At 59.9% G+C, this 56,247-nt stretch carries 55 protein-coding genes and 1 riboswitch (2 of these 56 only partly in view); of the genes, 24 read left to right on the top strand and 31 right to left on the bottom strand.

All coding sequences use genetic code 11. The features are described from left to right. The 3 genes from OKC28_RS04385 to tldD all read left to right on the top strand — a co-directional run. On the top strand, positions 1-98 hold the end of the coding sequence (locus OKC28_RS04385; protein WP_270687702.1) for a Dabb family protein. 223 nt of this gene lie to the left of the window's left edge; the window shows 98 of its 321 coding nt (coding positions 224-321); its start codon lies beyond the left edge, outside the window; the stop codon is at positions 96-98. 29 nt (positions 99-127) lie between these two features. Then, complete coding sequence (locus OKC28_RS04380; RefSeq protein ID WP_270687700.1) at positions 128-958, top strand: carbon-nitrogen hydrolase family protein; 831 nt, start codon at positions 128-130, stop codon at positions 956-958. Between the two features lie 85 nt (positions 959-1,043). Beyond that, the gene (tldD, locus tag OKC28_RS04375) at positions 1,044-2,492 is read left to right on the top strand and encodes a metalloprotease TldD (RefSeq protein WP_058394778.1); all 1,449 of its coding nucleotides are present in this window, start codon (positions 1,044-1,046) and stop codon (positions 2,490-2,492) included. 125 nt (positions 2,493-2,617) lie between these two features. On the opposite strand, the gene OKC28_RS04370 is transcribed toward tldD, so the two are convergent. From OKC28_RS04370 to OKC28_RS04360, 3 genes are all read right to left on the bottom strand, one after another. Further along, the gene (locus OKC28_RS04370; RefSeq protein ID WP_170321042.1) at positions 2,618-2,821 is read right to left on the bottom strand and encodes a hypothetical protein; all 204 of its coding nucleotides are present in this window, start codon (positions 2,819-2,821) and stop codon (positions 2,618-2,620) included. A gap of 163 nt (positions 2,822-2,984) precedes the next feature. Further along, complete coding sequence (locus OKC28_RS04365; RefSeq protein ID WP_270687697.1) at positions 2,985-3,710, bottom strand: MarC family NAAT transporter; 726 nt, start codon at positions 3,708-3,710, stop codon at positions 2,985-2,987. Positions 3,711-3,852: 142 nt separating this feature from the next. Continuing rightward, the gene (locus tag OKC28_RS04360; RefSeq protein WP_113720775.1) at positions 3,853-5,169 is read right to left on the bottom strand and encodes an MFS transporter; all 1,317 of its coding nucleotides are present in this window, start codon (positions 5,167-5,169) and stop codon (positions 3,853-3,855) included. Between the two features lie 181 nt (positions 5,170-5,350). Between OKC28_RS04360 and OKC28_RS04355 the strand changes: the two genes are divergently transcribed. Then, complete coding sequence (locus tag OKC28_RS04355) at positions 5,351-6,031, top strand: adenine nucleotide alpha hydrolase (RefSeq protein WP_270687695.1); 681 nt, start codon at positions 5,351-5,353, stop codon at positions 6,029-6,031. Here OKC28_RS04355 and OKC28_RS04350 read toward each other — a convergent pair. Genes OKC28_RS04350 through OKC28_RS04330 form a run of 5 tightly spaced genes read right to left on the bottom strand, consistent with a single transcriptional unit; the run spans position 6,028 to position 12,505 of the window. Next, a complete protein-coding gene (locus tag OKC28_RS04350; protein ID WP_265454961.1) occupies positions 6,028-7,221 on the bottom strand; it encodes a response regulator in 1,194 nt (397 codons plus the stop codon). The genes OKC28_RS04355 and OKC28_RS04350 overlap by 4 nt on opposite strands. After that, positions 7,160-9,826 carry a response regulator gene (locus OKC28_RS04345; protein ID WP_270687692.1) on the bottom strand — a complete coding sequence of 889 codons (2,667 nt, stop codon included), beginning with the start codon at positions 9,824-9,826 and terminating at the stop codon, positions 7,160-7,162. Before OKC28_RS04345 ends, OKC28_RS04350 begins: the two co-directional genes overlap by 62 nt. Beyond that, positions 9,827-10,891 carry an ATP-binding SpoIIE family protein phosphatase gene (locus OKC28_RS04340; RefSeq protein ID WP_270687690.1) on the bottom strand — a complete coding sequence of 355 codons (1,065 nt, stop codon included), beginning with the start codon at positions 10,889-10,891 and terminating at the stop codon, positions 9,827-9,829. 6 nt (positions 10,892-10,897) lie between these two features. Continuing rightward, on the bottom strand, positions 10,898-11,269 hold the full coding sequence (locus OKC28_RS04335) for an anti-anti-sigma factor (RefSeq protein WP_333562728.1): 372 nt from the start codon (positions 11,267-11,269) through the stop codon (positions 10,898-10,900). Positions 11,270-11,284: 15 nt separating this feature from the next. Next, the gene (locus OKC28_RS04330; protein ID WP_270687685.1) at positions 11,285-12,505 is read right to left on the bottom strand and encodes a PAS domain-containing protein; all 1,221 of its coding nucleotides are present in this window, start codon (positions 12,503-12,505) and stop codon (positions 11,285-11,287) included. 259 nt (positions 12,506-12,764) lie between these two features. Here OKC28_RS04330 and aphA point away from each other — a divergent pair, with 259 nt between their 5' ends. Then, positions 12,765-13,475, top strand: coding sequence for an acid phosphatase AphA (gene aphA / locus OKC28_RS04325; RefSeq protein ID WP_270687683.1), 711 nt, complete (start codon positions 12,765-12,767; stop codon positions 13,473-13,475). Positions 13,476-13,599: 124 nt separating this feature from the next. Here aphA and OKC28_RS04320 read toward each other — a convergent pair whose 3' ends face one another. Beyond that, complete coding sequence (locus tag OKC28_RS04320; protein ID WP_005316314.1) at positions 13,600-13,863, bottom strand: hypothetical protein; 264 nt, start codon at positions 13,861-13,863, stop codon at positions 13,600-13,602. A gap of 175 nt (positions 13,864-14,038) precedes the next feature. Between OKC28_RS04320 and OKC28_RS04315 the strand changes: the two genes are divergently transcribed. Both OKC28_RS04315 and OKC28_RS04310 read left to right on the top strand, forming a co-directional pair. After that, positions 14,039-14,860 carry an HDOD domain-containing protein gene (locus OKC28_RS04315; RefSeq protein ID WP_021139542.1) on the top strand — a complete coding sequence of 274 codons (822 nt, stop codon included), beginning with the start codon at positions 14,039-14,041 and terminating at the stop codon, positions 14,858-14,860. Between the two features lie 116 nt (positions 14,861-14,976). Then, positions 14,977-15,498, top strand: coding sequence for a GNAT family N-acetyltransferase (locus OKC28_RS04310; protein ID WP_270687680.1), 522 nt, complete (start codon positions 14,977-14,979; stop codon positions 15,496-15,498). A gap of 147 nt (positions 15,499-15,645) precedes the next feature. Here OKC28_RS04310 and OKC28_RS04305 read toward each other — a convergent pair whose 3' ends face one another. Next, positions 15,646-15,822 carry a hypothetical protein gene (locus OKC28_RS04305; RefSeq protein WP_021139540.1) on the bottom strand — a complete coding sequence of 59 codons (177 nt, stop codon included), beginning with the start codon at positions 15,820-15,822 and terminating at the stop codon, positions 15,646-15,648. 467 nt (positions 15,823-16,289) lie between these two features. Continuing rightward, positions 16,290-17,567, bottom strand: a complete 1,278-nt coding sequence (locus tag OKC28_RS04300) for a cation:proton antiporter (RefSeq protein ID WP_021141116.1) — start codon at positions 17,565-17,567, stop codon at positions 16,290-16,292. Positions 17,568-17,785: 218 nt separating this feature from the next. On the opposite strand from OKC28_RS04300, the gene metH reads away from it, so the two are divergent. Beyond that, positions 17,786-21,478, top strand: coding sequence for a methionine synthase (metH, locus tag OKC28_RS04295; RefSeq protein ID WP_442865741.1), 3,693 nt, complete (start codon positions 17,786-17,788; stop codon positions 21,476-21,478). A gap of 239 nt (positions 21,479-21,717) precedes the next feature. Continuing rightward, positions 21,718-22,614, top strand: a complete 897-nt coding sequence (rimK, locus tag OKC28_RS04290; RefSeq protein WP_005316298.1) for a 30S ribosomal protein S6--L-glutamate ligase — start codon at positions 21,718-21,720, stop codon at positions 22,612-22,614. Between the two features lie 70 nt (positions 22,615-22,684). Here rimK and OKC28_RS04285 read toward each other — a convergent pair whose 3' ends face one another. Together OKC28_RS04285 and OKC28_RS04280 are read right to left on the bottom strand one after the other, a co-directional pair. Then, positions 22,685-23,944, bottom strand: a complete 1,260-nt coding sequence (locus OKC28_RS04285) for a sensor histidine kinase (protein ID WP_270687675.1) — start codon at positions 23,942-23,944, stop codon at positions 22,685-22,687. A 41-nt stretch (positions 23,945-23,985) separates the two neighbouring features. Next, the gene (locus OKC28_RS04280) at positions 23,986-24,654 is read right to left on the bottom strand and encodes a response regulator transcription factor (protein ID WP_270687673.1); all 669 of its coding nucleotides are present in this window, start codon (positions 24,652-24,654) and stop codon (positions 23,986-23,988) included. A gap of 90 nt (positions 24,655-24,744) precedes the next feature. On the opposite strand from OKC28_RS04280, the gene OKC28_RS04275 reads away from it, so the two are divergent. From OKC28_RS04275 to thiH, 9 genes are all read left to right on the top strand, one after another. Beyond that, positions 24,745-25,161, top strand: a complete 417-nt coding sequence (locus tag OKC28_RS04275) for a hypothetical protein (RefSeq protein ID WP_265454955.1) — start codon at positions 24,745-24,747, stop codon at positions 25,159-25,161. 86 nt (positions 25,162-25,247) lie between these two features. Then, complete coding sequence (locus OKC28_RS04270) at positions 25,248-25,727, top strand: hypothetical protein (RefSeq protein ID WP_270687669.1); 480 nt, start codon at positions 25,248-25,250, stop codon at positions 25,725-25,727. Between the two features lie 301 nt (positions 25,728-26,028). Continuing rightward, a complete protein-coding gene (aerA, locus tag OKC28_RS04265) occupies positions 26,029-27,507 on the top strand; it encodes a beta-barrel pore-forming toxin aerolysin (protein WP_270687667.1) in 1,479 nt (492 codons plus the stop codon). A 105-nt stretch (positions 27,508-27,612) separates the two neighbouring features. Then, positions 27,613-27,726, top strand: a riboswitch (TPP riboswitch). Positions 27,727-27,988: 262 nt separating this feature from the next. After that, entirely contained in the window at positions 27,989-29,995 is a 2,007-nt protein-coding gene (gene thiC / locus OKC28_RS04260) for a phosphomethylpyrimidine synthase ThiC (protein ID WP_270687666.1), read from the top strand. Further along, the gene (thiE, locus tag OKC28_RS04255) at positions 29,992-31,566 is read left to right on the top strand and encodes a thiamine phosphate synthase (protein ID WP_270687664.1); all 1,575 of its coding nucleotides are present in this window, start codon (positions 29,992-29,994) and stop codon (positions 31,564-31,566) included. The genes thiC and thiE overlap by 4 nt, the downstream gene beginning before the upstream one ends. Beyond that, complete coding sequence (locus OKC28_RS04250; RefSeq protein ID WP_270687662.1) at positions 31,556-32,329, top strand: HesA/MoeB/ThiF family protein; 774 nt, start codon at positions 31,556-31,558, stop codon at positions 32,327-32,329. The genes thiE and OKC28_RS04250 overlap by 11 nt, the downstream gene beginning before the upstream one ends. Beyond that, entirely contained in the window at positions 32,326-32,538 is a 213-nt protein-coding gene (gene thiS, locus OKC28_RS04245; RefSeq protein ID WP_096117758.1) for a sulfur carrier protein ThiS, read from the top strand. Before OKC28_RS04250 ends, thiS begins: the two co-directional genes overlap by 4 nt. Before the next feature lies 1 nt (position 32,539). Next, positions 32,540-33,307: a thiazole synthase gene (locus OKC28_RS04240; RefSeq protein ID WP_256686859.1), complete on the top strand. Its 768-nt coding sequence runs from the start codon at positions 32,540-32,542 to the stop codon at positions 33,305-33,307. Positions 33,308-33,396: 89 nt separating this feature from the next. Further along, positions 33,397-34,527, top strand: a complete 1,131-nt coding sequence (thiH, locus tag OKC28_RS04235; protein WP_442865740.1) for a 2-iminoacetate synthase ThiH — start codon at positions 33,397-33,399, stop codon at positions 34,525-34,527. A 499-nt stretch (positions 34,528-35,026) separates the two neighbouring features. Here the strand turns inward: thiH and OKC28_RS04230 are convergent, their stop codons facing one another. The 4 genes from OKC28_RS04230 to OKC28_RS04210 form a co-directional block, all read right to left on the bottom strand. Next, positions 35,027-35,476, bottom strand: coding sequence for a hypothetical protein (locus OKC28_RS04230; protein ID WP_021141067.1), 450 nt, complete (start codon positions 35,474-35,476; stop codon positions 35,027-35,029). Continuing rightward, positions 35,457-35,792 carry a hypothetical protein gene (locus tag OKC28_RS04225; RefSeq protein WP_005316265.1) on the bottom strand — a complete coding sequence of 112 codons (336 nt, stop codon included), beginning with the start codon at positions 35,790-35,792 and terminating at the stop codon, positions 35,457-35,459. The genes OKC28_RS04230 and OKC28_RS04225 overlap by 20 nt, the downstream gene beginning before the upstream one ends. 1,208 nt (positions 35,793-37,000) lie before the next feature. Continuing rightward, a complete protein-coding gene (locus OKC28_RS04220) occupies positions 37,001-37,381 on the bottom strand; it encodes a DUF2971 domain-containing protein (protein ID WP_270687656.1) in 381 nt (126 codons plus the stop codon). A gap of 208 nt (positions 37,382-37,589) precedes the next feature. After that, a complete protein-coding gene (locus OKC28_RS04210) occupies positions 37,590-38,225 on the bottom strand; it encodes a Vat family streptogramin A O-acetyltransferase (protein ID WP_270687654.1) in 636 nt (211 codons plus the stop codon). A 224-nt stretch (positions 38,226-38,449) separates the two neighbouring features. Between OKC28_RS04210 and OKC28_RS04205 the strand changes: the two genes are divergently transcribed. Then, a complete protein-coding gene (locus OKC28_RS04205) occupies positions 38,450-39,031 on the top strand; it encodes a penicillin-binding protein activator LpoB (RefSeq protein ID WP_159167423.1) in 582 nt (193 codons plus the stop codon). A gap of 67 nt (positions 39,032-39,098) precedes the next feature. On the opposite strand, the gene OKC28_RS04200 is transcribed toward OKC28_RS04205, so the two are convergent. Both OKC28_RS04200 and OKC28_RS04195 read right to left on the bottom strand, forming a co-directional pair. After that, positions 39,099-39,515, bottom strand: coding sequence for a GNAT family N-acetyltransferase (locus OKC28_RS04200; protein ID WP_270687651.1), 417 nt, complete (start codon positions 39,513-39,515; stop codon positions 39,099-39,101). A 146-nt stretch (positions 39,516-39,661) separates the two neighbouring features. After that, positions 39,662-39,979: a DUF6968 family protein gene (locus tag OKC28_RS04195; protein ID WP_005316246.1), complete on the bottom strand. Its 318-nt coding sequence runs from the start codon at positions 39,977-39,979 to the stop codon at positions 39,662-39,664. Positions 39,980-40,854: 875 nt separating this feature from the next. Between OKC28_RS04195 and OKC28_RS04190 the strand changes: the two genes are divergently transcribed. After that, entirely contained in the window at positions 40,855-41,910 is a 1,056-nt protein-coding gene (locus OKC28_RS04190) for an amino acid permease (RefSeq protein ID WP_225854312.1), read from the top strand. 68 nt (positions 41,911-41,978) lie between these two features. On the opposite strand, the gene OKC28_RS04185 is transcribed toward OKC28_RS04190, so the two are convergent. Beyond that, positions 41,979-42,617, bottom strand: a complete 639-nt coding sequence (locus OKC28_RS04185) for an exopolysaccharide biosynthesis protein (protein ID WP_059111638.1) — start codon at positions 42,615-42,617, stop codon at positions 41,979-41,981. 244 nt (positions 42,618-42,861) lie between these two features. On the opposite strand from OKC28_RS04185, the gene OKC28_RS04180 reads away from it, so the two are divergent. Next, entirely contained in the window at positions 42,862-43,482 is a 621-nt protein-coding gene (locus tag OKC28_RS04180; protein ID WP_270687646.1) for an outer membrane beta-barrel protein, read from the top strand. A gap of 27 nt (positions 43,483-43,509) precedes the next feature. Here the strand turns inward: OKC28_RS04180 and OKC28_RS04175 are convergent, their stop codons facing one another. Beyond that, positions 43,510-43,815 carry a monooxygenase gene (locus tag OKC28_RS04175; protein WP_270687644.1) on the bottom strand — a complete coding sequence of 102 codons (306 nt, stop codon included), beginning with the start codon at positions 43,813-43,815 and terminating at the stop codon, positions 43,510-43,512. Positions 43,816-43,936: 121 nt separating this feature from the next. Here OKC28_RS04175 and OKC28_RS04170 point away from each other — a divergent pair, with 121 nt between their 5' ends. Then, a complete protein-coding gene (locus tag OKC28_RS04170; protein WP_270687642.1) occupies positions 43,937-44,293 on the top strand; it encodes a winged helix-turn-helix transcriptional regulator in 357 nt (118 codons plus the stop codon). Here the strand turns inward: OKC28_RS04170 and OKC28_RS04165 are convergent. The 7 genes from OKC28_RS04165 to OKC28_RS04135 all read right to left on the bottom strand — a co-directional run bounded on the left by OKC28_RS04165 (position 44,290) and on the right by OKC28_RS04135 (position 51,821). Continuing rightward, positions 44,290-44,724, bottom strand: a complete 435-nt coding sequence (locus OKC28_RS04165) for an N-acetyltransferase (protein WP_270687640.1) — start codon at positions 44,722-44,724, stop codon at positions 44,290-44,292. The two genes, OKC28_RS04170 and OKC28_RS04165, sit on opposite strands and share 4 nt — an antisense overlap. Before the next feature lie 125 nt (positions 44,725-44,849). Further along, positions 44,850-45,422: a hypothetical protein gene (locus OKC28_RS04160; protein WP_096117769.1), complete on the bottom strand. Its 573-nt coding sequence runs from the start codon at positions 45,420-45,422 to the stop codon at positions 44,850-44,852. Positions 45,423-45,572: 150 nt separating this feature from the next. Continuing rightward, a complete protein-coding gene (locus OKC28_RS04155; RefSeq protein ID WP_270687636.1) occupies positions 45,573-46,610 on the bottom strand; it encodes an acyltransferase in 1,038 nt (345 codons plus the stop codon). 177 nt (positions 46,611-46,787) lie between these two features. Continuing rightward, positions 46,788-47,408 (bottom strand): PepSY-associated TM helix domain-containing protein, encoded by a 621-nt coding sequence (locus OKC28_RS04150; RefSeq protein ID WP_113720749.1) that lies wholly within the window; start codon positions 47,406-47,408, stop codon positions 46,788-46,790. A 66-nt stretch (positions 47,409-47,474) separates the two neighbouring features. Next, a complete protein-coding gene (locus tag OKC28_RS04145; RefSeq protein ID WP_270687633.1) occupies positions 47,475-49,517 on the bottom strand; it encodes a TonB-dependent receptor in 2,043 nt (680 codons plus the stop codon). 232 nt (positions 49,518-49,749) lie between these two features. After that, positions 49,750-50,637 (bottom strand): ABC transporter substrate-binding protein, encoded by an 888-nt coding sequence (locus tag OKC28_RS04140; protein WP_270687631.1) that lies wholly within the window; start codon positions 50,635-50,637, stop codon positions 49,750-49,752. Positions 50,638-50,759: 122 nt separating this feature from the next. Beyond that, complete coding sequence (locus OKC28_RS04135) at positions 50,760-51,821, bottom strand: porin (protein ID WP_059169211.1); 1,062 nt, start codon at positions 51,819-51,821, stop codon at positions 50,760-50,762. 217 nt (positions 51,822-52,038) lie between these two features. Between OKC28_RS04135 and glpX the strand changes: the two genes are divergently transcribed. Continuing rightward, on the top strand, positions 52,039-53,049 hold the full coding sequence (glpX, locus tag OKC28_RS04130) for a class II fructose-bisphosphatase (RefSeq protein WP_005316208.1): 1,011 nt from the start codon (positions 52,039-52,041) through the stop codon (positions 53,047-53,049). A 152-nt stretch (positions 53,050-53,201) separates the two neighbouring features. Beyond that, positions 53,202-53,453, top strand: a complete 252-nt coding sequence (locus OKC28_RS04125) for a YkgJ family cysteine cluster protein (RefSeq protein ID WP_005316205.1) — start codon at positions 53,202-53,204, stop codon at positions 53,451-53,453. A gap of 94 nt (positions 53,454-53,547) precedes the next feature. Here OKC28_RS04125 and OKC28_RS04120 read toward each other — a convergent pair whose 3' ends face one another. The 3 genes in view from OKC28_RS04120 to OKC28_RS04110 are tightly spaced (at most 10 nt apart) and all read right to left on the bottom strand, a layout consistent with a single transcriptional unit that may run on beyond the window. Further along, positions 53,548-54,711, bottom strand: coding sequence for a heme biosynthesis HemY N-terminal domain-containing protein (locus tag OKC28_RS04120; RefSeq protein ID WP_113720746.1), 1,164 nt, complete (start codon positions 54,709-54,711; stop codon positions 53,548-53,550). 10 nt (positions 54,712-54,721) lie between these two features. After that, entirely contained in the window at positions 54,722-55,771 is a 1,050-nt protein-coding gene (locus OKC28_RS04115; RefSeq protein WP_270687627.1) for a uroporphyrinogen-III C-methyltransferase, read from the bottom strand. Then, positions 55,768-56,247, bottom strand: partial view of a uroporphyrinogen-III synthase gene (locus tag OKC28_RS04110; RefSeq protein ID WP_270687625.1) — the 3' portion only. The gene runs 255 nt beyond the window's last position; 480 of the gene's 735 nt are visible here — the last part of the coding sequence; the start codon falls outside the window, past its right edge — the gene reads right to left on this strand; the stop codon is at positions 55,768-55,770. The genes OKC28_RS04115 and OKC28_RS04110 overlap by 4 nt, the downstream gene beginning before the upstream one ends.

Below are 56,247 nucleotides of genomic sequence, written 5' to 3'. Positions count from 1 at the left end.
CGGATCACGAGGCCCTCAAGGCCATCTTCCGTCCCGTGCTGGACCGTATCATAGTGCTGGACTACACACTGCAAGCCAAAGACGCTGTCAGCCTCTGACGGCTTGCACCAAGGACAAGGAGAACGTCATGTGGTTAGCCGCAATACAGCTGGTATCCGGCCGTCACTGGCAGGATAACCGGGAGCAGATCGCCGCCGAGCTGGCGGCGCTGCCAGCCGAGCGCCCCTTGCTGGTACTGCTGCCGGAAAACTTTGCCCTGTTTGGCGAGCGGCAGGGCTATCTCGATGGTGCTGAACGGATCGGTGAGGGGCCAATCCAGCAGCAACTGGCTGCCTGGGCCAAAGAGTACGGCATCTGGCTGGTGGCTGGTGCCATGCCCACTACTATCGCAGGTTCAGACCATATCCATACCAGCTCGCTGGTGTTTGATCCGGCAGGGGAGCTCAGGGGTCATTACCACAAGATCCACCTGTTCGATGTGGACGTCGCCGACAATCAGGGGCGCTATCGGGAGTCGGAGACGTTCAGTCCTGGTCAGGACTGCGTGCTGATAGACTCCCCCTTTGGTCCCCTCGGCCTCTCTATCTGTTATGATTTGCGCTTTCCCGAACTCTATCGCCAGCTGGCATGCGCCGGTGCCAGGGTGTTGCTGGTGCCTGCCGCCTTTACCGCCGTGACCGGCGAGGCGCACTGGGAGCCGCTGCTGCGGGCTCGCGCCATCGAAAATCAGTGCTATGTGGTGGCTGCCAATCAGGGGGGCACCCATGAAACCGGGCGCCATACCTGGGGCCACAGCATGGTGATCGACCCCTGGGGCAGGGTGCTGGCATGCCAGCCGTCGGGCCGCGCGACCGTGCTGGCTGCCATGGATCCCGAGCTGGGCGACGAATTGAAGCGAACCATGCCGGTGCTGCAGCACGCCCGCCTGTTGGCGGGTCAGGTCTCTGACAACGAATGAACAAGGCACGCCCCGCGTGCTGACCCATGCCGCCTATGGCATGGGATCTTATTGTGAAATCCCGGATCGGGAGTGGAGAGAAAGATTGAGTCTATTGAGCCAGGTTAGTGCCTCCCTGTTGGCCCCGAACGACCTCGACGAAGGGCGGCTGCAGCAGCTGCTCGGCAGCCTGATGAGCCACCAGGTGGAGTTCGGCGATCTCTATTTCCAGCGCAGCTGGCACGAGTCCTGGATGCTGGAGGACGGCATCGTCAAGGATGGCAGCTACAACATCGACCAAGGGGTCGGGGTACGCGCCGTCAGTGGCGAGAAAACCGGCTTTGCCTACTCCGACGAGCTGAGCCTGCTGGCGCTGCAACAGTCGGTCACTGCTGCCCGCGGCATTGCCGCTGCCGGTGCCCAGGGCAAGGTGAAGGCCTGGGCTCGTACAGAGGCCAACCTGCTCTATCCGGCCATGGATCCCCTGCAGACCCTCGACAAGCACCAGAAGATTGCCTTGCTGGAGCAGATGGACAAGTTCGCCCGCAGTCTTGATCCCGTTATCAATCAGGTGATGGCCTCCATCAGCGGTGTCTATGAAGAGATACTGGTGGCAGCCACCGACGGTACGCTCGCTGCTGACATACGCCCCCTGGTTCGGCTGTCGGTGACCGTCATCGCCGAGAAAGGCGAGCGCCGCGAGCGTGGCAGCGCCGGTGGTGGTGGTCGTTGTGGATATGACTATTTCCTGGAGCTGGACGGGCTGGAGAGCCGCGCCTTTGGCTATGTGCGCGAGGCCGTGCGTCAGGCGCTGGTCAACCTGGAGGCCATTGATGCTCCCGCCGGCACCATGCCGGTGGTACTCGGTGCCGGCTGGCCCGGCGTGCTGTTGCACGAGGCCGTGGGCCACGGCCTGGAGGGGGATTTCAACCGCAAGGGCTCGTCTGCATTTGCTGGCCGCATCGGCGAACAGGTGGCCTCCAAGCACTGCACCATAGTCGATGACGGCACACTGCCGGGTCGGCGCGGATCCGTCTCCATCGATGACGAAGGGACGCCGGGCGGCTACAACGTCTTGATCGAGAACGGTATCCTCAAGGGTTACTTGCAGGACAAGCAGAACGCCCGCCTGATGGGGGTTCCGCTCACAGGTAACGGCCGCCGCGAATCCTACGCCGCCATGCCGATGCCGCGCATGACCAACACCTATATGCTGGCGGGTCAGTACGATCCGGCTGAGATCATCGCCTCGGTGAAGAAGGGTATCTATGCTCCCAACTTCGGCGGTGGTCAGGTGGATATCACTTCCGGCAAGTTTGTCTTCTCCGCCTCCGAGGCCTACCTCATCGAGGATGGCAAGATCACTACCCCCATCAAGGGCGCGACCCTGATAGGCAATGGTCCGGAAGCCATGAGTCTGGTTTCCATGGTGGGCAGTGATCTGGCACTGGATCGTGGTGTCGGCGTCTGCGGCAAAGAGGGACAGAGCGTGCCGGTCGGTGTCGGCCAGCCCACACTCAAGCTGGATCAACTCACAGTGGGCGGCACCCAGTAAGGGGTTTAACCCACCATGTTGTCAATGACCCCGGCCATGTGCCGGGGTCATTGTTTTGGGTAGTGCAAGCCAGACAACAAAAAGCCCCGGCGACTGGCCGGGGCTGCTGGATACGGGTGACAGTGTCAGTTGACCGATATGGCTCTGGCATCGATGTAGAAGCGGGCATTGCCTTGTTGGTCGACCCTGATTTGGGCCACCAGACGATCGCTTTTTTTGTACTCCCATCGGGTTTTTATCCGGGCCAGGGCTGGGCTGGCTACACCAACTACATTCAGATATTCATGAAACAGGCTGTAGCTTCCAATTTCGGTCAGCATCTTTTCCATCATTTGCACATCTCCTGAAGTAAGTGGGCGCCTGCCTGCAAACCTAACAACTGATCTCTGAACCGAATCTGTATGAAAAACACACTAACTCATTTGTGTGTCAATAACATGATCAGGCGCAAGATCAGTGGCGATTTGTGAGGTTTTTTGACACCGTTTTCAGTCAGGGGTGGCGCGGCTCCTGTCGTTGATCAGGGGTGTTTGGCAGGGATGGCAAGGAAGGCGTGGAGTGTATCGAGTGTGCGCCGTGGAAGACAGGATCCTGTGCCACTTCCTTGATGCCGTTGATACAGAATTGCATGCCCATGCACACCAGCAGAAAACCCATGATCCGGGTCATGGCATCGATGCCGGTGGCACCGAGGATCTTGCAGACCGGATCCGCCAGCTTCAATACGCCCCAGCTGATCAGACTCATCAGGGCAAACGCTGTGACCATGGCGCCGTAGATGGTGAGGCGGTTGTACTCGTCGGGCAGCTCGGCAATCTGGGCTGCCCCGCTGATCACCAGCGCCATGGTACCCGGCCCGCACATGCTGGGCATGGTCAGTGGCACGAAGGCGATGCTCTGGTTGATATCGACCCCGTTGGTCTGACTGGGGGCTGGGAACAGCATGCGAAAGCCGATAAAGCCGATAAAGCCGATGATGAGACCCCCTGCCAGCCGCAAGCCCGGAATGGATATCCCGAACAGATCCAGAATGGAGGAGCCGATAAAGAAGGTGATGCAGAGGGTGAAAAACAGATAGATAGCCGCCAGGTTGACCTGGCGGCGTACATGCTCCCGCGACATGCCCTTGCTCAGCCCCAATAGCAGGGTGGCCGTGGTTGGCGGGTTGACCATGGGCAGCAGCGCCAGCAAGGCGAGAAATACGACTTGAAAGAACATCTTGAGCCTCGGATAACGGAATTGGGTGACAGTCTGAGCCAGGTATTCGCCTGGCCCTAAGGGGGGAGGCTATCCTATGTCGGCCGTACTGAACACAAGGACAATAAAAAAGCCCCGAAGATGTCCGGGGCTTTTTCGTTGGTCAGGCGGCTTGTGGCGCCGTCTGCCGCTGGTTGCGCTGTTGCAGCCACAGCAGCAGACCGATGGCAAAGCCCAGTGCCGACAGGCTCACCACATAGTGGGAGGGCGCCAGCACGTCGTTCTTCATCCACAGGGTCACCAGCATGGGGGTGAGGCCGCCGAAGATGGCGTAGGCCACGTTGTAGGAGAACGACAATCCCGAGAAGCGGACTATCGCCGGGAAGGCGTTGACCATGACGTAGGGCACGGCCCCGACAATTCCGACCGCGAAGCCCGCCAGCATGTAGAGCGGTACCAGCTGCTCAGTGCCCGCTACCAGACCGTGATAGAAGGCGTAGCTGGAACCTGCCAGCAGCAATGAGCCCAGCATGAAGGTGGGGCCGCTGCCGAGGGCATCGATCAGCCTGCCATAGACGATGCAGCCCAGGGTCAGGGCCAGGATGGCCAGGGAGTTGGCGGTCAGGGCATCGGCCGGACTGATGCCATGTACCTTCTGCAGATAGGTGGGGGTCATCAGTATCACCACCACGATACCGGCGGAGAGCAGCCAGGTCAGCAGCATGGAGATCACCACGCTGCCCTTGTGGCTGCGCAGCACCGTCTTGAGCGGCAGCTCCTCCGCCAGCGCCTTGTTGGCCTGCATTTCGGCAAAGACAGGGGTTTCATGCAGCCAGCGGCGCAGATACATGGCGACTATGCCAAAGATACCCCCCAGCAGGAAGGGAACCCGCCAGCCCCATTCACTCACCTCGGCCGGAGTCAGGTTCTTGTTGACCGCGGTGGCGATGAGGGAGCCGAGCAGTATGCCGGCAGTCAGCCCGGCGGTGAGGGTGCCACAGGCGAGCCCGACCCGGCGGGCGGGCACATGCTCCGCCACGAACACCCAGGCGCCCGGTACTTCACCACCGATGGCGGCTCCTTGCAGGATGCGCAAACCCAGCAGGGCCAGCGGTGCACCTATGCCCAGTACCGCATAGGTGGGCAAAAGGCCGATCATCAGGGTGGGCAGCGCCATCAGCAGTATGCTCAGGGTAAACATCCGCTTGCGGCCGATGAGATCGCCAAAATGGGCCATGATGATGCCGCCAAGGGGGCGAGCCAGATAGCCGGCGGCGAAGATGCCGAAGGTCTGGAACTGGCGCAGCCACTCGGGAATATCGGCCGGGAAGAACAGCTCGCCGATCACCACGGCGAAGAAGACGAAGATGATAAAGTCGTAGAATTCGAGGGCTCCGCCGAGGGCTGCCAGGCTCAGTGTCTTGTAATCCTGTCGGTTGAGGGGGCGGCTGTGGTCGTAAGCTTGCGTGACTGTCGTCATATCCTTATGTTTCCCATCGTTTTTTTAGTTATTGTTCCCCATCCTTTCAGGGGAGACGCTCATTACCGAGGGTATGGTTTTGCATCCCGGTATGTAAATCGCACAATTCGCAATACAGTCTTGCAGCTTTTTGGTGCAGCAAGACCGGCAACATCATGACGAAGAGACAGTGGGAGAAATCATGACGAAGAAAAAGGTGCTGCTCTCCTGGAGCAGTGGCAAGGACAGCGCCTGGGCACTGCACAAATTGCAGCAGGATCCGGCCATCGAGGTAGTGGGGCTGTTTACCACCCTCAATCAGGCTTTCGAGCGGGTGGCCATGCACGGAGTGCGCAAGCAGTTGCTGATGCAGCAGGCCGAGTGTGTGGGGTTGCCGCTGACCACCCTCGATCTGCCCTGGCCCTGCACCAATGAGGATTACTCCCGCATCATGACCGATTTCATCGCGAGCGTGGTGGCGCAGGGGATCCGCCACATGGCGTTTGGCGACCTCTTCCTTGAGGATGTGCGCGCCTATCGGGAGAAACAGCTGGTGGGAACGGGCATAGAGCCCTTGTTCCCGCTGTGGGGCAGCAAGACGGACGAGCTGGCTCGGCAGATGATGGCGGCGGGGCTGAGGGCCAGGATCAGCTCCCTGGACCCGAAAAAGCTGGATGCCAGCCTGGGCGGTCACGATTTCGATCCTGCCCTGCTGGCGGCCTTGCCGCAGGGGGTGGATCCGTGCGGCGAGAACGGCGAGTTTCACACCCTGGCCTATGATGGTCCCATGTTTCTGCGCCCGTTGACGATGTACGTGGGAGAGACGGTGGAGCGGGACGGCTTCATCTTCACTGACTTGTTGCCTGCGGACTCCGCCGCCTAGTCGAGGTTGGTCTCCTTGTCATCGTTGTAGCGCAGTGCAATTTCGTGAAACAGCAGGTGGATGCGGGCGAAGGCATCCGTGATGTCGGGATCGAAGTGACTGCTGCGCCCCGCCAATATGATGGGGACCACCTCCGTATGGGACATGGCCGCCTTGTAACACCGCTTGCTGATGAGGGCATCGTACACATCTGCCAGTGCCATCAGTCGGGCCGACAGGGGGATTTCATCCCCCATCAGACCATAGGGGTAGCCGGTGCCATCCCATTTCTCGTGGTGGTAGCAGGCGATCTCCTTGGCTAGCCGCAGAAACTCGACCTCCACTCCCAGCGCTTCCTCTGCGTGGACTATGGCCTCCTTGCCGAGGATGGAGTGGTGCTTCATCTGGGTGAACTCATCCGCATCCAGCTTGCCGGGTTTGAGCAGGATCCGGTCCGGTACGCCGACCTTGCCGATATCGTGCAGGGGGGCAGACTTGAACAGCAGATCTATGGTCTTGGGAGTCAGCTCTGCACGAAAGCGAGGGTGATCGCACAGGGTTTCCGCCAATAGCTTCACATAGTGCTGGGTGCGCAGTATGTGGTTGCCGGTCTCGTTGTCCCGGGTCTCGGCCAGAGAGGCGAGGGAGTGGATGGTGATGTTCTGGATCAGCTCGTTTTCACGGGTACGCCGTTCCACCTCCTGTTCCAGATAGGCGTTTTGGTCATGGAGCAGATCCCGTGCAGCTTTCAGCTCAAGGTGGTTTCTGACGCGGGCCAGTACGATGGCGGGAGAGATAGGCTTGTGGATATAGTCCACGGCGCCGAGTGCCAGTCCGTGCGCTTCTGCGCTCTCCTCTACCTTGGCGGTCAGGAAAATCACCGGAATATGCCGTGCCTGCGGCATCTCCTGCAGTGCCTGCATCACCTGATAGCCATCCATCTGGGGCATCACCACATCGAGCAGGATCAGATCCACCCGGGTGCCTGATGACAGTATCTCCAGCGCCCGCTGGCCACTGATGGCCACCTTGATCCGATAGTGCGGGCCCAGCAGGGCGCTGAGCAGGGAGAGGTTTTCAGGGGTGTCATCGACCACCAGCAGTGTGGGTTTGGTGTCGGGATCCAGCAAGTTGAGCATAGTGGTGCCCTCACTCTTGGTTGAACAGATCGGGCCTGAGGGCCCGGACTTGTTGCAGGTGTGCCAGTGCATCCGTAAAACGGAAGCGGGTCATGGCGTCTGCCATCGTCGATGCTGTTTCTCCCAGCTGTCCAGTCAGCTGTTTCTGATGTTGCTGGAACAGGGTCAGTGCTTCTGCATCATCTTCCACCAGCAGTTGGGTCAGCTGCGCCAGCAGGGGCGCTATGTCTGTTGGCTCTTGCTCCGGCAGGTCGGGGGAGGGCTGGGTGGGCAGCAGGGCCAGCACGCCATCGCTCAGTTGCTGTTGCATCTGCAGCCCCTGTTCGGCCAGCGGTAACAGGCTGGTGGTGTCGTCTCCGCGGGAGAGCGCACTCTCCAGCCTGGCCGAGATATCTCGCAGTGGATCGGCGCCCAGAGTGGCGGCAATCCCTTTGAGGGTATGGGCTTGCCGATGGGCTTCCTCCCGGTCGTCTGTCTGCAGGGCGGTGATCAGACTCTGCATGGGTTGGGTTCCCTGTTGGGCGAACCGTTGCAGCAGGTCCTGATACCACTCCCAGTTGTGCATCAGCCGTTGCAGGGCTGCCTCGGCATTGAGCCCGAGCGCCTTTAGCTGCGGCAGCAAGGGCAGGTCCTGTGGCGAGGGTGAGGTCTTGCGTGTTGCATCGGTTTCACGACTGAAGGCGGGCACCCAGCGCTGCAGGGCGGCATAGAGCTTGTCGGGGTCGATGGGCTTGGCGATGTGGTCATCCATGCCCGCAGCCAGGCAGCGCTCTCTGTCACCGGCCATGACATTGGCCGTCATGGCAAGGATGGGGATATGCTGCCCCGCGCCTTCCTGTTCGCGCAGCTGACGGGTGGCGGCCAGTCCGTCCATCACCGGCATCTGCATGTCCATCAGGATCAGGTCGTATAGTTGTTGATCTGCCATTTTCAGGGCTATGGCACCATTGCCGGCGATGCTGACGTCGGCTCCCACCGCTCGCAGCAGCTCCATCGCCACCTGCTGGTTCAGCTCGTTGTCTTCTGCCAGCAGTATGCGGAGTCCGTCGAAGCGATTGTTGTGGGTGGGCTGGGGGGGCTTCAAGGTGATCGCAGTGGTTTGATGGCCAAACAGCCCTATGATGGTATCGAACAGCACTGAGGCACACACCGGCTTGACCAGCACCCGGTCAAAGCCGGCAGCCTGGGCTTCGCGAAAGACCTCTTCCCGCCCATAACCCGTCACCATGACCCGATAGAGCCGCTTGCCAAGACCGCGGGCGATGAGGCGGCGCCCCGTCTCTATGCCGTCCAGCCCCGGCATGTGCCAATCCAGCAGCACCACCTCATAGGCGTTACCTTCCTGCTCGGCGCTGGCGATCATCTGCAACGCCTGCTGACCCGATTCGGCGGTGTCCACCACGAAGCTCATGCTGCGCAGCAGGGCAGCCAGTATGGTGCGGGCGCTGGCACTGTCGTCGGCCACCAGCATGCGGCGACCACGCAGGTCCAGACTCGGCAGATAGCGTGATCTGTATCTGCCACGGCCGAGTCGGGCGGTAAACCAGAAGGTGCTTCCCTTGCCCGGTTCGCTCTGCACGCCGACCTCGCCCCCCATCAGTACCGCCAGTTCGCGGGAGATGGCGAGCCCGAGGCCGGTGCCGCCGTATTTGCGGGTGGTGGAGCTATCCGCCTGCTGGAAAGACTGGAACAGCCGCTGCTGCTGCTCCTGGCTCATGCCGATCCCTGTGTCCTGCACCGAACAGTGCAGCAGCACCTCTTTCGGCAGTTTTTCCAGGCAAGTGACCTTGACCAGTATCTCCCCCTGCTCGGTGAATTTGACCGCATTGTTGGCGTAGTTGATCAGGATCTGGCCGAGCCGGAGGGGATCGCCATAGAGCAGGGTGTCGAGCTGGTGGTCGACCTCGAACAGCAGCTCTATGCCCTTGGCTTCGGCCTTCTCGCCCACCAGGGTCGCCAGATTTTCCAGCACATGGTCGAGATCGAACTCGATCTGCTCCAGATCCAGCTTGCCCGCCTCTATCTTGGAGAAGTCGAGGATATCGTTGATGATGCCGAGCAGGTGCTGGGCCGAGCGCTGGATCTTGCCCACATAGTCGGCTTGCTGCGGATCGAGCCGGGTTTGCAGGGCGAGGTGGGCCATGCCCAGGATGGCGTTCATGGGGGTGCGGATTTCGTGGCTCATGTTGGCGAGAAAATCGCTCTTGGCCCGGGTCGCGCTTTCTGCCAGCTCATAGGCCTGCTCAAGCTCCTGATTCTTGGTCTGCATCACGGCGAACAGCTCATCCCGGGTCGGTTCGGCGAACTGCTGCTGCATCTGCAACAGCAGAGCGTCATCGGGCCAGTGCGGCAGGTGGCACACCAGGGCGATGTCACTGTCAGAGTGAGGAACCAGCCGGATGTTGCCATGGGCAGCGCCGGACGGGCTGTGCTGCAGTGGCTCGTCTGCCGAGAGGGAAACCCACAGCTCCTGCGTATGGCTTTCCAGCCACAGCTGGAGTTGCAGCGAGTCGGTGGTCGCCGTCAGCTGGCGCACCAGCTCCGAGGTGGTACCCGCCAGCGGCGCCACGAAGGTGGGGTTCTTGTCGATGCAGGTGAGCACCTGGATCACCTTGCGTCTGGCGGTGAGGGCTGCCGCCGGGCCAGAGAGTCTGATATCACCGATCCGCTGCCGCATCTAGCGCTCCTTCTCCGGTTGTACCCGCAACACGATGCAACTCGCATCGTCCGTGCTGCGGCCGCTGTGGTCTATGACTTGACGGGCCAGGATGGCGGGATCCGCCCCCAGATCCAGTGCGCCGTCACGCAGGTTGAGCGACTCGCTGATGCCATCCGAATAGAGCATCAGCACATCCCCCGGCTCCATGGGCTGGCGTTGCAGCAAGGGGGTGGGGAAGCGCTCCCCCAGCACACCATCGCGGGAGATGCCGCGCCAGAGGTCATGGCCGCGCAGACAGATGCGGGTGTTGCCGATACCGGCGTAGCTCAGTTCCCCCCGTTCACTGTTGACCAGGGCTATGCCAGCTGCCGCTCCCCGGGTACCGATGCAGTGTTGGTGCAACAGCTGCAGCAGAGGTGCCGGCTCCTGCTCATGGGTGTTTTGCAGCGTCTCTTCCAGTGTCAGTGCCAGCTTGTTGGCCGAGGTGCCGTGGCCGCTGACATCGATCAGTACCAGCAAGACGCCGTCGGGGGAGGGACGGATAAAGACCAGATCGCCGGAGACCTTTTCCGGATAGCAGGGCCTGTTTTCGCTGGCCCATGCCAGTTTCAAACCAGACTGACCCCATGGCTGGGTTGGCATTGTGAGGCGTATCGTCGAGGGTGCCGAGCCCAGCCACTTGCGAGCCTGCACCAGGGTGCCCCCTTCCGGCGGTGTGCTGATGGTGAGCTCTGACATCATGCGCCGCACGCCGGGCAGCCCCAGTCCCAGGGTGCCCGAGGTGCTGTAGTGATCCTGCAGGGCCTGATGCACATCCGGTATGCCGGGCCCTTTGTCACGGGCGATGATGTCGATGCAGGCTCGTCCCTTGGGGTGATGGAGGGTCAGGGTGATCTCCCCCTGCCCGGCGTATTTCAGGATATTGCTGCCAAGCTCGGAAACCACGGTGGAGAGCATGGCACGATCCACGTCAGACAGGCTGGCGATAAAGGGGAGTCGACGCACTGCCATCACCGTCAGGTGCAGATCGATATCGTGGCGCAGCGGATAGTTGGCCTCCTGAGTCGCATGCTCTTGCATCATGGCGGTTTACTCCCCGCCCTTGAGACGGCGGACGTGGGCGAAGGCGTCGTCCATGTCGATGAAGCAGCGCAGCGGCCCGGGCTGCGCTTCGGCCAGCGCCAGAAACGCGGCGATCCCGGCATTGAGCCCCACCAGCAGGCAGATGGCGCCTAACAGGCGGCACACCTCGGCCAGCTTGCGTACCTGTCTGAATTCATGGTGATCCAGCAGCATGACGCCGGAGAAGTCGAGCAACACTGCATGGTGACGTCCGTGTACCAGTCGCTGGGAGAGGGCTTGCATCAGCATCTGCATGCCATCGTCACCGAGATCGGGACGCATGCTGACCACTATGCAGTCGGCCACATCGGCGATGCCAAGATCGTTGTTGAGCTGCATGGTCATGGCCGCATCCTAGAGGGTAGAACCGACCCGTTTGAGCGCTATTTCGAAGGCATCTCTCAGGGTTGCCGTGGTGCGGACGTCACCGACCGACACCCCCAGCTCCACCATGGTGCGGGCAATGGCGGGAGAGACTCCCGAGATGATGGCCTCACAGCCCATGAACTGGGTTGCCTTGGTGATCTTGATCAGCTGGTTGGCGACGCCGGTATCCACGGTGGCGACACCGGCAATATCCAGCACGAAGACCCGGGCCCGGGTTTCGGCAATCTTGGTGAGTGACTTGTTCATCACGTCGGCGGTGCGCATTGAGTCGATGATCCCCACCAATGGCAGCAGCAGGATCCCGTCCCAGATAGGGGTGACAGGGGTCGACATCTCCTGCAGCGACTTGTGCAGCTCCTCGCGTACTCTGGCGGCCTCTTCCGCTTCCACCATGGCACGCTTGAGCTGACGGTGCTGCTCCACCTGCGCCGTTATGTCGGTGGCAAATTTGACGATTTTGCTGGGCTTGCCGTTCAGATCCAGCACCGGGTTGTAGGATCCCTGGATCCAGACCTCCTGTCCCTGCTTGCCGAGCCGGCAGAATTCGCCTGCGAGAAACTCGCCCCGTCGCAGCGTTTCCCAGAAGGTGCGGTAATCCGCCGACTGGGCGTAGTCCGGGTCAACCAGCAGCCTGTGGTGCTGGCCCTTCAGCTCCTCCAGCCTATAGCCCACAATGTCGAGAAAGCGTGGATTGGCATCCAGTATGGTGCCATCCAGCGAGAACTCCACCTTGCCCATGACCCGGCTCAGGGCATTGAGCTGGCCCTCGAAGCTGGCAGTGAGCTGCTTCTGCCCGGTCAGATCCATGGCGTAGACGATGATGCGGGTCAGCTGCCCCTCGGCATCCAGAACCGGGCTGCGGGCACCCCGGATCCAGATATCCCGCCCCTGTTTATCCAGCAGGTGAAACTCGCTTTCCTGTGACGTGCCGCTGCGCAGCGTCTCCCAGAAAGTGTCATAAGTGGCAGATTGAGCCTCATCCGGGGAGAGCAGTATGTCGTAGTGCTTGCCCTTTAGCTCATCCAGCGGGTAGCCCATGATGGCGATAAAATGAGGGTTGGCATCCAGGATCTGCCCCTCTGGAGAGAGTTCGAGCCGTGCCAGCACCTGATCGATGGCGTCCATCCCGGCCTGATGAGGGGAAGGGGCCGAGCCTGTGGTCTTGGAAGAGGAAGTGTGCGCGTCCATGGCATCTCCAGTGAGAGGGAGTCGTTGATTTTGATGTCAATAAAGGGTGCTAAGCAGTTATAGCCCACTCCGGCTCTTCCGGCTGGAATAAAGGGTCAAAAGAGGCTTGTCATCTTCCGGTTGCTGGATGTTTATTCCGAGGGGACAAAACAGGGCGGGATCTGTCCACCGAGCCCAGTTTTGTGGCGAGTTTCACGGTTTGCATCGGCAGCATGGGGCAGGATTGGCACCCTGTTTCATTCACGTCATGAGTTGTGCCATGCCCGCTTTTTCCCGTCTTGCCCTGATAGCATCTCTGTTTGCCGCCACCTTCAGCCTGCCCGCCCTGGCCGATCAGGTTATGACCAGCCCGGCTGGTGTCACGACTGTGACCCTGGCCCAGCAGGCTCCTGTTCACTGGGTCTCGGTAGCGCAGATTGCCAAGAGTCTGGATGGTCTACCCCCGATGGCGGTAGGTTTTGATATCGACGATACCCTGCTCTTCTCCAGTCCGGGTTTCTATCGCGGCAAGCAGGAGTTCTCGCCCAACGACGAGAGCTATCTGAAGAACCCCGCCTTCTGGGAGAAGATGAACAACGGCTGGGATGCGTTCAGCATGCCGAAAGAGGTGGGCAAGGCGCTGATCGCCATGCACCTCAAACGCGGCGATCACATCTATTTCGTCACTGGCCGTTCGGCCACCAAAACGGAAACCGTGAGCCAGACCCTGCAGCAGACCATGGTGATCCCGGCCGATCGACTCAATCCGGTGATCTTCGCCGGCGATCAGCCGGGCCAGAACACCAAGGTGCAGTGGCTCAAGGATAAAGAGATAAAGGTCTTCTACGGCGATGCGGACGGGGATATCAAGGCTGCGCAGGAAGTGGGCGCCCGCGGCATTCGGCTGCTGCGGGCGGCAAACTCCAGCTATCGCCCACTGCCGCTGGCTGGCGCCCTGGGAGAAGAGGTGATCGTCAACTCCCAGTTCTGAGCGGCGTAACCGCTATAAAAAAGCCGGATCCTGTCAGGATCCGGCTTTTTAGTGAGTCTGTGGCGCGGAGGTTGGCATCGTGGCATGGGTTGCCGACAAGTTCCCCTTGTTAGCGGACGGCGGTTTATTCCGCCCAGGGCATCTCGGGCAGGGAATCCAGAAACTGGGCGTAGCGCTCGAGGTTGAAGGGGCCCTGTTCAGCCTCCATTGCCATCAGCTCGGCCCCGAGGGCGCAGGCAATATATTGCAGCGCCTCTTCCCGTGGGGTGCCCTTCATCACCAATCGCATCAGGGTCGCCTTGACCTGCAACGGATGACCGTCGATCAGCTGGTTGTCGACCATCTCCAGCAGGGTTTGCTCGTCAAAGAACTCGGTGGATTCGCTCATGGTGTACTTCCTCGTGATGCCATAAAAGATGCCAGTATAACGAAGCTGGCATTAACACATTGAAATATTGCGATAAAAACATTTCTGTGGCGCCAGTTTTTGTTACTCATACTTATCCGTGGGTTTGCTGTCAGCAAACGAAAACCATCATAAAATTGCATGGACGGATATCAATATGCCCACCATAGACTCCCTGTTATCCCATCCCCAAAACCTGCCCAATGTACCCGAAGTCATGCGCGATCTGGTGCAGACCTTCAATGAGAAGGAGCCGGATATTCTGTTGATCGCCAAGAAGATCAACAAGGATCCCGTCATCTCTGCCAAGCTGCTGCGGCTGGCCAACTCCGCCAAGTTTGGCGGCAATCGTCAGGTTGCCACCGTCAACGAAGCCGTGGTGCGGCTCGGAGTCGATGTGGTACGCAACATGGTGCTGGCCTGTGGCCTGACTGGCTCTATTCATTCGGTGCCCGGCATCGATCTCAGGCATTTCTGGGGCAACGTGTTCGATGTGGCCGAGCTGGCCAGATTGCTGGCCAGGCTAAAGGGCATGAAAGGGGAGGAGGTGTTTACCTGTGCCCTGCTGTTCGACATGGGGCGCCTCATCATGCATGTGGGTCTGCCGGAAAACATGGTTAACCACATTCAGGATCTTGAACCCAGCAAGGGACGCGCCAAGGCAGAGGAGCTGGTGGTTGGTTTCAACTATGCCCAGACAGGGGCCGAGATGGCCAGACGCTGGCAATTTCCCCTCAGTATCTGCCATGCGGTGGAGTACCACTACAACCCCATGCTGGCCAAGGAGTTTTCTGTCGAAGCTGGCCTGATCCATCTGGCCATCGCCCTAGCGGCCCAATCGGATGTGGGGGAGGTAGCGCCGCCCGAGTGGCCAACTCAGGTGGCAGACAGACTCGGTCTCCCATGGTCTGACTGCGCCGCCGTGCTGGTGGCGATGCGGGAGCACGGCAATGGTTATGCGGGTTTGCTGGCGGCCTGAGCCCGCTCATATTGTCACCGGGCCGCAATGCGGCCCTTTTTCATGGGGTTTGCCTTGCCAACCCTGCGGTGCAGAGGCAGTCTTGAAGGCCTGTGTTTTCTGAAAGAGCCCTTGTCATGATCCTCTCCGAGCGCCTGCTGCTGCGCGAACTGACCATCGCCGATGCCCCCTTTATCCTCGAGCTGCTCAACGACAGCGATTTCCACCGTTACATTGGCGATCGCGGTGTGCGTACCCTGGCGGATTCCGAACACTACATCCAGCAAGGGCCTGCGGTCAGTTATGCTCGCCATGGCCACGGCCTCTATCTGGTGGCGCGCAGAGGTGATGAAGCCAAGATCGGCATCTGTGGTTTGATCAGGCGAGACACTCTGCCCTGTGAAGACATTGGCTATGCCTTCCTGCCCGCCTATCGTGGTCAGGGTTATGGCATAGAAGCGGCGAAGGCGGCGCTGCAGGACGGCCGGGAAAGGTTGGGGATTGTGCGTGTCATCGCCATAGTCACACCGGGCAATGAACGATCACTGACACTGCTGGCCAAGCTGGGGCTGGTACAAAGCCGGCTGGTCAAGTTGAGCGAGGATGCCGACGCGTGTCTGCTGCTGGAGGCTGCAGGAGCTGAAACGAGCCTGGCTTGAGGTATGCAACGGGGGGGGCGGCTGACAGTCAGTGATGGAAGGCGATGCTGACGGCGCAGGTTCAGGAGAATAAACAGGAGTTGAAACAAAGAGGCCGCCGTGAGTTGCGGCCTGTCTGCATCGGGTGCTGCCGGAGGGCAGGCAGGATCAGTTGAGGTCTTCGATGGAGAACTCGCCAGCGATACCATCACAGGAGATGGCGAAACCGCCGCTGAAGCGGGTGCTGAACTGGATCAGGAACGCATCGGAATCCTGCTCTTGCACAGGCAGGTTGATGGGTTTGCTACGACGCAGGGGTTTGTGTGTATGTATGGTTTTCATCATGGTATTTCTCTATATAAATTAAGTGTTTTCTCCTTGTGTTGGCAAATGTCAGGTTAATGGACGCGGTTGACTTTGTGGTCAACAAGCGCGCAGGAATACCCAGCCCTGTCAGGGGCGTCTGCACTATCAAGGAATATGCTGATGCATAAATCAAATTGGGTGGGCAGAGCGGGTCTGCGCCGTGAGAGCCGGGCAACGCAGGCAGACAGCCTGACGGTTCTCGAGGCGAGTAAATCAGAGGGAGGTTATGCGGATACTGACAGGATTCATCGTGAGTGAAGCATTGCAGGGTAAACATAAACAGGGCTGATTAACTAGCCGGCGCGCATTCTCTCCTCGATATGAATAAAAAGCAAACAATTATTTGGTGATTTTGTGCCAGATCCGTTTTTGTTGTGTTCTCCGAGAGAAAAAGGGCTCCCGTCGGGAGCCCTTTTTCAGCAGGTCAATCACTGTCAGACGGTGACTCAGTAGTCGCCGCTGGCCTTCTTGGCGGCGGTGATCATGGGGGTAATGGTCATGCCCTGCACCACGATGGAGAACATCACCACAGAGTAGGTCATCACCAGTATGACCTGACGCAGATCGACGTTGTGCTCGGGTATCATCATGACACCGGAAGGCAATGCCAGCGCCATGGCCATGGCCAGACCGCCACGCAAGCCGCCCCAGGTAAGGATGCGGATGGTGAAGCGGTTGTAGGTGCGAAAACGGCGGAACGCCATGAAGGGGACAGAGACGCTGATGAAGCGCGCGGCCAGGCAGAGCGGTACCGCGATAACCAGCAGGATCCAGTCACGCCAGGCGAGATCCAGCAGCACCAGCGCCAGGCCGATCAGCAGGAACAAGAGCGCGTTGAGGAACTGGTCCATCAACTCCCAGAAGTGATCCAGATAGTGGCTACTCTGCTCGGAGAAGCCGGAGTGACGGGTCCAGTTGCCGATCATGATGCCAGTCACCACCATGGCCAGGGCACCGGAGACGCCCATCATGTTGGCAAGGGCAAAGCCGGCCGTCGGGATGCAGAGGGTCAGCAGCAGCTCCAGGGAGCCATCGTCGGTGGCACTGATCATCACGTGGGCGAGCAGCCCCAGCACGGCGCCGAACAAGATGCCGCCGAGGGCCTCGTGCAGGAACAGACCGGCGACGCTGCCGAAGGTCGGTTCAACGCCGCCAAACGCCACGGCAAAGACGGTGGCGAAGATCACCAGACCGGTACCGTCGTTGAACAGGGATTCCCCTTCGATCTGGATGGCGATCTGGGGGGGCGCCTGCATCTTCTTGACGATGGCCAGCACGGCAATGGGGTCTGTGGGGGTGATCAGGGCCCCGAACAGCAGGCAATAGACCAGCGGCAGTTCCCAGCCCAGCAGCTTGGCGATGAACCAGAAGCCGTAACCGATCAGGAAGGTGGAGAGCAGGGTGGAGAAGATCGCCAGTATGGTGATTTCCCACTTCTGGCTGCGCAAGGCCTTGAGGTTGATGCCGATGCCGCCAGCGAACAGCAGGAAGCCCAGGATCCCCTTCAGCAGGAAATTCTGGAAGTCGATGCTCTTCATGGTTTCGATGGCCAGGGGCTCAAGGTTGAACCAACCCAGTTTGCCAAACAGCACCATCAGGGCGGAGATCAGCATGGATCCGGCAGTGATGGCGATGGTGGTCTGGATCTTCACGACATACTGGTTGGCAAAGGCGATCAGGATCGCCAACGCTGCCAAAAAGCAGAGTGTGTAGTAGACGCTCATGGTTATTTTTCTCGTTAGTAAACAGCAAGCACGTATCCTTCGCTGAGGACCGGCATAGGGTACTCTGGGGTCACATGTTACTCATTACCCATTTATGAGTATCCGTCGGTTATTGTGGACTCCGCCATGGACAGATAGACGGCTAGATTTCCATTTGATTTGTTTGCTGCTAGGATGACCTTCACGCAGTTGCATGGATGTAAGAGGAGCGAGCGGTGTTGAACGAAAAGCCGAGCATAAAGTCGGACCCAACAAAGAAACTGGAATCCTGTCTCAAGGAACGGATCCTGATCATCGACGGGGCCATGGGCACCATGATCCAGGGCTACAAGCTGGGCGAGGCGGATTATCGCGGTGAGCGGTTTGCCGACTGGCATACCGACATCAAGGGCAACAACGACCTGCTGGTGCTGACCAGGCCCGGGATCATTCGCGAGATCCACGATCAGTATTGTGCCGCCGGGGCCGACATCCTCGAAACCAACACCTTCAACGCCACTCGCATCGCCATGGCCGATTACGAGATGGAAGAACTTTCGGCCGAGATCAACCGCGAGGCGGCTCGGCTGGCCCGTGCCGTGGCTGACGAGTGGACGGCGAAACAGCCCCACAAGCCCCGCTTTGTCGCCGGTGTGCTGGGTCCCACCAACCGCACCTGCTCCATCTCGCCGGACGTGAACGATCCCGGCAAGCGCAACGTCACCTATGACCAGCTGGTGGCTGCGTATACGGAGTCGACCCATGCCCTGATCGAGGGTGGCGCCGACCTCATTCTGATCGAAACCATCTTCGATACCCTCAACGCCAAGGCGGCTGCCTTCGCGGTGGAAGGGGTGTTTGAGGCGCTGGGTTACAGCCTGCCGGTGATGATCTCCGGCACCATCACCGATGCCTCGGGGCGTACTCTCTCCGGTCAGACCACCGAAGCCTTCTATCACTCCCTGCGCCATGTCAAACCCATCTCGTTCGGTCTCAACTGTGCGCTGGGGCCCGACGAGCTGCGCCAATATGTGGAGGAGCTGTCGCGCATCAGCGAGACCTTTGTGAGCGCCCACCCCAACGCCGGTCTGCCCAATGCGTTCGGCGAGTACGATCTCGATGCGGGTGAGATGGCTGACCATATCCGCGAGTGGGCCCAAAGCGGTTTTCTCAACATGGTGGGCGGCTGCTGCGGCACTACCCCGACCCATATTCGCGCCATGGCTGATGCCGTGGCCGGCATCAAGCCGCGCACCTTGCCGACCCTGCCGGTCGCCTGCCGCCTGTCGGGTCTCGAGCCCCTCATCATCACGGCGGACTCCATGTTTGTGAACGTGGGTGAGCGTACCAACGTCACCGGCTCCGCCAAGTTCAAGCGTCTCATCAAGGAGGGGCTCTACGACGAAGCTCTCGATGTGGCCAAGCAGCAGGTGGAGAGCGGCGCCCAGATCATCGACATCAACATGGACGAGGGGATGCTGGACGCCGAAGCTGCCATGGTGCGCTTCCTGAACCTCATCGCCGGTGAGCCTGATATCGCCCGGGTGCCGGTGATGATCGACTCCTCCAAGTGGGAGGTGCTGGAAGCCGGCCTCAAGTGCGTGCAGGGCAAGCCTGTGGTCAACTCCATCTCCATGAAGGAGGGGGAGGAGAAATTCATCCAGCAGGCCAAATTGCTGCGTCGCTATGGCGCCGCCGTCATCGTCATGGCGTTCGATGAGGTGGGCCAGGCTGACACTCGCACCCGCAAGTTCGAGATTTGCCAGCGGGCTTACCGGATCCTGGTGGATCAGGTGGGTTTCCCGCCGGAAGACATCATCTTCGATCCCAATATCTTCGCGGTGGCGACCGGCATTGACGAGCACAACAACTATGCGGTGGACTTCATCGAGGCGGTGAAGGACATCAAGACCCATTTGCCCCATGCCATGATCTCGGGCGGTGTCTCCAACGTATCTTTCTCGTTTCGCGGCAATGAACCGGTGCGCGAAGCCATCCACGCTGTCTTCCTCTACCACGCCATCCAGAACGGCATGGACATGGGTATAGTCAACGCCGGTCAGCTCGCCATCTATGAAGACATACCGGCGGAGCTGAAGGCCAAGGTCGAGGCCGTGGTGCTCAACTTGAGTGACAGTGCCACCGAGGATTTGCTGGCCATCGCCGAGAAGTATCGTGGCGCCGGTGCCCAGGCCGAGGATCCGCGGGATCAGGAGTGGCGCAGCTGGCCGGTGGGCAAGCGGCTGGAACACGCTCTGGTCAAGGGGATCACCGACTTTATCGAAGAGGATACGGAAGAGGCGCGGGCCGGCGCCGAGAAGCCGCTGCACGTGATCGAAGGGCCCCTGATGGACGGCATGAACGTGGTCGGCGATCTGTTTGGCGCGGGCAAGATGTTTCTGCCCCAGGTGGTCAAATCCGCCCGGGTGATGAAGCGGGCTGTGGCCTATCTGCAACCCTACATCGAAGCCGAGAAACAGGGCGGCTACAGCAACGGCAAGATAGTGCTCGCCACCGTCAAGGGTGACGTGCACGACATCGGCAAGAACATCGTCGGCGTTGTGTTGCAGTGCAACAACTACGAGATAGTGGATCTCGGCGTTATGGTCTCCTGCGAGACCATTCTCAAGACTGCCCGTGAAGTGGGAGCCGATATCATAGGGCTGTCTGGTCTGATCACACCGTCTCTCGACGAGATGGTACACGTGGCCAAAGAGATGGAGCGTCAGGGCTTCAAGCTGCCGCTGCTGATCGGCGGTGCCACCACCTCCAAGGCCCACACTGCGGTCAAGATAGAGCAGAACTACAGCGAACCCGTGGTCTATGTGTCGAACGCGTCGCGCGCCGTCGGGGTGGCCCAGAGCTTGCTGAATCCGGAACTCAAGCCTGCCTTTGTCGCCCGCATCGACAAGGAGTACGAGGTTGCCCGTGATCAGCATGCCCGCAAGCAGCCGAGATCCAAGCCGGTCAGCCTGGCCCATGCCCGAGCCAACCGGCAGCAGCTGGACTGGGTGAACTATCAACCGCCGGCCCCCCGTGAGCCGGGCGTGCAGACGTTTGAGAACGTGCCCGTCTCGGTGCTGCGCCCCTACATAGACTGGACGCCGTTTTTCCTCAGCTGGGAGCTGGCGGGCAAGTATCCGCGCATTCTCGAAGACGAGATCATAGGTGAGGAGGCGACCAAGCTGTTTGCCGATGCCAACGCCATGCTGGACAAGCTGGAGCAGGACGAGAGCGTGCGCTGCGCCGGCATCATAGGTCTGTTTCCGGCCAACACGATCGGCGACAGCATAGAGGTCTATACCGACGAGTCGCGCAGCGAGGTGCGCAAGGTGCTGCACCACCTGCGTCAGCAGAGCGAGAAGCAGGGCTTCCCCAACTACTGTCTGGCGGACTATGTGGCGCCGAAAGAGAGCGGCAAGCCGGACTGGATCGGTGCCTTCGCAGTGACTGGCGGAATCGGGGAAGAGGCCATCGCCACTGCCTACAAGGCGGATCATGACGACTACAACGCCATCCTGATCCAGGCGGTGTGTGACCGTCTCGCCGAGGCCTTCGCCGAGTATCTGCACGAACAGGTGCGCAAGGTGCACTGGGGCTATGCACCCGACGAGGCCCTCAGCAATGAGGATCTGATCCGCGAGAACTACCGCGGCATACGCCCGGCGCCCGGTTACCCCGCCTGTCCCGAGCACACTGAAAAAGGGAGCATCTGGGAGCTGCTGGGCGTGGAGCAGGCCATCGGCATGAAGCTCACCGAGTCCTATGCCATGTGGCCGGGTGCGGCCGTGTCAGGCTGGTACTTCTCCCACCCCGACAGCAAATATTTCGCGGTGGCGCAGATCCAGCAGGATCAGGTGGAAGATTACGCCGCCCGCAAGGGGATGACCCTGGCGGAAGCAGAACGCTGGCTGGGGCCTAACCTGAACTGAATCCCGATCTCCCGAGTGACATTGGTTGATCTTTGACGAGAAACGGCGGCATCCTTGGGCTGGTGGACAGACCAGCTTAGGGCTGCCGTTTGACATATCGGTGACAATGGGATTGCAGTGTGCAGTTCTGTGTGGTTTGTCTTGTTGTCAGGAGAAACAATTGGCGTTGTCTTGGCGCTGTGGCACCTTATACTCTCCCGCCCCATCCTGCCCAGGCACTGCCTTCTAGCGGAATTGTCATGAAGATCGCCATTTTATCCCGTGAGCCCAGAAACTATTCCACCCGCCGTCTGGTCGAGGTGGCGCAGGCCCGCGGTCATCAGGTAGAGGTGCTAGACACCCTGCGCTGCTATATGAATATCGCCTCCCACAGCCCCTCCATTCATTACGAAGGACGAGAGCTGGAGAGTTACGACGCCGTGATCCCGCGCATCGGCGCCAGCATCACCTTTTACGGCACCGCCGTGCTGCGCCAGTTCGAGATGATGAACACCATGGCTCTCAACAGCTCTGTGGCCATCTCCCGTTCCCGCGACAAGCTGCGGGCCATGCAGTTGTTGTCGCGCCACGGCATAGGTCTGCCCATCACCGGCTATGCCCACAGCACCCACGATGTGCCGGATCTCATCACCATGGTGGGGGGCGCACCTCTGGTAGTGAAGCTGCTGGAAGGCACCCAGGGTATTGGCGTTGTGTTGTGCGAGACCCACAAGGCGGCCGAGAGCGTGATCGAGGCCTTTATCCAGACCAATAACAACATATTGGTGCAGGAGTACATCCGCGAGGCCAACGGCGCCGACATTCGCTGTCTGGTGGTCAATGGCAAGGTGGTTGCTGCCATGCGCCGTCAGGCCCAGCCAGGGGAGTTTCGCTCCAACCTGCACCGTGGCGGCACTGCCGAGGCGATCAAGATAAGCCCCGAAGAGCGCGCGACTGCGGTACAGGCGGCCAAGATCATGGGGCTGGATGTGGCTGGCGTGGATATTCTGCGCTCTGCCCGCGGTCCTCTGGTGCTTGAAGTGAACTCCTCCCCTGGTCTGCAAGGAGTGGAAGCCGCCTCCGGCAAGGATGTGGCTGGCAAGATCATCGAGTTCCTGGAGCTCAAGGCGAGCCGCAAGAACAAGCCCGCCGAATAAGCCGCTGACGGCTTGCATAGCGGTATAAACACAAGGCGCCCTCGGGCGCCTTGTGTTGTTTGCGTGTCGGTTATTCCCGCATTTCCAGCCTGGCGCGGAAGATGCCTGCCTCCAGTCGGGTGTCTATCTGCCAGCCGAGCTTCTCGCAGATGCGCTGTATGATGGTGAGGCCACAGCCGTAGCCGAGGATCTGATCCGGTGCGGCCGCAGTCGGGTTGCTGATGGTGAGTACGGGCCCGCACAGCTCGATCTCGATATGCCCCTCGGCATAGCTCAAGGCATTTTTCAGCAGGTTGCCGAGGGCAATGGCGAGCAAGGAGAGGGGGGCATTGACCTCGCTTGCCTCGTCCAGGGTGAGCCTGATATCGAGCGTCTCCCGCTGCAACAGCGGAGCGAGGCGCACCAGCTCCTGCCGGATCAGCGGTGCTACCCGTTGCAACGAACGCTCCACCACCTCCTTGCGACCCAGCAGCAGGAAGGTCTCTGTGAGCAGCGCCATTTCGTCTGCAGCGGCGCGAATGCGGGTGGTGGCACGGGCGGCGGGGGCGGGCAAGTCCGTTACCTTGCCGAGCAGCGCTGCCGACCCCTGGATCACCATGTTGGGGGTGCGCAGCTCATGGCTGGCAAAACGGCTGAACTCCTGCTCGCGGGCGAACACGGCGGCCACCTCGTGTTTGCCGGTCAGCAGTGCCAGCTCGATCTCCCGCAATTCCTGCCAGGGGGCATCGGGCACGAAATCCGCCTGATCCGGGGTGAGGTGGGCGACCCTTTGCTGCAACCGCTGCAGTGGCCCCGTGATGTGACGCACCAGCCAGATGCCGAAACCGATGCACGCTATCAGCAGGGTCAAGCCTATGAGCCTGGTAGCCAGATGCAGCTGATCTTCGTAAGGATCCAGATAGTCGTCGGCGTCGTCGTTGAACACCAGATAGAGCAGCCCCTGGCCGGAGGGATGGGGCCGCACCAGGAAGTGCTTGTCCTCCTCGCCAAGCTGGTGCTCGAAGAAGCCCGGGCTCTGATAGAGCTTGAGCCAGGCTGGCAGTCGGCCCGCTTCGGTCCAGTAACTGGAGAACTGGCGCGGACTGGGGGCGGGGGCCGCCATGCCGAGTTGCAGCCAGTCATCGTTGTAGCGGGTGACCTCGGCTTCCAGCCAGTGACGCAGGCTCAACTCTTCCATCTTGTCTTCGGCCACCACCATCAACAAGCTGATGATGATCAGCAGCAGCATGCCCGCCCCGCTCAGGGTCAGGATCAGGCGATGGCGCAAACTGGGCAGGCTGACCTGGGTACCCGGCTGTGCCTGGTCATGGCCTCCGGCTGGCTGGTTCATTGAGTCACTCGATGGGGATGGATCATGGCCTCCGGGTGTGGTCATGATGTCACCAGTCGATAGCCCTGACCGTGGAGGGTTTCCAGCATGGGGGTAGGGAAGGGTTTGTCGAGGGCGTTGCGCAGGGCATAGATGTGGCTGCGCAGTGCGTCGGAGTCAGGCTCCTCGTCCCCCCAGACTGTCTCCAGCACTTCTTGCCGGCTCACCAGATGGGGGGCGCGGCGCACCAGCAGGGTGAGGATCTGGAACGGGATCTTGCCGAGCTTGAGCTCGACTCCGGCGCGGGTGGCGCGGCCACTGGCGGGATCCAGCGTCAGCTCGCCCACGCTGAGGGCCCCCATGTCGCTGCGGGGGCCACGCAGGGCCAGCGCCTGCAGCCGCACTTCCAGCTCCTCCATGGCGAACGGCTTGACCAGATAGTCATCGCCACCTGCCCGAAAGCCCGCCAGCTTGTCATCCAGACTGTCGCGGGCGGTGAGAAACAGCACAGGGGTTGCTATGCCATCGGCCCGCAGTCGCTCAACCGTGGAGAGGCCATCCAGACGCGGCATCATGACATCCATGATGATGACGTCGAAGCACTGCTCGGCCAGCAGTTGCAGGGCAGCCTGACCGTGATAGGCGCAGTCCAGCCTGTGCCCGGCCAGCTCCAGGTAATCCATGATGGTTTCCGCTACCTGGGGATTGTCTTCCACCACCAGTATTTTCATGTTTTGATCTCCTGGTTTTGACCGATATTTCACGGTTGTCTCACACTGGACGAGGCATCCTGTGTGGCAGTGTAACCCCGAGGATCCCTGATGAAGAAGTCTCTGTGCGCTCTGCTGCTGTTTATATTGTTGCCACTTGGCACTGCGCAGTCGGCCGAGTTCAAGTTGACCGGCCGCACCACCTGGCAACTGGGCCAGCTGATGGTCAACGGCATCCCCTTCGTGCTCGACGAAGAGACCCGCTTCAAGGACGGGCTGAGCGAGGACGATCTCGGTGGCCGCTGGGTCGATCTGGAAGGGGTGGTTGAGGAGGGAGTGAGGGTGATCCGAGAGGTGGAGGCGCTGGACGAAGAGGACGAGATGGAGCTGGAGGGACCGGTGGTGCAAGGGCGGATCTGGGGTTATGTCACCTTGGATGACAGCCTGGCTCCCTTCGAAGGGCGCTGGCTGGAGCTGGAGTGCAAGTTCGACGGCATGCGGTTGAGCCGTTGCCGCCAGGATGATTGAGCAGCAGGCGCATCTGGCGACCGGAAAAATTGCCCGCCCAGGCCCATAGTTAAACCTCATCAGGGTTTGACCATGGGCCTTCTGTTATGACACGCACCTCCCTCCTGCTGCTGGCTCTGCCGTTCTGCACCCTTGCCGTCGATGGCGAGCTCTGGCAGGTGGAGCTGGAACACAACGATGGCATTCGGCTGCAATTTCAAGGGGCCGAGCTGGAGCTTGGCAGCGCCGCACTGGCCGGGGTGCGTCAGTTTTCCGACCTCAAACCCGGCATGAAGCTCGCCATCCTGAGTCGCAACGGCGTCGCCGAACATATTCGCCTTTATGGACACGCGCCTGGGTCAGAACCGGCTGCCCAGTGGCGCCGAGCGGAGGGCACCTTGCTCGCCGTGACGGGTCATGCGCTGCAATTGCAGGGGCTGGGCACAATGACATTTGATGCCGGTACCCGCTGGCTCAACGGCAGCCCCGCCGATCTGCAACCGGGGCGTACCCTGGTGCTGACCCGTGACGAGAGGGGGCGCGTGACCGAGATACTGATCCCGAATCCGGAAGATGAACCGAAATAATGCCGAGGCCTTGCTCACTTAATTGGGGAATATTTAAATTGCTAAATTAGAGTTCTCTTTTTTAAGAGATTCTTAAATATGATTAAGTGATGAATAAAATAATAGAGTGCATGCTTTGATATTATATTGCTCAATATAAAATAATGCTGAATTAATCTTCCGGTTAATTTTGTTTATATATTAAAGTGTGGGCTTGATCGCATAATGAGATTGATGCGACTGATACTGTCATACTCACATGCTGCCCGTTGATATATAAATCGGGTGAATGCATGTCAGTGTTTAATATATTGGGGTTGCTATGAAAAAACTAAAAATAACTGGCTTGTCATTAATCATATCCGGCCTGCTGATGGCACAGGCGCAAGCGGCAGAGCCCGTCTATCCAGACCAGCTTCGCCTGTTTTCATTGGGGCAAGAGGTCTGTGGCGACAAGTATCGTCCCGTGACGCGAGAAGAGGCTCAGAGCGTTAAAAGCAATATTGTCGGCATGATGGGACAGTGGCAAATAAGTGGTCTTGCCAACGGCTGGGTCATTATGGGGCCGGGATATAATGGTGAAATAAAACCAGGCTCAGCCTCCAATACCTGGTGTTATCCGACCAATCCTGCAACCGGGGAAATACCGACTCTGTCTGCCCTGGATATTCCAGATGGTGATGAAGTAGATGTGCAATGGCGGCTGGTACATGACAGTGCGAATTTCATCAAACCAACCAGTTATCTGGCCCATTATCTCGGTTATGCCTGGGTAGGGGGAAATCACAGTCAATATGTCGGCGAAGACATGGATGTGACCCGTGATGGCGATGGCTGGGTGATCCGTGGCAACAATGACGGTGGCTGCGACGGTTATCGCTGTGGTGACAAGACCTCCATCAAGGTGAGCAATTTTGCCTACAACCTGGATCCTGACAGTTTCAAGCATGGCGATGTGACCCAGTCCGACCGCCAACTGGTCAAGACGGTGGTGGGCTGGGCTATCAACGACAGCGACACGCCTCAATCCGGTTATGACGTCACCCTGCGCTACGACACCGCCACCAACTGGTCCAAGACCAACACCTATGGCCTGAGCGAGAAGGTGACCACCAAGAACAAGTTCAAGTGGCCGCTGGTGGGGGAAACCGAGCTCTCCATCGAGATTGCTGCCAACCAGTCCTGGGCCTCCCAGAACGGGGGCTCGACCACCACCTCTTTGTCCCAGTCCGTGCGCCCGACAGTGCCGGCCCACTCCAAGATCCCGGTGAAGATAGAGCTCTACAAGGCCGACATCTCCTATCCCTACGAGTTCAAGGCCGATGTCAGCTATGACCTGACCCTGAGCGGTTTCCTGCGTTGGGGCGGCAATGCCTGGTATACCCATCCGGACAACCGCCCGAACTGGAACCACACCTTCGTCATAGGGCCATACAAGGACAAGGCCAGCAGTATCCGCTACCAGTGGGACAAGCGTTATATCCCGGGTGAAGTGAAGTGGTGGGATTGGAACTGGACCATACAGCAGAACGGTCTGCCTACCATGCAGAATAACCTGGCCAGGGTGCTGCGCCCGGTGCGGGCCGGGATCACAGGTGATTTCAGTGCCGAGAGCCAGTTTGCCGGCAACATCGAAATCGGCGCTCCCGTGCCGGTCGCTGCCGCCAGCCACTCGAGCCGTGCGCGCAACCTGGGTGCCGGTCAGGGTCTGAGACTGGAGATCCCGCTCGATGCACAAGAGCTCTCCGGGCTTGGCTTCAACAATGTCAGCCTCAGCGTGACCCCTGCTGCCAACCAATAATGGCAGTGTGTTGCAGTAAGAGAACCGGGCCCATGGCCCGGTTGTTGTTTGCACTGGTCGGGCTTGTTGAAGGCTTGTGCTTTCTATTTCCCCACTTATACTGGCGCCATCTTGTCGGAGTGCCAACCGTCGAACGACGCAAGGCTGAGACCGTTAATTCGGGATCCGTGGAACCTGATCAGGCTAGCACCTGCGAAGGGAAACAAGGGTAACCAGTGGGTTGCCGCGCCGGGGAGGAACAAGCTTCCCCGCTCGCCGATAGGAGTGATCCGACCGGCAAGCCAGTGCGCACAAGAGGGAGCCTGCCATCCTGTTCTGTCGCCTTGTCCATCAGGGGGAGTACAGAAGATGCGCAGGAGGAAGCCAAGGCTTCAGTTTTGCTCCCTCTTGAATGCAAACCTCACCCACAGGTTCATCACTTCTCCTCGAACTCCAGACAAGCAAACACCCATAACTTCAATCAGTTAATGTGAGTTTTGCTATGTCTACCTCAAAAACTTCCGTACCGGAAAATGCCAAGTCAGTCCCCGTCGGCCGCCGCGAGCAGCGTGCCAGTGCCCAGCGTTTTATCGACAATCTCAAGGGGATGGCCCATCCCAACTCCAGCCGCATCTTTATCGAAGGTTCTCGCCCCGATATCCGGGTGGGGCTGCGCGAAATTGCCCTGGCCGACACCCTGGTGGGGGGCAGCAAGGATAACCCGCAGTTCGAAGCCAACGAGCCTGTCCCCGTCTACGACACCTCGGGTGCCTACGGTGATGAACATGCGGTCATCGATGTGCGTCTCGGTCTGCCGCGCCTGCGGGAAAGCTGGGTACGGGAGCGCGGTGACACCGAAGAGCTCGATGATCTCAGCTCCGCCTTCACCCAGGAGCATCTCGCCGATGAGGGGCTGGATCACCTGCGTTTCGATAACTTGCCCAAGCCCCGTCGCGCCAAGCCTGGCCGCCGTGTAACCCAGCTGCACTATGCCCGTCAGGGGCTGGTCACCCCCGAGATGGAATTTATCGCCATCCGCGAGAACATGGGCCGCGAGCGGGTGCGCTCCGAGCTGTTGCTGCGCCAGCATCCGGGTCAGGGTTTCGGTGCCCGCCTGCCCGAGAACATCACCCCCGAGTTCGTGCGCGATGAGGTTGCCGCTGGCCGCGCCATCATCCCCAACAACATCAACCACCCGGAAACCGAGCCCATGATCATAGGCCGCAACTTCCTGGTGAAGATCAACGCCAACATAGGCAACTCGGCGGTCAGCTCCAGCATCGAAGAAGAGGTGGAGAAGCTGGTCTGGTCCACCCGCTGGGGCGCCGACACCGTCATGGATCTCTCCACCGGTCGCAACATCCACGAGACCCGCGAGTGGATCCTGCGCAACAGCCCGGTCCCCATCGGGACTGTGCCCATCTATCAGGCGCTGGAAAAAACCAACGGCATCGCCGAAGACCTCACCTGGGAGCTGTTCCGCGATACCCTGCTCGAACAGGCCGAGCAGGGTGTGGACTACTTCACCATTCATGCCGGCGTGCTGCTGCGCTATGTGCCCATGACAGCCAAGCGTCTCACCGGCATTGTCTCGCGCGGCGGCAGCATCATGGCCAAGTGGTGCCTGTCCCACCATAAAGAGAACTTCCTCTACCAGCATTTTCGCGAGATCTGCGAGCTGTGCGCCGCCTATGACGTGGCCCTGTCGCTTGGAGACGGTCTGCGTCCCGGCTCTGTCTATGACGCCAACGACGAGGCCCAGTTCGCCGAGCTGCGCACCCTGGGCGAGCTCACCAAGATCGCCTGGGAGTACGACGTCCAGGTGATGATAGAGGGGCCGGGCCATGTGCCCATGCACATGATAGAGCGCAACATGACGGAGCAGCTGGAGCATTGCCACGAGGCGCCTTTCTATACCCTGGGCCCGCTCACCACCGACATAGCTCCCGGTTATGATCACTTCACCTCCGGCATAGGCGCCGCCATGATCGGCTGGTATGGCTGCGCCATGCTCTGCTACGTCACCCCCAAGGAGCACCTGGGGCTGCCGAACAAGGAGGATGTGAAACAGGGTCTCATCACCTACAAGATCGCCGCCCACGCCGCTGACTTGGCCAAGGGTCACCCAGGTGCCCAGATCCGCGACAACGCCATGTCCAAGGCGCGCTTCGAATTCCGCTGGGAGGATCAGTTCAACCTGGCACTGGATCCCGAGACCGCCCGCGCCTATCACGACGAGACCCTGCCCCAGGAGTCCGGCAAGGTGGCCCACTTCTGCTCCATGTGCGGCCCCAAGTTCTGCTCCATGAAGATCACCCAGGACGTGCGCGATTACGCGGCCAGTCTGGAGGCGGTCGAGGTGAAACTGGTGGGCATGGATGGCCAGCAGGAGCGGGTAGTGGCCGAGGTAGAAAGCGGCATGGCGCAGATGGCAGAAACCTTCAAAGAGAAGGGGAGCGAGCTCTACCATCAGGCGGCGGCCCTCAAACCGGCGCGGGAGGAGGCATGAACAGCCGACCCATCGTCTGGACCATAGCCGGTTCCGACTCGGGGGGCGGTGCCGGCATTCAGGCCGATCTGCATACCTTGCACGATCTCGGCGTGCACGGTTGCTCTGTCATCACCGCCATCACGGCCCAGAACTCGGTGGCGGTGAAGATGGTCGATCCCGTGCTGATGCAGACCTTCACCGCCCAGATCGACGCCCTCGGCGTCGACTTGCCCCCGGCGGCCATCAAGATAGGCCTGTTGCCGACCCGGCTCCATGTGGAGGTGCTGGCCCGGCGGCTCGATACCCTGACGGCCCCCTTCGTGGTCTACGACCCGGTGGCCATCGCCAGCACAGGCACCCCCATGGCCGAAGCCAACATGCTGACGGCGGTGCGTGAACATCTGCTGCCAAGGCTGTCGCTTATCACCCCCAACGGCCCCGAGCTGGAGGCGCTGACCGGCATTCCCGCCAGCAGCCCTGAGCTGGTGCGGGCGGGGGCGGCGCGATTGCGTGAACTGGGCGCCCGCGCCGTGCTGGTGAAGGGCGGGCATCTGGGCTGGAGCGAAGAGCTCTGCCTCGATTACTACCAGGACGAGCAGCGCGAGTTCTGGCTAGGAGCGCCGCGTATCGACACCCGCCACGGCCACGGCACCGGTTGCTGTTATGCCAGCGCCATCGCCGCCGTGGTGGCGCAGGATCACCCGGTCGATGACGCCATCACGCTCGCTCGTGCTTATTTGCAACAGGGGCTGGCTGGGGCGCAAGGGGTGGGGGCCGGTCCTGGCCCCATCGCCCATCTCGGCTGGCCAGCGGATCTTGCCCACTTCCCCCGCGCCGTGCTGGCAGGGTCAAGCCTGGATCGCCGTTTTGGTCTCTATCCCGCCTGCGAGGCCCGCCTGCCCGGGGGCCCCTTTGCCGCGACCGAACAGCATCTGGGTCTCTATCCTGTGGTGGATTCGGTCAAGTGGCTCAGGCGTCTGCTGGGGGCCGGGGTCAAGACCCTGCAACTGCGCATCAAGAACCTGCCCGCCGCCCAGGTGGCACCGGCCATTGCCGAGGCGGTGGCGCTGGGTCACCGCTTTGGTGCTCGGCTCTTTATCAACGACTACTGGCAGCAGGCCATAGCCGCCGGTGCCTATGGCGTGCATCTGGGTCAGGAGGACATGGAGACGGCGGATCTCGCCGCCATCCAGGCCGCCGGCCTGCGCCTCGGTCTCTCCACCCACGGCTACTTCGAGTTGATGAGGGCCCGCGAACTGGCCCCTTCCTACATAGCGCTGGGTCATATCTTCCCAACCAACACCAAGCAGATGCCGTCCCGCCCCCAGGGGCTGGTGCGGCTGCAACGCTACCAGGCACTCATGTGCGACTGGCCGACGGTCGCCATCGGCGGCATCGGCGAGGAGCGGGTGGCGGCGGTCAAAGCGTGCGGGGTCGGCAGCATTGCCCTGGTGTCTGCCATCACGGCAAGCGACGACTGGCAGGGGGCCACAGCCCGATTGCTGGCGGCAGTGGGGGCGGGGGATGAGCCTTGCTCTGCGCTTATCCATCAGGCCATCACGCAGCAGGAGGCCGATCATGCTCTCTGATGCGGAATACCTGCGCTACGGCAGGCAACTGATGCTGAGCGAAATCGGCGAGGCGGGGCAGGCGAGGCTGAAAGAGGCATCCGTGCTGATCGTCGGCCTCGGCGGGCTCGGCTCGCCGCTGGCCCTCTATCTGGCCGGAGCCGGGGTGGGCACCTTGTGGCTCGCCGACGGCGACGTGGTGGATTCCAGCAACCTGCCGCGCCAGATCCTGTTCGATGCTGATGCGGTCAATCATTCCAAGGCCGAGCTGGCCCGGGAACGGTTGGCGGCCCACAACCCCCATGTGGAGCTGATTGCCATCAATCAGCGGCTCGATGAGCAGAGCCTGCCCGCCTTCGTGGCCGAGGTGGATCTGGTTGTCGACTGCTGCGACAACCTGGCCAGTCGCCACGCCATCAACGCCGTCTGTGTGGCGCAGCACAAGCCCTGGATCTCGGCCGCCGCCGTCGGCTGGCAGGGACAGCTGATGGTGCGAACCGCCCCCGAACACGCCTGCTACGCCTGCCTCTATCCGGCGGATACCGAGATCAAGGAGAGCTGCCAGAGCAGCGGCGTTACCGGTCCCCTGGTGGGGGTGATGGGCGCCTTGCAGGCGCTGGAAGCCTTGCGTCTGCTGCTGGGCAAGCCCAGTCCGGTGGCGGGCACCCTGCGCCGTTTCGATGCCCTGACCCACGAGTGGCAGACCCTGGGGTTGTCCCCCGATCCCGCCTGTTCCGTGTGCGGCGCCACTGCCTTTGCCAATCCCATGGAGGATGCGCAATGAAGATCCGATTGAACGACAGCGAGCTGGTGCTGACGACCAGCCCGGATAGCCAGATCTGCGTGGCCGAGCTGCTGGCGGCCCGCGAGGTTGCCCCGCAGGGGGTGGCGGTGGCCCTCAACGGCGCCGTGCTGCCCCGCAGCCGCTGGTCAGACACCCGGCTCAATGACGGGGACGAACTCCACCTTTTCACTGCCATTGCCGGAGGCTGAGATGCTGACCATAGCCGACCATGAATTTTCGTCCCGCCTCTTTACCGGCACCGGCAAGTTTGCCCGCCCGGATCTGATGGCGGCCGCCATCGAAGCAAGCGGCTCCCGGCTGGTGACTATGGCCATCAAGCGCCTCGAACCCGGCAAGCGCCACGACGATATCCTCACTCCGCTGCTCAAGCTCGGGGTCAAGCTGCTGCCCAACACCTCGGGCGCCAAGACAGCAGCAGAGGCGGTGTTTGCCGCCCATCTGGCCCGGGAGGCGCTCGGCACAAACTGGCTGAAGCTGGAGATCCACCCCGATCCCAAATACCTGCTGCCCGATCCCATAGAGACCCTCAAGGCGGCCGAACAGCTGGTGAAAGAGGGTTTCGTGGTGCTGCCTTACTGCGGGGCCGATCCCGTGCTCTGCAAGCGGCTGGAAGAGGTGGGCTGCGCCGCCGTCATGCCGCTCGGCGCGCCGATTGGCTCGAATCAGGGGCTGGTGACCCGGGATTTCCTCGCCATTATCATCGAACAGGCGCGGGTACCTGTAGTGGTGGATGCGGGGATAGGTGCGCCGAGCCACGCCGCCGCGGCCTTTGAGCTGGGTGCCGACGCCGTGCTGGTCAACACCGCCATCGCCGTGAGCCGGGATCCGGTCGCCATGGGCCGCGCCTTCGCGCTGGCCTGTGAGGCTGGTCGCAGCGCCTATCTGGCTGGCTTGGGCGCGCGCGGCCTGCAAGCCAGCGCCTCCAGCCCGCTCACCGATTTTCTGGAGGCGCTATGACTCAGGGCATGGGGCAAGATGTGGCGTCTGTATGCGCCTCTCTCCCATTGGGAGAGGGGCTGGGGGTGAGGGTATCAGAGGTGAGGGACGTGGAGGCACACCCCTCCTTTATCAGCCGTTGGCGCGAGCTGGAGTGGGACGATATCGGCATGCAGATCCGCGCCAAAACCACCCGGGATGTCGAGCGGGCGCTGGCCAGTCCGCGCCGCACCCTGGCCGACTTTATGGCGCTGATCTCCCCGGCCGCCGAGGCGTTTTTGCCGCAGATGGCGGCTGAGGCCGAGCGCCTCACCCGCCAGCGTTTCGGCAATACGGTGGGCTTCTATGTGCCCCTCTATCTGTCGAACCTTTGTGCCAACGACTGCTCCTACTGCGGTTTCTCCATGAGCAACCGCCTCAAGCGCAAGACGCTGGATGCAGAGGAAATCGAGCGCGAATGTCTGGCCATCAAGGCGCGCGGCTTCGACAGCGTGTTACTGGTGACTGGCGAGCACGAGAGCAAGGTGGGCATGGCCTATTTTCGTGAGCACCTGCCGCAGATCCGCCGCCATTTCAGCGCCTTGGCGATGGAGGTGCAGCCACTGTCGCAGGCCGATTACGCCGAGCTCAAAACCCTGGGGCTGGATGCCGTCATGGTCTATCAGGAGACCTATCACGCTCCCAGTTACGCCCGCCATCACCTGCGCGGCAACAAGCAGGACATAGAGTGGCGGCTCGCCACCCCGGAGCGGCTGGGGAGGGCCGGCATCGACAAAATAGGGCTGGGGGCGCTGATTGGCCTCTCTTCGGATTGGCGCGCCGACAGCTATTTCGTGGCCGAGCACTTGAGCTGGCTCGAGCGCCACCACTGGCAGAGCCGTTATTCGCTCTCCTTCCCGCGCCTGCGTCCCTGCACCGGCGGCCTGCAGCCCGAGGTGGTGATGTCGGACAGGCAGCTGGTGCAACTGATCTGCGCCTGGCGCCTCTTCTCGCCGACCCTGGAGTTGTCGCTCTCCACCCGGGAATCCCCTGCGTTTCGCAACGGCGCCCTGCGCCTTGGCATCACCCAGATGTCGGCGGAGTCGCGCACCCAGCCGGGCGGTTATGCGGAGGGGGGCAAGGAGGAGCTGGAGCAGTTTGCCATCCATGACGCTCGCCCGCTGGGTGAGGTCGCCGATGCCGTCAGGCAGGCAGGGTTGCAGCCGGTGTTCAAGGACTGGGAACCCTTCTTGGGCCGATAGGGGCGGCCACGCTCCCTTTGCCGGTGGCATCCGGGCGTCCAGCCAGACGCTGTGCCTGTAGCAAGCAGGCACGGCTGCGCCGTGCAATCGTAGGGTCGATTAGCCGTCAGGCGTAATCGTCCGTTCCGATGTATGGCGTTGGCGGCAGGGGCCGTTGTGTGGTGGCACGGCTTTGCCGTGCAGGACGCGAGGCCGCTGGCCTCGAAGGGGTTTCGCCCGCCCTTCGGGCCAGGGCGAGTGACTTTTCTTTGCGTGGCCAAAGAAAAGTCACCAAAAGAAAGGCCAGCCCCGCTTATTCGCCCGACTTCGTCGGGTGCCTTCGGCTCACCCGCTTGTCCGACGGCACGCGCCGACGGGCCATCCATGGCCCGGCGCCGCTCGCTCGACATCCTGTCTCGCGGCCTGGACAAGCGGGTTCGCCTCAGCGAATAAAAGGGGGAACCAAGACCGTGTCCGCCCCGTAGATAGTGGTGGGTGCAGTTGATATGCAAGATGGTTCTTAGGGTAATTGCTTGAGGTAATTGGTTAGCGAGAAGGGGTGAGCAAATTCCTTCATGCCTGCCAACCTGTCCAGCTCTGCCTGCCCAATCTGCTGCAACTGGTTTTTTTGGGTAGGAGTTAGGGTGGTGGCGCTGGCCTTGATTAATACGTTGAGAAAGGAACTGTCTCCCTCTACTGCTTGATGGAACGCCTTGAGCGCCAGTGCATCAACCTCTGCTGCGGTGCAGCGCTCCATGCTTTTTTCATGCAGATAGATAAGCACGGTCGCCTGTTGTTCCCTCCCCAGTGACCAGAAGCGGTCGCCTTTCGCTGGCAGCGTGGGTGTGTGCTGCGACTTGATCGCCTCACACCGCTCAAACGCTGGATCCAGATCATGTAGTGACAGGGCCATGGTGCCCTGACAGACAAAGATCAGCAGGAACGCGAGTTTACTTGTTATATGAGGCATGGACGCACTTCCAGAATTGAGATTCTTTACCTGTTGAGGACCATGCCATGGGTTCGACAACCTGATTCAATTTATGGCGAAGCATATTGGGGATACCTTCCATTGCTTGGCCATACAACTCCCAGTCGTGGTCATGGATGTTGTAGACCACATCTTTGGCACTTCTTGGGTCACTGAAAATGGTATATAGCGGCGTGGCGGAAACGGCGAAGGCCAATTGATTCGCACTATCCACAAGTTGGTCGATCTGCTCAAGAGCATCTATTGAGCGAGAACTCAGAGTCAACTCCTTGATCGGACAAGTGGCTATCCCCATGATACTCTCCTGTTGCTATCAGACATGAATGAGGCCAAATGGATATCATTTATCCCGCTGACGGTCAAATTAAAGGGTTTGAAAATGGAAGATGTATCGTACTGTTCTGAGGTGAGCAGGAATCCGAGAGGTAGATATTTATTATGATGTTGCTGGTCGTTTTTCTCATCTCGGGAATCTACCTCTTTTCGGGTTTTGGTCGGCTTGAAGATAAACGGTTTTTATCCGGTTCATTCTTGATGCTGTTCTATCTTGCCCTTTATTACTTCTTTCCTGTCACCACATTTGGTGCTTCCATTTATATTGGGCGGTTAACCCAATATTTGCCCATATTCTCATATGGTGTGATATTGTTTGGTCATGCCATTATCCCATCTCATAAAGAGACATATGTTCATTGGGCCGGATTTTTGGGATTGGTATTTTCCATCTTGTCTCACTCTGTAATTTAATACTTATTTATTGTTAGCATGAAAGTGAGCTTGGTAAGTAAAGTTGTAAAAATAGAGATGCAATTCGCTTCGTTCATTGCGTCTACGCCACTGTACATAAAAGGTCAGTTTCTTCAAAAACTAAGGTGAATTGATGCTTGCTTAAACTAGCTTGGTAGCAAGGTATTTTATTAAGGAACGTATTCTTGCAAGCGAATTTACGTAGCGTTGACTTGTCTGAGTCTGTTAACCTACAGCCTAAAAATATCCCAGTGATACACTCTACTGGTATATCAAAAAGGAAAATAGAAGTTGGTACCGCTGCGAAAAAGGAGAGTAGTTCGTTCAATATGGTGCTACTTGGAGAAAATCTCATTTCCTCCATATCGTCAGTGGAGTTGCCATCCTTTTCTTGCTGATCCATTAAATGACATGCTTTATGACTTATGGAGATTTTCATCATCCCTTTGTATTTCTCGATATCAAGCAGTTCAAGGTAGCTTTCATCATAGAAATCAAGAATGTATTCATAGGCATCTTTAGTTATAATAAAGTAATCTGCATTCGATATCTTAGTTATTATTCGATGCTCTTTTTCATAAATCCAGTCGTCACTCTTGGTTAATAGGTTTCTTTTTGGTGATGTATCACGTGGTAGTATCTCATGTCTTTCTCTATTGTAGAATACACGTTCAAGAGAACTAGGGAAGGTGCGAATAAGTCACCAAACATAAAAATGCGCCTTTGTAAGTATTTGAATTTAATAAACTAATTTTTTCAGTTTCGTTGTGGAGGGTGCTTATTCGCACCCTCCCTAGTTAGACCAAGTTTTTTATTGAAGTGGGCATTCAAAATGTGGTGGTCAAACTCAACAACAATACCCTTGTGCTCATCGGCATAGTGGGACCACATTAATAGATTATTATAACTTTCAGTAAAGGATATGATTCCGGTGTCATCAAATTCCTCATCACTTGCGTACTCAGCGATTTGTTGGAAAAAATCTTCTCGATGAGCATCCTCTAATATTTTATCTAGAGTGTCTTGAACAGGGCTGAATTCAAAAGGATCGTTTAGTGCACAGCGTTGGCTTAACCTTAAACTAGGCTTTTTTAAAAATTCAGATCTAAATTTCATGTACTTGTAGATTTTATTCATTACTAATTTCCTGTTTATTCAAAAAATAACTTACATGCTCCAGCGGCATATCTAGTAGTTGGCAAAATATCTCGTAGTCCTGCTTCTGATAAAGGGGCCGGCTTGGATCACGTTGTAGCCTGACAGGCCGATCCGCGGTGCCTCGACCTCATCCTCTTGCGGCGTTTGGGGTGTGGTGATTTGCATCGGACTTCCTGCTTGATGGTGTTTATCGGGCTGCAGCTTCCAGCGCGGCTATCTCCCCGCCACCGATCAACGGAAGATTCCGGCTGATCTGCTCCACCGGCCAGTCCCACCAGGCTAGGGCGCCGAGGCGCGCTATGGTGTCGTCGTCAAAGCGGTAGCGGATCAGCTTGGCGGGGTTGCCGCCGACAACGGCGTAGGCGGGTACATCGGCGGTGACCACGGAGCGGGCGGCGATAATGGCGCCGTTGCCGACGTTCACGCCCGGCATGATCAGCGCGTCATAGCCAATCCAGACGTCGTTGCCAATCACCGTATCTCCCTTGTAAGGCTGCGTGCCCGGCGCGGGGGCGGCGCTCTCCCAGCCGTTGCCGAAGATAAAGAAGGGGTAGGTGGAGAAGCCGGAGGTCTGGTGGTTGGCGCCGTTCATGATGAACTTGACCCCGCGGGCGATGGCGCAGAACTTGCCGATGATGAGCCGGTCGCCGATGAAGGGGAAGTGGTAGAGGACGTTGCGCTCAAAGCCTGCCGAGTCTTCCGAGTCGTCGTAGTAGCTGTAGTCACCCACCTCGATATTGGGCCCCTTGATGGTGTTCTTGATAAAGCACACCTGGGGGAAGCCCTTCATGGGGTGGGGATTGGCGGGATCGGGTCCGTGCAAGGTGCTCTCCTTTCGAATCTGTCGGCACACTACCGTAAAGGAATTTGATGATGGTCTGCCACCTTTTTGTAGTGGTGCACTCGCCAGCCTTTGTCGCCCCGTCGTCATGTGCGCATCGACCCGGGGCGGGTTTGTCTCTAGCATGGAGCTGATGCGGGGCCTGGGCTCCGTCACGGGCTTTTGACGAAGTCCGTTCCACGGACTGATGGCGGAGAGAAGAGATGATGAATATGCGTTCCTTGTTGATGGTGGGGGCCCTGCTCCTGGGCGGTTGTAGTATCAATCCCTATGGCGGTACTCCGGCGCCTGTCACCGAGCCGGACCAGCCTGTGATCCAGCCAGAGAAACCTGTGACCAAGCCGGATGCCGGGGCGCCGCTACCCAAGCCGGTGGCCCCGACCGGGCTGGCGCTCGCCCTGGCGGATGCCTTCGTGCAGGCCCCCGAGGTGCGGGAGCTGGCGCAGAGTGGCAATGCCGTCCTGCTGCTCACTCCGCCCCGAGACGGCACCAATGACGAGCTCGATACCAGCACAATGGCGGCGGCCATGAGCAAGCGGATCCAGTCCAAGAGCGGTTTTCGCTTCGTCGATCCCGGTCAGGTGGCCGCCATCACGGGGCAGCTCGAGTATCAGCAGGGGAGAATGAATCCGGCATCCTTGGTACGGCTTGGCCGCCAGACCGGGGCCGGTTACATGCTCTATGGGGATCTGGTGTCCGAGGGGAGTCGCTATCGGCTCACCATGAGCCTGATGGAGCTGCGCAGTGGCGAGCTGCTCTGGAACGGCAGCCGCTCCGCCAGCCACTGAACATGACAAAGAGGCTTGATTGCCATTGCATTCAACCCTCTTGTTTCCATGGCCTTGGTTGCGCCTGTTACTGCCCCGTCTTCTTCAGAAAATAGGTGATATGCCCAGGCGGCATATCCGGCAGTTCGCCAAAGACGGTGTAGCCCTGTTTCTGGTAGAAGGGCAGCGCCTGGAAACTGGTGGTTTCCAGATGAAAGTGGGTGATGCCCTTGCTTTGGGCATATTGCTCCATGGTGGCGAGCAGGCGGGCGCCCCAGCCGTCCTTGCGGATACGCTCGTCGATCCAGAGCCAGTCCACGTGCAACCAGCCCCACTTGATATCGGCGACTATGCCGCCGAGCACCTTGCCTTGTGCATCCTTAATAAAGCTGGCGATCCGCTCGCGCAGGTGTGTGCCAGCCTGGGCTGTGTTGTAGCCAGACAGGCCGATCCGCAGGGCATCGAGCTCCTCATCCTGCGGCGGTAGGGGCGGGGTCAGTCGCATATTGGCTCCAGGTCCATGAAAAGAGCCTCAATAAATAAGGGTTTGGACTCAATCTGGTCAAGCCTTCTGGCCACAGAACCGGAAATTATCTATTCCCGGTGACCTGTTTCGACGCTCAGATAAAAGCTTTACGACCGGGGGACTCGTCAAATCTCTGGAAAATAGCAGGCGGCGATATCGACGGGCTGATCCGGGCAGCCGGGCAGATAGAAGTGCCAGCCGGCGTCGGAGAAAGCGCGCAGCTCACTTTCGACAAATTTCAGGGCCAGGCTCAGGGCCTGCAAGGCGTCTATGCCATGGATAAATGTCTTGTCGCCAAGCCCGGCCAGCTTCACTTTGCAGCGATAGTCGCCACTGGTGGATTTGGGGTCGGGTTGCGGGGCGCCGATGGCAATTTTCAGGGTCACCTGTTCGCCCTCCAGGCTCACGGCATCGAATTTGGCGGTGACTATTGTTCTCTTCATCTGGATATTCCTTCTCCGGTTGACGGCCGTCCTCGCTTGCTGGCGCTGAGCTGGCGTCCCTGGGCGGCTGATGGGGTGGCAATAGACTCAAGATGGTCAGCCTAAAGGAACTGCCCCAGCGAAACAATCACTTGCCTGTGCGCAGTGTGAGCGGGATCGGCTTCTCCGGGACAGTGCTCGGCCTCGTATCACAATCCGCAGGCCCTGCTTGCCGGGGTGAAGGATATTCAGAACGCAGTCTTGTTATTGCTCAAGTCAATTAATTCAGAAGGCGGCATAATTATTTTCACAAAACCATTATCTATATTTTTGATATTACCAGATGGATTGTTGGTCATGTTTATATGATCGACTGATTAATGTATCGTTTGCCGTGATGTTATGATTCTGAAATCAAGCGGTTGTATTCTGGTCGAAATGACACATTCTGTTTTCATTTCAAACAAAGTTATTCAAACAGTCATGAATTATTAACCTTGACCTTGATTGCGTTTTCAACGATGGTAGCGTGGCATATCCGTTTCATATTGGCTGTCCTGTTGACCGCTGACGGGTTTGTGTTTTCTAAAAAATGAGTACGATGTGCGCAGACATATCACCTGCCTATTACACGGGCCAATAAAATAATGTGACAGACAAATAAGGTGTATATCGCAATGAGTATAGCTATTGCTGAAAAGAATAATTCAGTCTCAAAGTTGAAATGGGAGAGAAGTGATTCGGTATGGACCATGGGCTTATATGCCACAGCCGTCGGTGCCGGAACCCTTTTTCTCCCCATTACCGTTGGCAGTAATGCTCCGATCATACTGCTGTTCATTTTATTGGCAGCATTTCCGCTCTCTTATTATTCCCACCGTGCCTTGAGTCGCTTCGTGTTATCCAGTTCCCATCGGGAAGGGGATATTACCCATGTGGTGGAGGAACATTTTGGCCCCAGGGCGGGCAAGCTGCTGATGCTGGTCTATCTGATGGCCTTCTACCCCATCATTCTGGTCTACAGCATCTCCATCACCAATGCCATCGAGAGCTTCATGGTGCATCAGATGGGCGGCGCAATGGTCAGCCGTGGCTGGCTGGTGCTGGCGGTGATGCTGGGGTTGCACCTGATCTTGCTGACCGGCAAACAGGTGGTGGTCTCTGCCATCAGCGTGCTGGCGCTGCCTATGATCGCCTTCCTGCTGGGTATCTCTTTCTACCTGCTGCCCCAGTGGAGCCTCTCCTATTTCACCGAGAGTCAGGCCGTGGATTGGCGTGATCCCGCCGTCTGGAAATCCCTCTGGCTGATAGTGCCAGTGATGGTGTTTTCATTCAGCCATGCGCCCATTATCTCCTCGTTTACCGCCGCCCAGAAAAAGCGCTGCCATGTGAGCGCCCATATGCGCAGCCAGCGCATCATCAAGTGGAGCAGCCTGCTGATCTGCGGCAGCGTGCTGTTTTTTGTCATCAGTTGTGTGATGAGCCTGAGTCAGGCGGAAATGGCGCTGGCTCGCACCGACAATATTTCCGTGCTGTCGGCGCTGGCGAACAAATTTTCCAATCCGCTTATCGCCTATGTGGGTCCGCTCATTGCCATTCTGGCCATGTCCAAATCCTTCCTCGGCACTTCCATGGGAGTGAACGAGGGGACTGTGAGCATGGTGAGCGGCGCTTGCCGGGGGCTTGGGCTCTCCCTTGGGGAGGTCACCATAGCCAGGGTCTCATCCGTCATCCTGTTCGTGGTGACCGGTGTCATCACCTATCTGAACCCCAATGTGCTGAATATCATAGAGAAGGTGAGCGGACCCCTGATAGCGGTGATCCTGTTCCTGCTGCCCGCCTACGCCATCTATCGTCTGCCGGCGCTCAAGGGCTATCGCGGTGCGAGCACACTGTTCGTGATGGTGGTGGGTCTGCTCGCCATCTCCGCGCTGATCTATGACCTGATCTGACGGCCTGCATGCCGCATGAAACAAAAGGGGCGACCACCTGGTCGCCCCTTTTTCGTCTGCGTGACGGGTCAACCCAGCAGGGTCGAGACGCTCTGCCCCGCCATCAACAGACCTATTGCCAAGGCGCTGAACCAGACCAGGGTGGCGCTGACCAGCAGGTAACCGCTGGCGACGAACAGGCCGTCTCGCTGCAGCATGCCGATGGCCAGCAGCAGAATGGCCCAGGCTGGCATGGCGTTGGTGAAGGGGATAGCCCCCAGCGGCAGCATCAGCAACAGGGCGGCCAGCATGAGCAAGAGGCCGTTGCAGCGGTTGATGGCACTGCTGCCGGTCAGCAGCAAGAGGCGCGGGCGAATGAAGCGATCGATGCGGGCCAACAAGTCAGCGCCTTTGTGCAGGGTCGGCTTTAGCTGATCGGCGGCGAAGCGGCGTTCCATCAGGATGGCGGGCAGCCAGGGCACACGGTTGAGGGTGATGCCGATACCGATAAACAGGATCAGCAGGCCAAACGGGGTGCTGACGCCAGGGATGGAAACAGGCAGCAGGAAGGGCACAGTGAGCAGTACGCAAAACAGCAACATGCCCTGTTCACCCACCAGGGCCAGCATCTGACGCAGGCTGATATGGCTCTCCTCTATGGCGTGGGCGGTTGCCCGCAGTGTGTCGGAGAGCTTGTGTTGTGGGTCCTTGAGTTGCGCGGCAACCATTCCCGAGTTTCCTTCTGATGAGTGGAATCGGGTCACCATGACCCGGTTGCGCGCCAGCATACGTGGCAGAGGTTAATCCCCGATGAATAACGGCGGCGGTGAGTGGCGTGGTGGCGGGATATGGTCACGGCAGCTGAGTGTGATCCTCCCTGCGAAAATGGGTTGATACAGGCCTGGTTTAGGATGGGGGTCAGGGGGCTCTGATATGCTTGGTGGGCACTGGTGCACAAGCAGAGGAACTGTGATGAAACGAGCGGGGATCATGATGGTGGGGCTTTTGCTGCCGCTGGGGCAGGCATGGAGCGCCGACGGCGAGGCAGGACTTGGCTGGCAGGTGACGCCGTTTTTCGGCTATAGCTCATCCATCGACTTCGAGGCGAACGATGACCCCCAACCCGTGCCTGTCTCCACCAAGCTGGAGTCATTGCAGGGGGATAGTTCCGGCAGCTGGGGCCTGTTCATCAGCAAGGAGGTGGATGACCCCGGCATGATAGAGCTGCTCTACAGCCACCAATCCACTCGCCTCTCCCCGGATCAGTCGGAGCGGCTGACGGTGGATACCTTGCACTTCGCCGGAGCCCTCACCCTGTCGGACAACCTGATGGCTCCCTACATAGGCGCCGGCATAGGGGCGACGCGCTTCGCCGCCTACGACAGCGAGCTGGCTCCCTCCATGTCGCTGGCACTCGGGGTGCAGCCACGCCTGACCGAGCATCTGGCACTGCGGGCCGAGGTGCGCGGCTACGGCACCCTGGTCAACGACAACAGCCAGTTTCTCTGCAACCCGGACGACTGCGTGTTCAAGGTGCGCGGCGAGCTGGTGACCCAGTGGCAGGCCAATATCGGCCTGACCCTGAGGTTTTGATGCCTGCCAGCGCTGTGGAGTGCAGTGTCAGACAATACCGAGGGTGATCCGGCTAAGGGGCTCGTTGACGTCGAACAGCTTGTACAGCACAGCGCTGGCGCCCATGGCGAGCACCCGTTGCTCGTGCATTTTCGCGTAGGCGAGAGCGCTTGCCTCATCCTCGAACAGATAGATGCCACCCGCCTCGCCGGTGCGCGGGTTCTCGGTCCAGATCTTGGAGATAAAGCCAGGCTCCCGGGTGATGGACTTGGCCAGCGGCATGGCGGCGTCGGTCAGTGTCGCCCCCATCTGCTCGGCGGGAAAGTTGAAATGGATTTGCAGCAAACTGGGCATGATGAACCTCTCGTGCGGATTGAGTGACGGAGTCCGCATCATAGGAAGCCGGCATCTTGGCTGCAAGAAGGCACTTTTTCGTGGCATAGTTACCGTAAAGTAACCACTCACGAGCCATAACGTGTCCTCACTTCCTTGCCCTGCCTATCGGGTGCTGCGGCTGCTCGCCGGTAAATGGAAACCGGCCATTCTGTTTCATCTACGCGAGCAGACCCTGCGCTTTGGTGACTTGCGACGCTGTTTGCCAGAGGTGAGCCAGAAAGTGCTCACCGCCCAGCTCAAGGAGCTGGTGGCCGATGGCGTCATCGCTCGCACTCTCCATCCCGAGGTGCCCCCCAGAGTGGAATATGCCCTGAGCCCGCTTGGTATTGCTCTGCTCCCGCTGTTGCAGCAGATGCACGACTTGGCGTTGAGCCACGCCGACCTGCTGGCGCAGAGTGGGGATGGCTCCGGCTCACCGGCTATCGAACCGGGCTAGCCTGCTGCCGACCAGGCCATTACCCATTCGGGGCAGTGGGTGTGGGGATCCTGCTGTTCCGCCTCTATCTGGAAGCCCTGAGCGAGATAGAAGTCGCAGCTGGCACGATTTTGCTGGTACACCTGCAGGCGCAGCGCTGGCCGCTGTTGTTTGGCGTGGGCCAGCAGAGCCTTGCCATAGCCGCGCCCCTGCTGCGTCGGTGCTACGAAGATGGCGGCCAGGGTCTCTTCATACAGGGAATAAAAACCCAGCGCAGTGCCATCTTGCCAGAGCACATAAGAGTCGGCGGCGGGCAGGTAGGTCTCCTGCATCGGCGCCAGGTTGGCGTGCCAGTAGGCCGGGTCGATGAAGTGGTGCGCCTGCAGGGAGGCCTCCAGCCAGATGGTGAGGACGGCCTCCATGTCGGACGGAGTGAAGGGGCGTATCTGCATAGGTGTCTCGTCTGGATTCGTTGCAAAAGGAGCATGGTAACAGCGCCAGTTTCGCCGTCACCTTGTGGGTGGCCAAAGTGCCGCCCTGATAACAAAAAGGCGACCCGCAGGTCGCCTTTTGCCGCTTAACCGGCGTAGGGGAGGGAAGAGTGGTGCAACACTATGCGGACTTTGCCGTCATCCCCCTTCTTGAAGCCCCAGGTCTTGTCGACCGTGGTCTCCTTGTTGTCCCTGTCTGTCAGGTGAACCTTGCCCATGGTAAGGGCCATGTCGCCGTTGATATAGATGGCAGCGTTGTCGTAGTTGTAACTTTTCCAGTTCTTGAGGGCGAAGCCGGTGTCGGCGGGATAGGCCTTGTTGTTGCCGACGAAGTAGGCCAGTGCCCCTTCCTGATTGATGCGGAAGGTCTGTTCGCCTCCGGCCAGGGTGGGCTTGAACAGGACAGGGCCATTGTTGTAGCCGTAGGCGCTGTCGAGCACTGTCGTGGCCGTCGTTTTGGCCTTCTCTATGCCGCCGGTGCGGTAGTCGTCGCTGATCTGGATCAGGGCCTTGCCCCAGGCATCCTGCGCGGCTTTGATCTCGGCTTCAGTGATGTTGTTGTTGGCGATCTCGGCGGCACTGAGGGAGCCGCTGGCGGCGAGCAGAACGAGGACAAGGCCGTATTGCTTGGTAAATGACTTCTTGGTGAGCAACTTCATGCGGTCATGACTCCAGGTTGGGTTTCGCGTTAAGGAGACCGGAGTTTATCTGTCGGCGATGAATAAAAATTGAACCACCCGTTCAGTCGCGAGTGGGGAGGGATCGGCATAGCTCCCGCCTCCTCTCCTCTCAGTCTCACATCTCCCTCCTCAATGGGCGCGCAGCAAGCTGCGGCTGGCCGGGGTTGCCGCCAGCAGCCGGTAGGCGAGCAGGGAGAGGGTGATCAAGACCGGTACCTTCAGCAGTTCCCACCAGAGCAACTTTCCCTGCGGGCCAAAGATCATCAGCCACACCACCAGCATCATGTGCAGGCAGTAGAGACCCAGCACCCTGGGTGCCTGGCGTTCCAGCCAGCTGCCCCTGCCCCAGCCTGGGTTGGCCAGCAGCAGGCCGAACAGGCCCAGGCCCCAGGGGAGCGAGCCGAGCAGGAAGTCGTGGCGACTGAGGGGCACGTCGGCGAAGTACAGCAAACCCCAGGCTTCCAGTGCATAGATCCCCATTCCCACGCCCAACAGCAGGGCGCTGCGCCGGGTGTCCGGCCGCCAGTGACGGGCCCGCAGCTCGGCGCCCAGCGCCACGAAAATCGAGGAGAAGAAGGGACCGTTGCGGGTCAACAGTGCCCACTCGCCCCCCAGCAGCGGCTGGCCATAGGAGCCGCCGAGCAGGGCCAGCAGGTAGAGCAGGACACCGAGCACCAATGCCAGCCGTGGCAGCCCAATCCTGTGACACAGTGCCTGCAGCAAGACGGCCAGCATCAGGGCGGGCAGGAACCAGAGGTGGATCATGCCACCCACCCACCAGGCATTGAGGGGATCCCCCAGCTGCATCTGCCACTGGCTCGCCATGGCCGGCAGGTAGCCTTGCTCAATCGCCGCCAGCGGGTTGAAGGGCATCAGCAGATAAATGAGGCTCCACACCAGCCAGAGCCCCAGCAGGGGGCGACAGTAACGCAGTGTTGCCGTCATGGGGTTGCCTGCGGCGAGGGCGGGTTGCAGAAAGTAGCCGGCGCAGAGGAAGAAGAGCGGGACCGCGAAGCGGCACAGCTGGTTGATGATGCCCCCCAGCCAGAGGTAGAGGGCGTCATTCCACAGTGTGGGGTCGAACGGATTGCTGAAGGGGGAGAGGTGAATGGTCATCACGGCCATGATGGCCACTACTCGCCCGCACTCTATGCTGGAGATGCGCATTATGCCTGCTGCCGTCTGGAGTCGAGGCCGCACCCTAACAGTCGCGAGCGGCCCCCATCCAGTCACTGCGCCGACAAGTGTGACCCCCATCGGCAGCCGGTTACCCTTTGTTACTTCGGCGGCGAGCAGGGTTACCGCCCGTGAGAGCCGGATCCCGCTTTGGTGTCGGTAAATGGGCTAGAGCAGAGCGACCAGCACAGTGGCGACGGCGCCTGTCAGCAGCAGGGCTATGCCTCTGCCGGCCGGGCCGTGCAGCTTGTTCCACATCAGCAAACTGGTGAGCGCCAGCAGCAACATGGCCAGCGCCGCCAGATCGCCGAACAGCTGCCAGGAGAGGCCGGTACCCATGCCGCGATGCAGCCGGTTCAGGCTGGCGGCGAAGTTGGCCTGCTGCAATTCGGTGCGAACCAGCAGGGTCCCCTCCACATAGCTGGCCGCCACGCTCTGGCTGAGGGTGACGCCGCGCATCTCCCAGCGGGCCGGCAGTGTGAGAGGGCCAGCCGGGGTGGGCAGGGTCTGGGCCGGTGTGATCATGGCGCGTCCCTCCTCAAAGCCCTCCGGATAGCGCTGTTGCAGCAGGGTTTTCAGCTCGTCCGGGCTGGCCAGCGGCGCGCTCAGCCCTATCTCCTCGCTCGACTTGTCGGTGTGGGGGCCGGGAATGGGCAGCACGGCCCTGTGTTGCAGCCACAAGCCGGTCAGGCCGTAGAGCAGCATCAGGGTGAGGGTGGCAAAGCCGGCCCAGGCATGGATGCGGCGCACCCACTTGTTGTTGTGAAGAGGGAGTTTTTTGCGTTTCATATTTTGCGCTTCATAAAAATCTGGCCAGCAATCGCTGGCCAGGGGTCATCTGTGATGAAAGGAAGATCAGAAACGGTAGGCTGCGCTCAGATTCAGCTGACGGGGCGTACCCGGCAGGATCTGGGAGGCACTGGTGGCGCTGACGAAGTATTCGTGGTCGGTCAGGTTCTCGGCGCTCAGCTGGGCTTCCCATTGCTGCCAGCGGTAGCCGGCGCGGGCATCGAAGCGGGCATAGCCGGGGAAAGTGGTGGTGTTGGCGTTGTCGGCGAAGCGATCGCCTACGGCAGTCACGCCGGTTTCGCCGAACCAACCATGCTGGCCGTTCTCATAGCCGGCAAACAGCTGGCCGTTCTGGCGGGAGACGTTCATCGGCCGCTTGCCCTGCAGATCCGCATCCGCCTTCACCTGCTCTGCATCCTGAATGGCGATGCCGCCGCGCAGGTAGAGCTCGTCGGTCAGCTGGGCGCGGGCACTCAGCTCTATGCCATCTGTGCGTTGCAGGCCGGTGAGGGTCACCTTGGTGGGATCCAGCGGGTCCTTGCTGCGCTTGTTGTACATCTCCAACCGGTAGAGAGATAGGGTGGTCGCCAGGCGGCCATCCAGCCAGTCGCTCTTCACGCCACCCTCATACAGCCGGGTGTTCTGGGGATCCAGACTGTTGTTCTTGTCCCCCGGTGTGATGCCGATAAGCTCCCCGCCAACCGGCGTGAAGGTCTTGCTGTAGGAGGTGTAGAAGGCGTGATCCTCGAGGGGATTCCACACCAGCCCCAGCCGTGGGCTCAGGCTGGTGACCGAGAGGGTCTCTTCCTTGTTGAGGTCGTGGCGGCGGCTGGTGACGGTGAAGTCGTCGCGGCGCAAGCCGCCTACCAGATGCCAGTCACCCAGGCTGAGTTGATCCTGCAGATAGAGGCCGTAACCGCGCACCTTGTGGTTGGCGTCGCTGGATAACTTCATGGCGCCATCATAGGTGGGCAGTGAGCCGGGATCGTAAAGATTGCCGGCCGGGATGGGGCTGGCGTTCTGGTAGAGCTTGGGGGTGCGCTCCTGCCAGTTCTGCTCGAACCCGATCAGCAGACGATGCTCGACGGGGCCTGTCTGCAGCTGGCCTTCGGCCTCTGTGTTGCTGATCAGGCTGTTGGCCTTGAGATCCTGCTGCCAGCGGGCACGGGTGACCTGATCCCCTTTGACGCTGGTGACATAGGTGTTGTCGAACTGGCTGTCGAGGGTGCTGTAGCCCAGCTGCTGGCGCAGTTGCCACTGATCATTGATGTCCCAGGAGAGGCGGGAGCGAGTGGATTGCGCCACGTCGTCGATAAAGTCGCGGCGAGTATCGCTGTAGACATATTCCCGCGGCACGTCGGCCGGACGGCCATTGACGCCGGGAATGCCGCGATCCGGGGTGCGGTCGTGGGCATTGCGCTCGTACTGTACCAGCCAGTTCAGCTTGTCGCTGATCTCCCAGTTGGCGGAGGGGGCCAGCAGGGTGCGCTTGCTGGTCACGTCGTTGCGAAAACTGTCCTTGTCTTCCTGTGCCAGGTTGAGGCGCAGCTGCACCCGTTCACCCGCCTCGGCATTGAGGTCGGCGGCCACGCGCCTGGTATCGAAACTACCCACCAGGGCGGTGACGCTGGACTCCTGGCCCTTCTGCGGTTTCTTGCTGACCCGGTTGATGATGCCACCCGTGCTGCCGCGGCCGTAGAGCACGGCAGCCGGGCCCTTGAGCACCTCGACCCTCTCTATGTTGCCGAGATCCCGGGTGTACTGCATGTCATCGCGAAAGCCGTCCAGATAGAAGTCATTGCTGGCACTGAAGCCACGGATATTGACGCTATCGAAGCGGGTGTCACCGCTGGCGTTGACCCCGGGAATACCGGTCAGGGCCTCGCTCAGGGTGGGTTGGCCGAAGGCGGTCAGTTCGCTGGCCTTGACGCTGTCGATCGCCTGGGGCACAAGCTTGGCCGGGGTGTTGGTGCGGGTCGCGGTGGCGACCTCTTCATGCTGGCTGCGTTTGCCGACGACCGTCATGGTCTCGTCTTCGGCGCGAGCGCCGGCACTCAGGGCCAGCAGAGCCACGCCCAGCAGGGCGCGTGGGTGATTCGGTGTGTACATGTTGCGTGTTGACTCTTGAGGAAGCGACCTGATGGTCTGAACTTATTGATTTATTTATAATTATTGGTTTCTCTCATTTGAGAGGATGCTAATGATATTGATTTTCATTAGCTCTGCAACATAAAGATGTGATGCAAATATGCAGGGGGATCGGATGGAGCGCACATGACGTCAGGCCCGTGTGGCTGGACGAGTGACTGGGGGTTGAGGGTATGGGCAGAAAAGTCCGGTGCTATGGCGCCAGTTGCTTGCCCAGCACCAGTCGCGGAGCCGGATCCGTCTGCAGTGGTATCTCTTGCAGCGGCGTGCCCTGCAAGTGGCGGTGGATGATGCTGGCCGTCATTCGTCCCAGAGTGTCATAGCTGCTGATGGTGCTGACGGTACAGTCGTGTTGGACAAACTGCTCGGCGCTGCAGATGGTGGGGATGCTCGCCTCGTTGAGGGCGGCCAGCAGCTCGGGGGCGATGGAGAGCAGATAGCTGTCGGCGGCAAGGAAGACGATGCTCTGTTTCGCATCTTGCTGCAGGCGCTTGAGCTCGTTTGTGAGCCGCCGTTTGTCCGGTGCTATGCGCCAGGTCGTGAGGTCCCACTGGTAGCGCTTGGCCTCACGCAGCAGCAGTTCAGCGGTCAGCAAGGTGTTCTGCTCGCGCGGGTTGAAGGGCAGCAGCAGCCCCTTGCTGTTGGGCAGATGTTTGCGGGCGTTGGCGAGCTGGAGTGCCATGGGCACCAGGTTGCTGGAGCCGGCCACCATGGGGTTGTCGCTTCGCTCTTCTGACAGGATCCCGGCCCCGACAGGGTCAGACACTATATTGAAAATCAGTGGCTTGCGCTCACCGATCAGACTCTTGACCATGGTGGTGGCCGTGGTCCCGAAGCTGTAGATATAGTCGTATTGGGCGAGGGAGGGCAGCAGTTGCTGGCGCAGCAGCGTCGCCAGAGCGGAGCGATCCTGATTGGCGTTGAAGGTGATGAAGCTGGGGTTGTATCCCAGCCGGATCAGTTCGGCACGAAAGCCCCGCTCGGCATCGGTTTCTCCGCGCCACAACACCATGGCGATGGTCAGCGCCTGAACGGGAAGGGTGAACAACAGGCAGCAGCAGACAAGCAGGCGTAACAGCATGGTGATCTCCTCTTCATGGTTCTGTTGAGCCTAGGCCATGGCTGGATGCCGGGTTGACAGGGGGCCACAAAAAAACGCGCCGGCATAAGCCAGCGCGTTGTTTTTCTTGCTGAAAACCCGACTTAGAAGTCGTAACGGGCCGCCAGCTGGAAGTCATCCTTGTTGGCGGTTGCTTTACCGGCAACGCTGTCCAGGTTGTTGATGCGGTACTCGCCGATGACGCGCAAGTTCTTGTTGAACTTGTACTGGGCGCCCAGGGTGTAGTAATCCAGATTGTCTTTCTTGGTACCCGCCTTGTCCTGTTCCTGCTTGTTCCACAGTGCCATCAGGCCGAAACCGTTCTCGAAGTTGTAACCGAGCGCGGCTTCCCAACCGGTGTGGTCGGTGCCGGTGGCCAGGAAGTCGGTGCCGTCGGCATAGCTCAGGGCAGCATAGACGGCCTTGTTGTCGTATTTGGCGGAGATGAGCCACAGCTTGGCATCTTCTTCACCGCTCTTGTCACGGATCCCCACGTTGTAGGCGGTACCCAGTGCCAGATTGAACGGGAAGGTGTAGGCCACGGCGGCACCGTAGGCGGCATCGCTGTCCTTGCTGGTGGTCTCTTCGGTATCACCGCCATCGAACTTGTAGCTGGTGTCTATCTGGAAGCCGTTGAACAGGCCGGAGTACTTCAGCACTGAACCGGCACGGTTGGTGGCGAAGGTGTCGGTCTTGGCGCCGAGGGCTTCGTTGCCATAGCCATCGGAGAGGGAGACGTCAGTCCAGTCGGCCAGGAAGCCGGGGGCTCCCTTCTGGCGACCGAAGGTGATGTTGCCCCAGTCAGCGCCCACACCGGCGAACGCCAGGCGGGTACGCAGGTTGTCCGAGTTGTCGCTGATGGTTTTTTCGCTGTCATTGATGTACATCTGCACTTCGTACTGGGCCAGCGCCTTCAGTTGGCTGTTGATCTGGCTATCCACCTTGGCGCCGAAGCGGACAAACTGGTTTGCACCCTGCTTGGCACTGTAGTCATGAGTGCCATTCGGGTTTGCAGTGTCGACCCCTTCCTTCTTGTCACCGAAGAAATGGCCAGCGTAGATACGTCCATACAAATCCACCATCGTGGTGTCGTTTTTGTACACTTCAACGGCCTGAGCCTGGAAGGCCGCGGTGAGAGCCAGTGCCACTACAGTCAGCTTTTTCATCTTGATCCCTTGTTGCAAGCTTTTGTTTTAAAAGACGGGGCCATGCTAGGCAGGGGGAATGACGGCGGGGTGACAATCCCGTTAAGTGTCGATGGCGGTTTGATGTCAGTTTGGTGACGGTCCGGGATTTGTGTGACCATCCGCCACTTTTGCGCGCAAAGGTTTGCCCTTGTGATAGAATGCCGCCCGTTTTCGAGCTCCAAAGGTTGGATATGCGATGAGACGTGAACTGGCAATCGAGTTTTCCCGAGTGACGGAAGCGGCTGCACTGGCTGGCTACAAGTGGCTCGGACGTGGTGACAAGAATATCGCCGATGGGGCGGCCGTAGCGGCCATGCGCCATATCCTCAATCAGATCCAGATCGATGGTGAGATTGTGATCGGTGAAGGTGAAATCGACGAAGCCCCCATGCTCTACATAGGCGAGAAGGTGGGGACCGGGCTGGGTGATGCCGTGGATATCGCGGTCGATCCTATCGAGGGTACCCGCATGACCGCCATGGGCCAGGCCAACGCCTTGGCCGTGCTGGCGGTCGGCGACAAGGGTTCCTTCCTCAAGGCACCCGACATGTACATGGAAAAACTGATCGTGGGTCCCAAGGCCAAGGGGGCCATCGACCTGGATCAGGCCCTCGAGCTGAACCTCAAGGCCGTGGCCAAGGCGCTGGGCAAGCCGCTCTCCCGCCTGACCGTGATCACCCTGGCCAAGCCGCGTCACGACAAGGCGATCAAGGAGATGCAGGGGCTGGGCGTGCGGGTGTTTGCCATCCCTGATGGCGACGTGGCAGCGTCCATCCTGACCTGTCTGCCGGACAGCGAAGTCGACATGCTGTATGGCATCGGCGGCGCGCCGGAAGGGGTGATCTCGGCGGCGGTGATCCGTGCGCTGGATGGTGACATGCAGGCTCGCCTGATGCCCCGTCATCAGGTCAAGGGCGACAGCCCGGAAGTGCGTGCGCTGGGCGAGCAGGAAATTGCTCGCTGCGTGGAGCTTGGCATCGATGTGACCAAGGTGCTCAAGCTGGAAGATCTGGCCAAGAATGACAACGTCATCTTCTCGGCGACCGGCATCACCAAGGGTGATCTGCTGGACGGCATCACCAGCGATGGTGTCATGGCGACCACAGAGACTCTGTTGATTCGTGGCAAGTCGCGGACGATTCGCCGCATCAAGTCGATCCACTTCCTGGAGCGCAAAGACAGCGTGGTGCGCGACATCATTCTGTGATGCGCTGACGCTGCTGTTGAAAAAGCCCGACGGCTGTTGCCGTCGGGCTTTTTGTTGTCTGGGAGGTCGCTATTTCAGGGCGCGCCGGGATAAGGCTAAGGGGAATCACGGCTCTTTGCTAGACTGGTTCGCCACGCACAGGAAAGCGTTACATGGAATGTCGTCAAGGTTGTGGTGCCTGCTGCATTGCCCCCAGTATCAGCAGTGCCATCCCGGGTATGCCCGCCGGCAAGCCGGCCGGTGTACCCTGCGTACAGCTCGACATGCAGCTGGGTTGCAAGATCTTCGACCAGCCTGATCGGCCGGCGGTCTGCGGTGGTTTTCGACCCATGCAGGATGTGTGCGGCTTTCATCGGGAAGAGGCCATCTGGCTCATCGGTGAGCTGGAGCGACAGACGGCATAAACCGGCTGCGGCGTAAAATCAGAGCAGATCAGAAGAAAGAGAGGCCGCAATCGCGGCCTCTCTTTTTGGGTGGTATCCGTCAGCGGCACCCGGGTCAGACGTCGGCCAGCGCCAGGGCCTGACGATAATACTCGTTGGCCTTGTTGGTGAGCCGGCGCTTGTCCATTACCTGGCCAAGGGCGTGGTAGATGGCGGCGCTAGGTGTCTTCGCCACTTCCTGTTCCAGCAGGCGCTGGGCTTGGTCCAGCTGACCCGCCAGCAGATAGACCTGGGCCAGGGCAGCCTCGACACCTGGTTGATCCTGTATCTTCTGCAACAGGGTCAGCACCGGCTGGTAGCTCTCCAGCTTGAGTTTGGGCAGGCGAGCCAGCAACTGGGGGGAGACCTGCTTGCGCAGCGCGTCCAGCCAGAGTTCGGCGGCTTCACTGTCGGCGCCGAGCTCACGCAGGCGATCGCCGTAGGCGGCCAGCAGATCCGGATCCTGGCGCAGCTTGCGGGGCAGATCCTGCCAGACAGGGCGCAGGGTTTCGAGGGCGTCACTGGCAGCCTTGAGCCGACCGGTCCAGGCCCGATGCAGCAAATCTTCTTCCTGTTTGGGGGTCAGCTTGCCCACCTTGTGCAGCACGGGGATCAGGTCGATGAGGGCCGCCCAGTCCTCGCGCGCCAGATGTACCTGACGCAGCTGATCCAGCACCATGGGATGGCGCGGGTTGAGGGCGTAGACGGATTCCAGCATGGCCAGCGCAGTGTCGTACTGGCCCTGCTCAATTTGCAGCTGGGTCTGGGTCAGGGTCAGTGCCAGCTCGGCCTTGGGGTTCTCCTCCTGCGCCTTTTGCAGGTATTGATCCCGGCGTACGTCGTCGCCACGGGCCTGGGCGGCCTTGGCGGCACTCAGGTAGTTGAGCAGCGGGGTATCGCTGTTGCTGGCGCCCTTGAGCATCAGCTTCTCGGCTTGGCTGTAATGACCTTCGGCCATGGCCAGTGTGGCTGCCACCGTCTGCTGGTTGGCCTTGCGGCGCCGGCGCGAACCGTACCAGCCCAGTGTCTTGCGGCGCAGACCGAATACCCGGCCCAGCAGCCATTCGATGACAAGCAGGGCGCCGTAGAACAGCACAGCCAGGATCACGGCACTGGTGACAGAGGACTCTACCGTGTAGTTACCCAGGGCGATCAGTACATACCCCTTGTTGCCGGATGCTTCAGGGCCAAACATCAGCCCGGCTATCATCACGGCCACCAGAACAATCAGACGAATCATTGTGCCCTCCTCAGTTGCTGGCCAGAATGCGTTGCAGGCGCTCGGTCAGCACCTCTTCCAGCATGGCTTGGGTCTTGAAGCGATCCGGATAGGTGAACTGGATCTGCTCGCTCTTGAGCTTGTCCAGCTCTGACTGCATGTAGTGAGTGGCGCTGTTGTCGGTATCGAAATACTGGGTCAGCCAGCGCTGTGCCTTCTCCAGGCTGTCGTCATACAGTGCCTGCTGCTCGCGGTAGACGGCGAGCTGGGCTTGCAGCAGCTTGGTCTTGAGGTTTTCGCGCAGGAAGATCTCCTGCTGCGGGGAGAGCAGGGCTTCCACGGCGCCATCGCGGCGACGTATGGTGATGAAGTTCTCGGTGAACTTGACCCAGTTCTTCTTCAGGTTGCTTTCCCACTCGTCCGGATTGGTGCTGACGGCTTGATCCGGCTCGGTCTTGGCTTCCGGCATGCTGACGGTGGAGAGGGGCAGCAGCTCTATCTGGTCAGAGAGGGCGGCCAGTTTCAGGGTCAATCCTTCACGGTCGATGCGCGGCATCCCCTTGAGCTGGGCTATGTCTTCCGCCAGCGCCTTGCGAATGGGCATCAGGCTGGGATCGTTGAGCGCCTTGATCCGCTCGTCGGCATTGCCAAGCAAGGTAATGGCGGAGATGAGGTCATGTTCCAGCCATAACTTGCGGCCCGCCATGCGTACCAGGTATTCGGATTCGGCCAGCATCCAGTCGTTGGGACGCTTGTCGTTGAGATCCAGCACCCGATTCTGCAGACCCTTGAGCTCTTCTTGCAGTTGCTGCTGGGTTTTGCCCAGCGCACTCAGTTGCTCGCTATCCTTGCTGTTGCTCTGATCCAGCTTGTTCATGGCCTCAGCCAGTTGCTGCTTTAGCTGATCCAGTTCCCCCTGCTGAGCCACGGCGCTCTGGTGGCCATGCAGGTAGAGACCGCCAGTCAGGCCGAGGGCCAGCAGTATGGCAACGCCACCCAGCAGAACGCCGGAGCGGCCCTTGCCGCCATTGACCACGGCGGTCGGCTGGGGCTTGACCTGGGATTCTTGTTGTTCAGTCATTCCATCTTCCTCAGTTCCAGAGCGGCCGTCAGGGCCTGGTTGGATGCACCCTGGGCAATCGTGATATGGGTAAAGCCCGCCATCTTGGCCATGTCGGCCACGCGGGGGCTGGGCACCACCAACAGGCGGTCATAAAGCCAGGGCTGCTGCTGGTCTGGCACCAGCTCCAGCAGCCGTTGCAACAGTTCACCACTGGTAATGAGCAGGCTGTCGAGCCCGGCTGCCTGCCAATGGCGAGTCAATGCGTCCCCGTCGAGTTCGGGGTAGTGGCGCTCATAGGCCGCACAATAGTGCACCAGAGCACCGCGTGAGGCCAGCGTCCGGGCGATAAGATCCCGGCCCCCGTTGCCTCTGAGTATCAATACCCGCTTGCCGCTCACCTGTTGCAGGGCGGGCAGGGCCAGCAGCCCTTCGCTACGGGGATCGTCAGGGCAGCTCGCCTCTATACCGACTTCGGCGAAGGCATCCGAGCTGGC

Origin of the sequence: Aeromonas sp. D3 (assembly GCF_027705025.1) — a bacterium.
GTDB classification, from domain to species: domain Bacteria; phylum Pseudomonadota; class Gammaproteobacteria; order Enterobacterales; family Aeromonadaceae; genus Aeromonas; species Aeromonas salmonicida.
Note: the sequence above shows the minus strand (reverse complement) of the source record. Positions and strands in the feature narration are given on the sequence as shown.

Bases quoted from the DNA above. Each gene is read 5' to 3' on its own strand.
- OKC28_RS04380 (WP_270687700.1), top strand. From the start codon at position 128: ATGTGGTTAGCCGCAATACAGCTGGTATCCGGCCGTCACTGGCAGGAT.
- OKC28_RS04370 (WP_170321042.1), bottom strand. From the start codon at position 2,821: ATGGAAAAGATGCTGACCGAAATTGGAAGCTACAGCCTGTTTCATGAA.
- OKC28_RS04365 (WP_270687697.1), bottom strand. From the start codon at position 3,710: ATGTTCTTTCAAGTCGTATTTCTCGCCTTGCTGGCGCTGCTGCCCATG.
- OKC28_RS04360 (WP_113720775.1), bottom strand. From the start codon at position 5,169: ATGACGACAGTCACGCAAGCTTACGACCACAGCCGCCCCCTCAACCGA.
- OKC28_RS04355 (WP_270687695.1), top strand. From the start codon at position 5,351: ATGACGAAGAAAAAGGTGCTGCTCTCCTGGAGCAGTGGCAAGGACAGC.
- OKC28_RS04350 (WP_265454961.1), bottom strand. From the start codon at position 7,221: ATGCACTGGCACACCTGCAACAAGTCCGGGCCCTCAGGCCCGATCTGT.
- OKC28_RS04345 (WP_270687692.1), bottom strand. From the start codon at position 9,826: ATGCGGCAGCGGATCGGTGATATCAGACTCTCTGGCCCGGCGGCAGCC.
- OKC28_RS04340 (WP_270687690.1), bottom strand. From the start codon at position 10,891: ATGATGCAAGAGCATGCGACTCAGGAGGCCAACTATCCGCTGCGCCAC.
- OKC28_RS04335 (WP_333562728.1), bottom strand. From the start codon at position 11,269: ATGCAGCTCAACAACGATCTTGGCATCGCCGATGTGGCCGACTGCATA.
- OKC28_RS04330 (WP_270687685.1), bottom strand. From the start codon at position 12,505: ATGGACGCGCACACTTCCTCTTCCAAGACCACAGGCTCGGCCCCTTCC.
- aphA (WP_270687683.1), top strand. From the start codon at position 12,765: ATGCCCGCTTTTTCCCGTCTTGCCCTGATAGCATCTCTGTTTGCCGCC.
- OKC28_RS04320 (WP_005316314.1), bottom strand. From the start codon at position 13,863: ATGAGCGAATCCACCGAGTTCTTTGACGAGCAAACCCTGCTGGAGATG.
- OKC28_RS04315 (WP_021139542.1), top strand. From the start codon at position 14,039: ATGCCCACCATAGACTCCCTGTTATCCCATCCCCAAAACCTGCCCAAT.
- OKC28_RS04310 (WP_270687680.1), top strand. From the start codon at position 14,977: ATGATCCTCTCCGAGCGCCTGCTGCTGCGCGAACTGACCATCGCCGAT.
- OKC28_RS04305 (WP_021139540.1), bottom strand. From the start codon at position 15,822: ATGATGAAAACCATACATACACACAAACCCCTGCGTCGTAGCAAACCC.
- OKC28_RS04300 (WP_021141116.1), bottom strand. From the start codon at position 17,567: ATGAGCGTCTACTACACACTCTGCTTTTTGGCAGCGTTGGCGATCCTG.
- rimK (WP_005316298.1), top strand. From the start codon at position 21,718: ATGAAGATCGCCATTTTATCCCGTGAGCCCAGAAACTATTCCACCCGC.
- OKC28_RS04285 (WP_270687675.1), bottom strand. From the start codon at position 23,944: ATGAACCAGCCAGCCGGAGGCCATGACCAGGCACAGCCGGGTACCCAG.
- OKC28_RS04280 (WP_270687673.1), bottom strand. From the start codon at position 24,654: ATGAAAATACTGGTGGTGGAAGACAATCCCCAGGTAGCGGAAACCATC.
- OKC28_RS04275 (WP_265454955.1), top strand. From the start codon at position 24,745: ATGAAGAAGTCTCTGTGCGCTCTGCTGCTGTTTATATTGTTGCCACTT.
- OKC28_RS04270 (WP_270687669.1), top strand. From the start codon at position 25,248: ATGACACGCACCTCCCTCCTGCTGCTGGCTCTGCCGTTCTGCACCCTT.
- aerA (WP_270687667.1), top strand. From the start codon at position 26,029: ATGAAAAAACTAAAAATAACTGGCTTGTCATTAATCATATCCGGCCTG.
- thiC (WP_270687666.1), top strand. From the start codon at position 27,989: ATGTCTACCTCAAAAACTTCCGTACCGGAAAATGCCAAGTCAGTCCCC.
- thiE (WP_270687664.1), top strand. From the start codon at position 29,992: ATGAACAGCCGACCCATCGTCTGGACCATAGCCGGTTCCGACTCGGGG.
- OKC28_RS04250 (WP_270687662.1), top strand. From the start codon at position 31,556: ATGCTCTCTGATGCGGAATACCTGCGCTACGGCAGGCAACTGATGCTG.
- thiS (WP_096117758.1), top strand. From the start codon at position 32,326: ATGAAGATCCGATTGAACGACAGCGAGCTGGTGCTGACGACCAGCCCG.
- OKC28_RS04240 (WP_256686859.1), top strand. From the start codon at position 32,540: ATGCTGACCATAGCCGACCATGAATTTTCGTCCCGCCTCTTTACCGGC.
- OKC28_RS04230 (WP_021141067.1), bottom strand. From the start codon at position 35,476: ATGCCTCATATAACAAGTAAACTCGCGTTCCTGCTGATCTTTGTCTGT.
- OKC28_RS04225 (WP_005316265.1), bottom strand. From the start codon at position 35,792: ATGGGGATAGCCACTTGTCCGATCAAGGAGTTGACTCTGAGTTCTCGC.
- OKC28_RS04220 (WP_270687656.1), bottom strand. From the start codon at position 37,381: ATGAATAAAATCTACAAGTACATGAAATTTAGATCTGAATTTTTAAAA.
- OKC28_RS04205 (WP_159167423.1), top strand. From the start codon at position 38,450: ATGAATATGCGTTCCTTGTTGATGGTGGGGGCCCTGCTCCTGGGCGGT.
- OKC28_RS04200 (WP_270687651.1), bottom strand. From the start codon at position 39,515: ATGCGACTGACCCCGCCCCTACCGCCGCAGGATGAGGAGCTCGATGCC.
- OKC28_RS04195 (WP_005316246.1), bottom strand. From the start codon at position 39,979: ATGAAGAGAACAATAGTCACCGCCAAATTCGATGCCGTGAGCCTGGAG.
- OKC28_RS04185 (WP_059111638.1), bottom strand. From the start codon at position 42,617: ATGGTTGCCGCGCAACTCAAGGACCCACAACACAAGCTCTCCGACACA.
- OKC28_RS04180 (WP_270687646.1), top strand. From the start codon at position 42,862: ATGAAACGAGCGGGGATCATGATGGTGGGGCTTTTGCTGCCGCTGGGG.
- OKC28_RS04175 (WP_270687644.1), bottom strand. From the start codon at position 43,815: ATGCCCAGTTTGCTGCAAATCCATTTCAACTTTCCCGCCGAGCAGATG.
- OKC28_RS04165 (WP_270687640.1), bottom strand. From the start codon at position 44,724: ATGCAGATACGCCCCTTCACTCCGTCCGACATGGAGGCCGTCCTCACC.
- OKC28_RS04160 (WP_096117769.1), bottom strand. From the start codon at position 45,422: ATGAAGTTGCTCACCAAGAAGTCATTTACCAAGCAATACGGCCTTGTC.
- OKC28_RS04155 (WP_270687636.1), bottom strand. From the start codon at position 46,610: ATGCGCATCTCCAGCATAGAGTGCGGGCGAGTAGTGGCCATCATGGCC.
- OKC28_RS04150 (WP_113720749.1), bottom strand. From the start codon at position 47,408: ATGAAACGCAAAAAACTCCCTCTTCACAACAACAAGTGGGTGCGCCGC.
- OKC28_RS04145 (WP_270687633.1), bottom strand. From the start codon at position 49,517: ATGTACACACCGAATCACCCACGCGCCCTGCTGGGCGTGGCTCTGCTG.
- OKC28_RS04140 (WP_270687631.1), bottom strand. From the start codon at position 50,637: ATGCTGTTACGCCTGCTTGTCTGCTGCTGCCTGTTGTTCACCCTTCCC.
- OKC28_RS04135 (WP_059169211.1), bottom strand. From the start codon at position 51,821: ATGAAAAAGCTGACTGTAGTGGCACTGGCTCTCACCGCGGCCTTCCAG.
- glpX (WP_005316208.1), top strand. From the start codon at position 52,039: ATGAGACGTGAACTGGCAATCGAGTTTTCCCGAGTGACGGAAGCGGCT.
- OKC28_RS04125 (WP_005316205.1), top strand. From the start codon at position 53,202: ATGGAATGTCGTCAAGGTTGTGGTGCCTGCTGCATTGCCCCCAGTATC.
- OKC28_RS04120 (WP_113720746.1), bottom strand. From the start codon at position 54,711: ATGATTCGTCTGATTGTTCTGGTGGCCGTGATGATAGCCGGGCTGATG.
- OKC28_RS04115 (WP_270687627.1), bottom strand. From the start codon at position 55,771: ATGACTGAACAACAAGAATCCCAGGTCAAGCCCCAGCCGACCGCCGTG.